Genomic DNA, 56801 nt, shown 5'->3' with positions numbered 1-56801 from the left:
CGACCGCAAGTGCCTGTTTCAGGGCATCCGCGATGCGTTCTTCCTCGTTGTAAACCGGCATGAGGATCGATAGCTTCACAGGAGTCTCCACGGTGCGGACGACGAATCGGCCTTAGCCTAGCTGGTCTCGCTGATTGGCAAAGTCCGGTGCTGTGCGTCGGTTCCCGGACCGCAGGCCATGTGGTGTTTACTTCCCGCCATGCCGGCTGCAGCGTCCGTGCTCGTGGTGGTGCCCGTACTCGGGTACCTGTCCCTGCTGTACGCAGTGCGCCCGGCCACGGGTGCCACCGTCGCGCCGTACCGGCTGGCCGCGGTGCGGGCCGCGCTGTCCACCGGCGCCTATGCCGTACTCACCGTCGAGCTGCTCGGTGCGCTCGACGCGCTCACACTTCCCGCGATCACGCTCGCCTGGCTGATCTTCCTGGCCGCGGCGGTCGCCCTGGCCGGACTGCGCCGTCGCCGCGAGGGGCCGCGCCGATGGGCGGCGGTCCGCGACCGGTTCCGCTCCGGCTGGCGTACGGCGAGCCGGGGTGAGCGGCTGCTCGCCGGTACGGTCGCCGGCCTGCTCCTGGTCGATCTCGTCGTCGCGGTGCTGGCCGAGCCGAACAACTTCGACTCGCAGACGTACCACCTGCCGAAGATCGAGCACTGGGTGGCCCAGGGATCGCTGGAGTTCTGGCCGACCGCCATCCACCGGCAGGTCACCATCCCGCCCGGCGCCGAGTACCTGCTGCTGCACCTGCGCCTGTTCACCGGCGGCGACGGGCTGTACAACCTGGTCCAGTGGGCCGCCGGGGTGGGCTGCCTGCTGTTGGCCGCCCGGATCGCCGCCCAGCTCGGCGGCGGCCGACGGGCCCAACTGATCACCGCGTTCCTGGTCGGTACCACCCCGATGGTCGTACTCCAGGCCACCAGCACCCAGACCGACCTGGTCACCGCCGCCTGGGTGGCCTGCCTGGCGACGCTGGTGCTGGACGGGCTGACCCGACGCGTCACCGCCGGTACGGCGCTCGCCCTCGGTACGGCCACCGGCCTGATCGCGGTCACCAAGACGAGCGGGCTGCTCGGCGCCGGTCCGCTGCTCGTCCTGTGGGCGCTGGCCCAACTCCGGCTCGGCTGGACCGGCGGTCCTTCCGGTAGGGGCCGGGCGGTATGGCGTACCGGGCTTGCCTCGGTGGTGATCCTGCTGGTGGCGGCCGTGGTCACCGGACCGTTCCTGCTCCGGGTCACGGCCGAGTTCGGCAACCCGCTCGGCCCGCCCCGGCTGCGCGAGTCGATCCCGATGCAGCGGCACGACCCCGGCTCGATCCTGGTCAACGCCCTGCGGATCGGGCAGACCGCCCTGGACACGCCGCTGAGTGCGCTGACCGACACCCCGGCCGGCGTGGTCGGCGACGCACCGGCAGAGGCGATCGAGGGCGGGGCACGGCTGATCGGGGTGGACCCGCAGGACCGGGCGACCACGTTCGGCCAGACCACCTTCCCGGTGCAGGCGTGGTACCCGGACGAGGACCGGGTTGCCTTTCCCATCGCCGGCGCACTGGCGCTGACCGGGTGCGTCTTCGCGCTGGTCCGCCCGCGCCGGATCAGCGCGGCGGCCCCCGGTGCGCTGCGGGCGTACGCGGTGACGGTGGCGGTGACCCTGCTGCTGCACACCGCGATGATCAAGTGGCAGCCGTGGGGGAACCGGCTGCTGCTGTACGCGCTGGTGATGGCGCTGCCGCTGGCCGGGCTCTGGCTGGACGCGCTGTTCCGTACGCGTACCCGGGAAAGCGCGGCCACCGACCGGCCGGCCCGGCGTTCGGTCGCCGTCGTCCTGGCGGTGGCCCTGCTCGCCGGCTCGGCGCTGGCCGGCGTGCTCGCGGTGTCGTACGGCTTCCCGCGCCGGCTGGTCGGCAGCGGCTCGGTGTTCACCACCTCGGACTGGGACACCAGGTTCCTGCGGCGTCCACAGTGGGCCGACGAGTTCCGGTGGGCCGCCGACCGGGTACGCGCGAGCGACGCGCACCGGGTCGGCCTGGTGCAGCAGAACGACAACTGGGAGTACCCGTGGTGGCTGCTCCTGCGCGACGGGGACGGCGGCTCCGCCCGCGAGATCGTGGCCCTGCAGTCGGTGCTGCCCGAACGGCCACCGGCCAGTCCGTCCAGTGTGGACGCCATCGTCTGCACCGGGAACCGCGCCGACTGCACCCGGCTCGTACCGCAGGGTTGGCGGGTCGAGTTCCGCGGCTACGTCGGCGTGGCCCTCCCGCCCGCTCCCCGCTGAGTCCCGAAGGCCCGTGACGCCTGCTCGAGGCCCGTGACGCCTACTTGAGGCGCGGGATGACGACGAGGCGGGCGACGCCGTTGTCGCCGTCCTTCGCGCCGGAGACACCGAGCTGCGTACCGACCTTCACCTCGGACGGCTGCACGGTCGCCCGACGCTGCACCACCCGCAGGTCCGGCCCGAAGGTCCAGGTCAGGGTGAAGCCGTCGGTCGACTTGACGGTCATCGAGGTGCCGTCGATCGCGGTGACCGTGCCCCGCTGTACGGCGACCGTCTTCGTACCGTCCTTGCCCTGTACCACGACCTCACCGTGCAGGGTGTTCCTGCGCAGCAGCACCCGTGCCCGGGCCCGCTGACGCGGGTCGGCCGCCCGCTCGCCCTGCCGCGCCCCGGTCGGCACGCTGGACGAAGGTTTCGCCTCGACTGCGGAAGCAGCAGCCTCCGGGGAAGCGGCGGCGTCCGGGGAGGCGGTCGCTTCGGCGGCGATGTCCTCGACGTCGAAGCCCATCGCGGCGAGCGCCTGCCCGTCCGCGCCCATCGCCGAGGCCACCTCGACCGCCACCGCCCCGGCGGCGTCCGGCACCGGTTGACCGGCCGCACCGCAACCGGCCAGGCCGATCACACCGATCGAGCCCAGCAGGGCGGTCACGGCGGTGACCCGCAAACGTCGTGTCATCGGTCTTCCCCTCACTCCGGTTCACGGTCCTCGGCTGAGGTCCGTCCGCTGTGGGAAGGTTCCCGCCCCTCGGGCAGCGCCGGGTCAGCCCAAGGTACGGATCAGGTAAAGCCGTGAGCAGGACCCGTCGGAAGCCGACGGGTCAGCGGGCCGGCGGCAGCCAGACGGTGAACCGGGCGCCACCCTCGGGCGCGTGCCCGGCGTCGATCCGACCGCCGAGCCGGCGCACCAGGCCGGCGGCGAGCGCCAGTCCGAGCCCGCTGCCCACCTTGCGTACGCCTCGGTAGCGCTGGTGCAGCGCACCCCGCTCGAAAACCACCGCCAGGTCGTCGTCGGTGAAACCGGGCCCGCCGTCGCGTACCTCGATCACCCCGCCGCCGTCCGGGGCGACCGCCACGGCGAGCACCACCGGTGCGCCCGGCGGCACCACCCGCAGCGCGTTCTCCAGCAGCCCGTCGACGACCTGCCGGATCCGTCCCGGATCGGTGTACGCCGGCACCGGCCGGTCCGGCACCTCGGTCCGGAGTTGTACGCCCACTCCGGCACACCGGGCCCCCCACGTCTCGGCGGCGTCGGCGACTAGCCGGGCGAGGTCGACCGGGATCGGTTCGAGCGGAAAGTCGACCGCCTCCAGCCGGGCCAGCGCCAGCAGATCGCTGACCAGCCGATCGAGGTGTTCGGCCTCGGCGAGCATGGTCTGTCCGGCCCGCTGCGCCCCCTCCGGGCCCACCACCCCGTCGGCGATCGCCTCGGCGTAACCGCGGATCGCGGTCAGCGGCGTACGCAACTCGTGCGAGACCGAAAGCAGGAACTCGCGCTGCCGACCCTCGCTGCCGGCCAGCGCGGCGGCGAGCTGGTTGAACGCGTACGCCAGGTCGGCCGCCTCCTGCGGTGGCTCGACCGGCAGCCGTACGGTCCGGTCACCGGAGCGCAGCCGTCCGGCGGCAACGGCCGCGTTGCGGATCGGCCGGGCCAACCGGCGGGCGAGCAGCACACCGGCGACGACGCCCGCGGCGAGTCCGGCGAGCAGCGGTAACCAGAGGCTGCCGAGCACCGTCCAGAAGAGCCCGGTGGAGACCCGGCGGGCGAGCACCACCCCGTTCCCGCCGGGCAACGCACGCCCCTCCACCAGCGACGGAACACCCGCGACCGTACGTCGGCCGGAGAAGTTTCGACCGGCGCCGACCTGGTCGACCACCCGCGCCGGCAGGCCCGCCCGGTCGGCCACCCCGGCCCGGATCAGGTACGCGTCGATGTCCTGGTTGCGTAGCTGCCGGATGATCCGTTCCTCGTCGGCGGCACGGCCACGGTCGAGGCGGGGACGGAGGGTCTCGGCGGCCAACCGGGCCTGCGCGGCGAGCGCCTCCCGGGCCTGGCGCTGTGCGGCACTCACCGCCAGCGGTCCGGCCACCAAGGCGGTCACCAGCACCGACACCAGCGCCACCGCGCAACTGACCAGCACCGCGCGGGCGGAAAGGGTACGGCCGACCCGCCACCAACGCGGCGGTGGCAGGGCGGTCGGCAACTCGGCGGACGGGGGCGGCGGCCAGCCCTGCCGGTCAGTCGGCACAGGCGTACCCGACTCCCCGGTGGGTCCGGATCACGTCGGCACCGGTGCCGAGCTTGGCGCGTACCTGCGCGACGTGCACGTCCACGGTGCGGGTGCCGGCATGTGCGGCGTAACCCCAGACGGCGGCCAGCAGCTCGTCCCGGGTGAAGACCCGGCCGGGCCGGGCCATCAGGTGCGCGAGCAGGTCGAACTCGGTCGAGGTGAGCTGCACCGCGGCGCCCGCGACGGCAACCGTACGCCGAGCGGGGTCGAGGGTGACCGGCCCGGCCGCGCGCGGGCGTTCGGTCCGGTCCGGCGGGCCTGCCGCCCGGCGCAGTACGGCCCGGACCCGGGCGACCAGTTCCCGTGGGCTGAACGGCTTGGTCACGTAGTCGTCGGCACCGAGTTCCAGCCCGACGATCCGGTCCGTCTCGTCGTCGCGGGCGGTGAGGAAGATGATCGGTGTCCAGTCGCCGGTCTCGCGCAACCGGCGACAGACCTCAGTGCCGGCCAGTCCGGGCAGCGAGATGTCGAGTACGCAGGCGACCGGGCGCAGCCGTCGGGCGGCGGCGAGTCCGGCCGTGCCGTCCCGTTCGACGTGCACACCGAACCCGTCCCGGACCAGGTATAACCGGACCAGGTCGGCGATGGCGGGCTCGTCCTCGACTACCAGGACGAGCCCGCGAGCGGGTACGTCGTCCGTCACCCGACCATGATGGCCGACTCCGGGCCGGCCGGACATGGCGGCTTTGTTCGAGTTCTGTACGGATCCGGTACGGCGGGTCGGCTCAGATCGCGACGGCTGGGCTGAACTTCGGCCGACGGGCCTCTTTCGGGCTCGGCGCCACCGGTGGTTCGGGTACGCCGGCCCCGAGGAACGCGTGGTTGAGCAGGGCGTCGAGATGCACCACCGGCTGCCGCCGGCCGGCCCTGATCAGGTAGCGCTCCCGGACGCCGTCCACCGCGGTCGCGGTGAACTCCAGTACGGGCAGCCGGGGGTCCGGGGCCCAACTGATGTTGTTGAGGTGCCGCAGGTCGCTGTTGAGGTGCAGGCTGAGCCGGTGCAGCAGGCGGCTCTGTTGGGTCACCACCAGCCGGTGGCTGGTGAGCAGGAGCAGGTGGCCGCCGGACACCGGGGCATCCGGTCGGATGCAGCGGGCGACCAGCACGGTGGCGTCGTCGGCGGCCACGCATTGCCGAAAAATCGGCAGGTGCCGGCTCAAGATCGGCTCAGCCAACCCCGCCTCCGCCGCAGCCGGCAGGAACGTTCGGAAGAAGAGGTCCATGCGAGATTCAACGAGACGTCACCGGAATCTGACGTGGCGTAGGCATGGATGAATGTGAAATTACAGAACTTCCACGATGGCAAGTCCACGCTTCGGCAGCACCGAAAAGCACCTATAAGCGGACAAACAGCTACAGCAGCTCCACGATGGTCGCGTTCGCCATGCCGCCGCCCTCGCACATCGTCTGCAGGCCGTACCGGATGCCGTTGTCCCGCATGTGCTGCAACATCGTGGTCATGATCCGGGCGCCCGAGCCGCCGAGCGGGTGGCCGAGGGCGATCGCGCCGCCGCGCGGGTTGAGCCGGTCCGGATCGGCCTCGGTCTCGGCCAGCCAGGCCAGCGGGACCGGGGCGAAGGCCTCGTTGACCTCGTACACCCCGATCTCCTCGATGCCCAGCCCGGCGCGGCGCAGCGCCTTCGCGGTGGCCGGGATCGGTCCGGTCAACATGATCACCGGGTCGTCGGCGGCGACCACCGCGGTGTGGATCCGGGCCAACGGTCGCAGGCCGTGCTGACCGGCCCACTCCGAACTGGTCACCGCGAGCGCCGCCGCACCGTCCGAAATCTGCGACGCGGAACCGGCGGTGACCACACCGTCGGGCCGGAACGGGGTGGCCAGTTCGGCCAGCCGGGCCAGCGTGGTGTCCCGGCGGATGCCCTCGTCGGCGGCGACCTTGCCGCCGTCGGCGACCGGCACCGGGGCGATCTCCGGGTCGAACGCGCCCGCGTCCTGAGCGGCGGCCGCCTTCTCGTGGCTGGCCAGTGCGAACTCGTCGAGCTGCGTACGCGACAACCGCCAGCGCTGCGCCATCAACTCGGCACCGACGCCCTGGTTGAACGGCACCGGTTCGGAGGCGGCGAAGCCGTCCACCCCTCGGTAGCGGGCCCGCACCTGGTCGCCGTACGGCAGCCCGTCGGTGCCGGAGGCGGGCACCTGGATGCTGCTGCCCATCGGCACCCGGGTCATCGACTCCACCCCGCCGGCCACCACCATCTCGGCCTGACCGGAGATCACGGCGGCGGCGGCGAAGTGCAACGCCTGCTGGCTGGAACCGCACTGCCGGTCGAGGGTGGTGCCGGGCACCGACTCCGGCCAACCCGCACCGAGTACGGCGTTGCGCCCCACGTTCCACGCCTGCTCGCCGACCTGGGAGACGCAGCCCCAGATCACGTCGTCCACGTCGGCCGGATCAAGTCCGGTGCGCTCGGCCAACGCCCGCAGCACGTGCGCGGACAGGTCGACCGGATGGACCGTGGCCAGCCCGCCCCGGCGTCGCCCGACCGGGGTGCGTACCGCGCCGACGATGACCGCGTCTCTCATCACAACTCCCCGGTAACTTAGCCTGCCCCGATCGTACGCGCGCAGACTCGTCGCCCGTCCGGGTCGGACCGGCACCCCGGATCGGCGTACCCCGATCCCGGCACGCTGGCTCGGTGCGCCGCGATCCTGGCATCCTGGACCGGTGCACCCCGATCAGAGCGTGACACCGACCCGCTGGCGGGTTCGCCCCGCCGTGCCCACGCTGAAGCTCACCGGGGCGGTGGTCCTGGTCGGGCTCGGCCTGCTGCTCGGCGGCGGGGACCCGGTGCCGATCGGGGTGACCGTACTCGCCGCCGCCGGCCTGCTCGGCTGGGCCGTACGCGACCTGGTGGCACCGGAGAGACTCGCCGTCGACCCCGCCGGGGTGACCGTGATCAGGGGATTCGCCGGTCGGCGGCACCTCGCCTGGACCCAGATCGAACGAATCGTGGTGGACAACCGGCCACGCCTCGGACTGCGTACGGACACCCTGGAACTCGACGCCGGCGACTCGCTGCACTTCTTCAGCCGCCACGACCTCGGCGCCGAGCCGGGCGAGGTGGCGAACGCCCTGCGGGCGGCGAAGTTCAGCGCTGTCAGGACGCCCGGCGGCCCGGCCTGATCCCTCGGTCAGCCGGGCCCTCGGTCAGCCGAGCAGCGGGTCAGCCGAGCAGCAGTGAGGTACGGAGCACGGTCAGGCCGATCAGCGCGAGCACGATCAGCGCACCACCGGTCGCCTGGAAGACCGACCGGCGCATGCGCGGGGCGTAGGCGAGCACCAGCGCCATCAGGGCGCCGATCACCAGGCCGCCGAGGTGGCCGGCGATCGAGATGCCGGGCACGGCGAAGGTGAAGACCAGGTTGACCACGAGGACCGGCACCACCGCCGAGGTGTCCCGACCCATTCGGCGCATGATGATGAACAGCGCGGCGAAAAGTCCGAAGATGGCGGTCGAGGCGCCCACGGTCTGCGCGTTGGGCGCGGAGAACAGGTACGCGGCCACGTTCCCGCCGAGCCCGGCGATCAGGTAGAGCGCCAGGAAGCGCAGCGGCCCGAGGGTCGCCTCCAGGGTGCGGCCGAGCATCCAGAGCGCCCACATGTTCAGCAGCAGGTGCACGATGCCGTAGTGCAGGAACATCGCCGTGAACAGGCGGTAGTACTCGTCCGCGGCGACACCGTGCGGGGCGCCGAACGGCTGGTAGGACGCGAAGCCCAGCACCGAGCCCCACCGGGTCAGCGGGGTACCGCCACCGAGCAGGCCGCCCAGGCCGCCACCGGCAACCGCGTCGCCGCCACCGGCCGACGCGATCGAGATCAGCATCAACAGCACGTTGAGGCCGATCAGGGTCTTGGTCACGTAGCCGGCACGGCCGGCGGCACCGCCACCGAAGGCGGTACGCGCCGGCCGCTGGCTACGTCGACCTTCCGCCACGCACTCGGGGCACTGGTGCCCGACCGATGCTTCCCGCATGCAATCAGGGCAGATCGGCCGGTCGCACCGGGTGCACCGGACCCAGGTCTCGCGACCCGGATGGCGATAGCAGACCGGGGTGGTCGGGGGCGACTCGCTCACGCGGCCACCTCACTGCGCTTGCTCAACGCCCGCCACCTCGCTGCACTCGGGGTGCTCTCGCTCATGCAGGCAAAGGGTACCCCGGTCGGTCGTCAGTCGCCGATGCGCTCGATCTCCACCCGCTCGATCACCACGTCCTGACGGGGCCGGTCGGCCGGGTCGGTCGGGGTGTTGGCGATCGAGTCGACAACCTTCACCGAGTCGTCGTCGGCCACCTGGCCGAAGATCGTGTGTCGGTTGTTCAGGTGCGGGGTCGGGCCCACGGTGATGAAGAACTGCGAACCGTTGGTGCCTGGTCCGGCGTTCGCCATCGCGAGCAGGTAGGGCCGGTCGAAGCGCAGCTCCGGGTGGAACTCGTCACCGAAGTTGTAACCGGGGCCACCGCGGCCGGTGCCGGTCGGGTCACCCATCTGGACCATGAAGCCGCTGATCACGCGGTGCGAGATGGTGCCGTCGTAGTACGGCCCGCTGCCCGGCTTGCCGGTGCGCGGGTCGGTGTACTCCTTGGTGCCTTCGGCGAGTTCGACGAAGTTGCGCACCGTCTTGGGCGCGTGGTTGGGGAAAAGTTCCAGCCGGATCGGACCGGCGTTGGTGTGCAGGGTGGCGTAAATGGCCTCGGCCACGGGGTACTCCTCGATCGTCGTGGACTTGCCGGCCGGGGGACGCAGACCGGCAGGCACGGGTCAGTTTCCATGCGGATCCTCCCATGTGCCCGTTCCGGCCGTGCGGAGGCATCCGAAGGTGGAGGATGACGGAGGAACAACCCGAGGAGGTGGAGACCGGTGTTTGGATTCGGGCGCCGCAAGTCCCACGGCCAGCTCATCCGTACCGAGCTGGGTGAGGGCTTCGGTCACATCAGGCAGGCTGCCGGCCACGCGGCGGAGGGTGTCGGCGCAACCGTCGGCCCACGCGTACAGGTGGCCCGTGGCTATCTCGCGCCGACCGCGACGAAGGTCGCACAGACGGCAGCCGATGGTTGGGGATCGACCATGACCGCGATCGCGCCCCTCGCCGTGGCCGCACTTGCCGGCGCTCGCCAGGCCGGTGCGGGCACCGGTCGGACGGGGACCAGGAACCTGACGGGATCAAAGAAGAAGATGATGATGAAAGCGATGCCGAAGAAGAAGCGGAAGCCGAACACGTCACGTCGGCGCTGGACCATGCTCACCGGGCTGCTCGCGGCCGGCGCGGTGGCCGGTGCGGTGGGGGCGGTCGCGATGCGCCGCCGGCACCAGGAGCACTGGGAGACGTACGAGCCGCTGCCGGCGCCGGAAACCAGCCGCAGCGACGGTCGGGCGACCGCCGGTGGTGGCCTCAGCTCCAGCGCGGGCGGCGCAGGACGACCGACCGGCGAGACCGCCGCGGGCGCGACGAAGCCGAAGCCGGTCACGATCGAGAAGGTACGGGACCGGACCGCGGTGGCGGGCGAGAAGATCTCCACCACCGCCGGTACGGCCACCGACGGCGCCAAGTCCGGGGCGAAGCCCGACGGGCTGCTCGGCACCGGCAGCGGGGCAGGCAACAGCCGGAGCTGACCGGCTCGGGGCGTACCCGTGAGCCGGGAACGACCTACCCGCGAGCCGGGAACCCGGTCAGAGCCAGCGGTTGCGGCGGAACCAGCGGTAGAGCCCCAGTGAGATCGCCACCATCAGGGCGAACACCACGGGGTAGCCGTACTTCCACTGGGTCTCCGGCATGTACGCGAAGTTCATGCCGTACACGCCCGCGATCGCGGTCCAGACTGCGGCGATACCGGCCCAGGCGGCGATCTTGCGCATGTCGTTGTTCTGGTCGACGGTCACCTGGGCGAGTCGCGCCTGCAGGATCGAGTTGAGCAGGTCGTCGTACGAGTTGACCTGCTCCACGGTCCGGGTGAGGTGGTCCTGTACGTCCCGGAAGTAGCGCCGGACCTCCTTGGGCACGTCCCGGTTGACCGTCCCGGTCAGCATCATCAGCGGCCGTTGCAGCGGGACCACGGCCCGCTTGAACTCGACCAGCTCGCGCTTCATCTGGTAGATCCGCTGGATCCGCCCGTGCGCCTTGACCGAGAACACCTGCGCCTCCAGGGTGTCCAGGTCGACCTCGACCTGGTCGGCGACCTCCATGTAGAGGTCGACCACCCGGTCGGTGACCGCGTACGCCACCGCCCAGGGTCCCTGTTCCAGCAGTTCCTTCTTGCCCTCCAGGTCGGCCCGGACCGCGGCCAGCCGGCAGGCGTCGCCGTGCCGGACGCTGATCACGAAACGGGGGCCGATGAAGAGCATCACCTGACCGGTCTCGACCACCTCGGAGGTCTCGGTCAGCTCGCCGTGCTCGACGTACCGGGCGGTGCGCAGCACCAGGAAGCTGACCTCACCGAACCGCTCCAGCTTCGGGCGCTGTTCGGCCTTGACCGCGTCCTCGACCGCCAGCTCGTGCAGGCCGTACGTCTCGGCGATGCCGGCCATCTCCTCCTGACCCGGCTCGTGCAGCCCGAGCCAGACGAAGGCGTTGGACTTGCCGTCGGCGGAGTTCTGCTCGGCGGCGGCCAGTGCGGAGGCGTAGTCCCAGTCGCCAGGCTGGCGTACGCCGTCGACGTAGAGGCCGCAGTCGACCACCCCGGTACGGACACCGCCCGCCGGGGAGGCCGGGTGCTGGCCGGAGTCGGCGTTGAGTCGACGGCCCATCGCCCGGACCGGTTCGATCCAGGAGCGGGGCCGGACCCGGACCCGCCCGTCATTACCCGTCTGGTCCCGGTCGAGTCGCTCTGCCATGGGCTTGCCCGCCCCCCTCCGTGATTCTCGGTTCGCGGCTTGCAGGCTACGCCGAGAGTCGCCGTACGCCGACCGCGCCGGGGAGGGTCGGCGCCGGGTGGACCGACCGCGTCGGGGGGGTAAGGAGCGGTCGGCCCACCCGGCACCTTTGGGGGCGGGGGGCTATGCATTTGGGTCCTGCCGGCCGACCTCGGCGGGACCAGCACGAACAACGTCGTGGCTGGTGGCCGGGTCGAAACGCGACAGGCGCTCGCAGCATTGTGGGCCGTTTGCTGGTCCGGCGGGACCCCCGGACCAGCAAAGGCGAACTTTTGTCGGGTATCCGACAGTTGTTTAGTGGTCGACGCTGAATTTTTCTGATCAACGACGATTTCTTGCAGGCGGTGCCGGGCGCTTTCCGACGCTCAGTTCTGGCCCCGGACCTCGTCCACCGCGGCGGCCAGCCGGCGTACGCCCTCCTCGATCTGGTCGACAGTGACCGCCGAGTACGCCAACCGCAGCGCGTGGTGTCCGCCCTCGATCAGGAAGTCGCTGCCCTTGACAACGGCGACCCCGCGTTCGGCGGCAGCCGGCGCCAGCCGGTCGACCCGCACGTCCGGCGGCAGCTCGATCCAGAGGAAGTAGCCGCCGTCGGGCTCGTAGAACCGGACACCCGGGATCTGCGCGCGCAGCGCCTCCCCGAGCAGCCGGGCCCGCTCGCCGAGTGCGGTGCTGACGGTTTCGATCGAGCGGTCGATGTCACCGGAGACGCAGAACTGGTAGACCGTGGCCTGCGCGAACATGCCCGGCGAGATGTAGAGGTTGGTGGCCTTCTTGGCGATCTCGGCGATCAGCGCGGCCGGCCCGATCAGGTAACCGACCCGGACACCGGGGCAGACCGTCTTGGTGAAGCTCGACGCGTGCACCACCACGTCGTGCTCGTCCAGGGAGAGCATCGAGGGCAGCTGCTCGCCCCGGAACCGGATATCCGCGTACGGGTCGTCCTCGAAGATCGTGAAGCCGTACTCGGCCGCGAGGGCGAGCAGCGTCCGCCGCTTCTCCAGCGAAAGGGTCACCCCGGCCGGGTTCTGGTAGTTCGGGATGATGTGCGCGAGCTTCGGGCGTACCCCCGACTCGAGCAGCTTGCCCAGCTCCTCGGTGTCGATGCCGTCCGGGTGGATGGTCACCGAGTGCAGGTCGCCGCCCTGCTGTTGCAGGTTGAGCAGGGTCCGGTCGTAGGTCGGCCGCTCCACCACCACCGAGTCGCCGGGCCGGACCAGGTGCTCGAACAGGAACGCGTCGGCCTGCAACGAACCGTTGGTCACCAGCACCTGGTCGACCGCGACGCCGTGCTTACGCGCGATCCACTCCCGCAGGGGCGGGTAGCCCAGCGACGTTCCGTAGGCGGTGACGCCGGCCGGGTCCGCGTCCAGGGCGCGTACGGCCGCGGCCTTCAGCCCTTCGATATCGATGATGTCCAGCGACGGAGCGCCACGGGCAAAGGAGATCAGCTGCTCGGCAGTCATGACTACCCAGCGTACGGGCGACCCCGGCAGCTACGGCGGCGGCACGGCGATGTCCGAATCCTGGAAAACGGGACCGGCTTCGTCCCAACCCGCGCGCCGAACCCGGCGGGCACACATCGCCCACACCGGCTGCGCACCCGGGAAAAGACCCTGTTCACAGCGCACATCCGGGAACTAATCTCGACCCGTGCCCACCGACCCCCTCCGGTGCGCCGGAGCGCTGATCGTCGACGACGACGGTCGGATCTTCTTCCAGCGCCGGTCCCCGCAGCGAAAGCTCTTCCCTGACACCTGGGACATCGTCGGTGGCCATCTGGAGCCCGGCGAGGGGATCGAGGACGCGCTGTCGCGCGAGGTGACCGAGGAGACCGGGTGGACCGTCTCCGTCGTCCTCGGCCTGGTCGGCGAGTACACCTGGACCGGCAACGACGGGTTCACCCGACTGGAGAGCGACTTCCTGGTACGCGTCGACGGCGACCTGACCCGCCCCCGGCTCGAAGTGGGCAAGCACACCGAGTTCCGCTGGCTGGGCGAGCACGAGATCGACGTGCTGGACGAGCATCGGCACGTCAACGACGGCATGATCCGCCGGATCGCCGAGGACGCGTTCGCCGCCCTGCACGCGATCGGCCTCTGACCCGATCCGACCGCTGACCGATCCGACCGCTGACCGGTTCGACGGCTGCCCGGTCCGGCTGGAAACCGCCGTTCTGTCCCTCGGGGCTATCCTCCGTGCGGTAGTCGTTGTCACAAGGAGGATCCACCGATGATCGGATTAGTGCTCGCCGCAGGGGCCGGGCGCCGGCTGCGCCCGTACACGGACACCCTGCCCAAGGCGCTCATTCCGGTCGATGGTGGCACGACCATCCTCGACATCGCGCTGCACAACCTCGCCGAGGTCGGGCTGACCGAGGTGGTCGTCGTGGTCGGCTACGCCGCCTCCGAGGTACGCGACCGCCAGGCCGCTCTGGAGCAGCGCCACGGCGTACGGCTGACGCTGGTGCAGAACGACAAGGCCGAGGAGTGGAACAACGCGTACTCGCTCTGGCTGGCCCGGGACCACTTCGCCCAGGGGGCGTTGCTGGTCAACGGCGACACCGTGCACCCGGTGAGCGTGGAGCGGACGCTGCTGGCCAACCGTGGTCCGGGCATCCTGCTCGCCATCGACGACGTGAAGAAGCTGGCCGACGAGGAGATGAAGACCATCTTCGACGCCGACGGGCAGCTCACGAAGATCACCAAGCTGATGGACCCGGCGGACGCGTACGGGGAGTACATCGGCGCCACGCTGATCGAGCCGGCCGCCGCGCCCGCCCTCGCCGACGCACTGGAGGCGACCTGGCGCCGGGACCCGAACCTCTACTACGAGGACGGCTACCAGGAGTACGCGAACCGGGGCGGTGAGGTGCGCGGCACCCCGATCGGTGACGTGGAGTGGGTCGAGGTCGACAACCTCGCCGACCTGACCCGGGCCCGGGAGATCACCAGCTGGCAGTGGGCGCCAGCGTCCGGCACCGACGGCCAGCCGACCGGCAGTTAGGGGACTCGGGTGCCGCTGCTAGCCCGTACGGTCAACACGCCGCTGATCATCGAGGTACGCCGGGGCGCAATCGCCGACCTCGGTCCCCTCCTCGCCGACCAGCGCATCTCCGCCGGTGGCGACGTGGCGGTGGTGGTCGGTCCAGGGCAGGGTGAACGGATCGTCGAGCTGATCCGTCCCACCCTCGGTTCCGCCGACGTGTTCACCGTCGCCGGCGGCACCCTGGACGCCGCTCTCGAACTCGGCGACAAGCTGCGCGCCCGCTCGTACGACGCGGTTGTCGGCATCGGTGGCGGCAAGACCATCGACACCGCCAAGTACGCCGCCGCCCGGTACGGCATCCCGATGGTGTCGGTGGCGACCAGCCTCGCCAACGACGGCATCGCCTCCCCGATCGCCACCCTGGACCACGACGGCGGACGCCCGTCCTACGGCGCGCACATCCCGATCGCGGTCGTGGTCGACCTGGACTTCGTCGAGTCCGGCCCGGACCTGCACAACCGGGCCGGGATCGGTGAGCTGCTCAGCAACATCAGCGCGCTCGCCGACTGGGAACTGGCCCGCGAGATGTGCGGTGAGCGGGTGGACGGGCTCGCCGCCACGCTGGCCCGTACGGGCGCCGAGGCGATCATCAACCATCCCGGCGACATGAGCGACGACGGCTTTGTCACCATCCTCGCCGAGTCGCTGATCGCGAGCGGGCTGGCGATGGCGATCAGTGGCACCAGCCGGCCGTGCAGCGGCGGCTGCCATGAGATCATGCACGCGATGCACCTGCTCCGGCTCGGCACCGGCTCACACGGCGAGCAGGTCGGGCTCGGCGGTCTCTTCTGCACCTTCCTCCGCGGGGACCTGCCCCGGTTCCGGCAGATGGCGAGCTGTCTGCACCGCCACGGCCTGCCGATCCTGCCGGCCGACCTCGATCTGACCGACGACCAGTTCGTGGACGTGGTGCTGCACGCGCCCCGGACCCGGCCGGACCGTTACACGATCATCGAGCACCTCGACCTGTCGCCGGACGGGATCCGCGACCGGCTGGCAGACTACGCCGATGCCCTCCGTGACCACCTCCGCTGAGCCGTCCCGTCCGACCACCGCCGACTTCTACCGGGTGAACCGGGGCGGCGGCCTGTTCAGCGAGGCGTTCAGCCAGCGCCTCGGTGCCGGCTTCGCGCTGCTCGCGTACCGCCTGGGGTTGAGCCCCACCGCGTTGACCATGGGGAACCTGGTGCTCGGGCTGGCCGCCTCGGTCACCGTGGTGGCGCTGGCCGGGCCGGTCGCCGACGGCGACGTACCGGCCTGGGTGGTCGGCCTGGTGGCACTGGTCGGCTGGCAGGTCGCGTACGCCCTGGACTGCGCCGACGGGCAGCTCGCCCGGGTCACCGGGCGGGGCAGCCCGGCCGGCGCGCGGGTCGACATCCTCTGTGACGTGGCGGCCCAGATCGCGCTGGTGACGGCGCTCGGCGCGACCGCGGTGGCGCAGCGCCCGAGCACCCCGGTCTGGCTGGTCGCGGCGTTCGCCGGCACCTGGATGGTCAACCTGGTCACCTCGGTGATGCAGGCCGGCCCGAACCACGCCAGCATGGTCACCTCGACCAGCCTGCCGGTACGCCTGGCGAAGCTGATCCGCGACTACGGCGCGGTGATCTTCGTGGCCGCCCTGGTGCTGATCATCGTCCCGGCCGCGACGATCTGGATCATCGCCGCCTTCACCCTGGTCAACGGCGGCTTCCTGCTCGCCAGCATCGCCTTCTCCGCCCGCGCCTCCCTCCGCTGAGGGGCTACCCGGCGAGGGACCTGTAGGTGTCGAGGAGCTGGCCGGTGACCACCTCGGGGCGGAAGGTGGCCAGGTAGCGGGCTCGGGCCAGCGGGGCCAGCGCGGGGGCGGCGGCACGGGCGGTGGGCAGGGCGGCGGCCAGTGCGGTCGCCTCCGCCGGCACCACCCAGCCGGCGGCGGTCGGCGGATGGTCCATCCCGATCAGGTACGGCACCCCGCCGAGCGCCGTACCGAGCACCGGTCGGCCGGCGGCGAGCGCCTCGATCACCACCGTCGGCAGCACGTCGTGCCAGGTCGGTACGGCCACCACCACCGCGGCCGCGCGTACGGCGGCCCACACCCCGGCGCGGTCCAACGGGCCCAGGTATTCGACGTCGGTACGTTCCCGGGCCGCCGCCTCGGCCAGCGGCCGCAGTTCACCGTCCCCGGCGATCCGCAGCGGGCCGAGCGACCCCTCGGGGTGCTGCCGCCACGCCTGGAGCAGCAGGTCGAGGCCCTTCTCCGGGGAGAGTCGGCCGAAGAAGAGGAAACCGTCGCCGAGCGGGGCCGGCTCGCCCGGATCGGGGATCGCGTTCGGCTTGACCACTATCCGGTCGTCCGGGATGCCGTACTCGCGCAGGTGGTCGGCGACGGCGGAGGTGAGCGCGATGAACCGGTCGACCGACCGCCAGGTCGGCCGGTGGATCGCCAGCGTGGTCGCCATCAGCGCGCTCTGCGCCCGCGAGCCCCGGTAGCAGCGGTGCACGATCGCCGGCACGCCGAGCGCCCGTCCGCGGCAGTCGTGGCAGATGTGCCCGTCCCGGAAGTACAGCCCGGAGGAGCAGACCTGGCGGTAGTTGTGCACGGTCTGGACCACCGGAACGCCGTGCCGGTGCGCGGTCCGCACTACCCAAGGTGACAGCAACGGGTACGGATTGTGCAGGTGCAGTACGTCCGGCCGCTCGGTCTCGATCAACCGGCTCAGGTCCTGCTGCGCCTGTGGCGCGTAGATGGGCGAGATCGGCAACAACACCTTCGCGCTCTTGGGCATCGCCGGGATCTCGTCCGAGCTGCGCAGGAACGGCAGCACCTCGACGCCCGCCCCGGTGAGCTGGGCGATCTCCAGATCGACCATGGTGTTCTCGCCCGACGGCTGAGCTTCTCGATACCGGTTGTGCGCTACGACCACCTTCACGCGACTAGAGGCTACCGTTAGTGACGTGCCCGAACTGCCTGAGGTAGAGGCGCTCGGCGCCTACCTGCGCGAGCGCGCGGTGGGCCGCCGGGTGGAGCGACTCGAGGTCGCCGCCATCAGCGCCCTGAAGACGTACGACCCGCCGCCCTCGGCCGCGGCCGGCAGGTGTGTGACCGGCGCCGGCCGGTACGGCAAGTTTCTCGACGTCCGCTTCGACGACGGCCTGCACCTGGTGGTCCACCTGGCCCGAGCCGGCTGGCTGCACTACCGGGAGGCGTTCCCGTCCACCACCCCGCTCAAGCCCGGCAAGGGCCCGATCGCGGTCCGGGTACGCCTCGACGACAGCTCCGGCTTCGACCTGACCGAGGCCGGTACGCAGAAGAAGCTGGCCGCGTACCTGGTCACCGACCCGGCACAGGTGCCCGGGGTGGCCCGGCTCGGCCCGGACGCGCTCGCCGCGGACCTGCCCCTGTTCAGCGAACGGCTGCGCGCCAAGCGCGGACAGGTCAAGGGGGTCCTGACCAACCAGGAGATCCTGTCCGGGGTGGGAAACGCGTACTCCGACGAGATCCTGCACACCGCCCGGCTGTCCCCGTTCGCGATCACCGACAAGCTCACCGACACGCAACTCGCCGCCCTGCACACGGCGACCCGCCAGGTGCTCGGTGACGCGGTCGCCCGGTCGGTCGGGCAACGAGCCGCCGAACTGAAGGGCGAGAAACGGTCCGGGCTGCGGGTGCACGCTCGTACCGGACTGCCCTGTCCGGTCTGCGGCGACACGGTGCGTGAGGTGTCGTTCGCTGATTCGAGCCTGCAGTACTGCCCGACCTGCCAGACCGGGGGCAAGCCGCTGGCCGACCGCCGACTATCGCGACTTGTGCGTTAGGTGACCAACAATTGGCTGAGGGTAGAAATCGCCCAGGTGGAGCTGAAATCTCCATCGGACAGATCTGGCCAGGACGCCATCCATCGGTATAGTGACCCGGTCCGGGGCTCTTATCGGGCGGTGCCGGCTCGCTCTCATCGCCCGTCGGTGGAGCGTAAAGTCCCTCCGGTCGACGCCCCTACCGGGGCCTGCGTGGGAGACTGAGACGGTGGGCGACCCGAGCCCTTTCGGCGAATGGGCGGCACGTGTCACACGGGAGGACGTAGGTGAGGTGACGACAAGCCTCCAGCGCCCGGTAACTGGCACTGGCCGGAATGGCCCGGTACGACACGTCGACAGCTTCGAGATCCAGCTGCCGTCGACTCCGCCACCTAACGGCGTACCCCGTTCCGCCTGGGCAAAGGTCAGCCGGCGGGTTTCGCGTTGGCACCGTCCGTACATCCTGATCCTGCTCGTGCTGGACTTCGGCGCGGCTGCGCTGGCCAGCTGGGTCTCGATCCAACGGTTCGAGAAGGCCACCTCCGGTTTCAACGGCGCGGACGTCGACGCCACCTGGTTCCATACGGTGACGTACCTGTTACTGCCGCTCGGCTGGTTGCTGGTGCTCTGGGGCAACCGCGCCTATGACCGGCGCTATCTCGGCATCGGCACGGAAGAGTTCAAACGCGTCGTACGGGCCGGCGTCGTGGTCGCGGCAAGCGTTTCGTTCCTCGCCTTCGCCACCGTGACAAAACTGTCCCGACTCTCCGTCGCCACCGCGGTGCTCGGCGCACTGCTGTTCATCCTGATCTTCCGATTGCTGGCCCGTTTCGCACTGCACACGATGCGGCGGCGCAGCGGGCACGCCGCGCACCGGATGGTGCTGGTCGGCACCCTGCCGGAGGCGCTGGAGGTCTACACCGCGGTCACCCGCAGCCCGGCCGCCGGGCTGATCCCGGTCGCGATCCACCTCACCGACGGTTACGCCGCCGCCCGGGGCATGGACACGCCGGTGCCGGTCTACGCCGGTCGCGACGTGCTGTCGCTGGTCCGCGAGGTCGCCGGTGACACCATCGCGGTCTGCGGTTCGGCCAGTTGGGAACCGGGCGAACTACGCCGGCTCGCCTGGCAGTTGGAGGGTTCCGGCATCGACCTGGTGGTCGCACCGCAGTTGACCGACATCGCCGGTCCGCGGGTGCACATCCGGCCGATCGAGGGCCTGCCGCTGCTGCACGTCGAGGAACCCACCCTCTCCGGGCCGGCGCTGCTCGCGAAGAACCTGCTCGACCGGGTCGCCGCCGGGTTGGGTCTGCTCCTGCTCTCCCCGCTGTTCATCGCCATCGCGCTGGCCATCCGGATCTCCGACCCCGGCCCGGTGTTCTTCCGCCAGCCGCGGGTCGGCCACGAGGGCCGCACCTTCCGGGTCTGGAAGTTCCGGACGATGTACGTCGACGCGGAGGATCGCCTCGCCGGGCTGGTCGACCAGAACGAAACCGACGGCATGCTCTTCAAGATCAAGGAGGACCCGCGGGTCTTCCCCGTCGGCCGGTTCCTGCGGGCCAGTTCCCTGGACGAGCTACCCCAGCTGATCAACGTACTCAAGGGCGAAATGTCCCTGGTCGGCCCGCGTCCGCTCCCGGCCGACGACGGCGACTTCCTCGGCGACGTACGCCGCAGACTGCTCGTCCGCCCCGGCATGACCGGCCTCTGGCAGGTCTCCGGACGCTCCGACCTCTCCTGGGACGAAGCCGTACGGCTCGACCTCTACTACGTCGACAACTGGTCCCTCGCGTACGACCTGAGCATCCTCTGGCGCACCATCGGGGTGGTCCTCGCCCGCAAGGGCGCCTACTGACCGGGCAGGGCGTGGGTTTCGCTTTTCGGGCGGGTCGGACAGGATCTGTGCGTGGGGCCGAACCTCTCTGCTGTGCTTGCGGTCGTCGCGCTGGTGAGTGCGCTCGGCGCCGCCCTGTTCGCGGTGGTACGACTGCGCGCCCGGCGGGGCATCGCGACCGCGACCCAACTGGCGACGTACGACGTGTTGCACACGGCCGGGCTCGCGGCCGAGCCGTTGCGCGCGGGCCTGAACCCGGCGAGCGCGGCGAAGGCCGTACGGCACCTGCGCGCCCTCGTCGGCGCGGCCGGGTTGGCGCTGGTCGACGACAGTGAGGTGCTCGCCATCGACGGTCGGGGCGGCCACCACGGCGCCCAGTACGTCACCGCCGCGGAGCGGGCGATCGCGGCGAACCGGTCGACGGTGCTCGGTGAGGCGGAGTTGCGCTGCGACCGGGTCGACTGCCCGATCCGGGGTGCGGTGGTGGCGCCGCTGACCGGCTCCGACGGCCGGGCCGTCGGGGTGCTGGTGGCGATAGCGGACGACCAGCCGGCGCCGGGTCTGGTCCAGGCGACGCTGGAGACGGCCCACTGGGCGAGTGCGCAGCTCGCGCTCGCCGAGCTGGACTCGTCGCGGGAGCGGCTGGCCCGCGCGGAGGTACGGGCGCTGCGGGCACAGATCAGCCCACACTTCATCTACAACGCGCTGACCGCGATCGGCTCGTTCGTGCGTACGGATCCGGAGCGGGCCCGCGAGCTGATCCTGGAGTTCGCCGAGTTCACCCGGTACTCGTTCCGGGCGCACGGAGAGTTCACCACGCTCGCCGAGGAGTTGCGTTCGATCGACCGTTACCTCACGATCGAGCGCGCGCGCTTCGGTGACCGGCTCCAGGTGCGGCTGGAGATCGCGCCCGAGGTGCTGCCGGTGAGCGTGCCGTTCCTCTGCCTGCAACCGCTGGTCGAGAACGCCGTACGGCACGGCCTGTCCCGCAAGCCGGGGCTGGGGATGGTCAGCATCGAGGCGCGCGACGCCGGAGCGGAGTGCCACATCACGGTGGAGGACGACGGGGTGGGGATGGATCCGGCGGTGCTCGCCGAGGGCATCGCCGAGGCGGCCCGGGACAGCGCCGACGACTCAGGCCAGCACGTCGGGCTCTCCAATGTGGACGAACGGCTCCGGTCGGCGTTCGGGGACGGCTTCGGCCTCGTGGTGGAGACCGGGCTGGGATCGGGTACGAAGGTGAGCATGCGGGTGCCGAAGTTCCACCGACAGGTCCGGGCACGTACGTGAACGGCTGGAAGGGGGCGCAGGCGTGAACGGTTTCCTGCGGGTGCTGGCGGTCGACGACGAGCCGCCTGCGCTGGACGAACTCGCGTACCACCTGCGGGCCGACCCCCGGGTGGCCCGGCTGCACACCGCGTGCGACGCGACCGAGGCGCTGCGGGTGCTGCGGGACGCGGACGTGGACGTGGTCTTCCTCGACATCCGGATGCCGGGGCTGGACGGGATGGAACTGGCCCGGGTGCTGCGGCGGTTCGCCCGACCTCCGGCGATCGTCTTCGTCACCGCGTACGACGACGGTGCGGTGGACGCGTTCGACCTGGGGGTTACCGACTACGTCCGCAAGCCGGTACGCGCCGAGCGGCTGGCCGAGTCGCTGCGTCGGGTGATCGGCGCCCGGGTGGTGCCCGCCCATCCGGCGGCGATGGCCCGGGCCGAGGAGGATCCGACCATCCCGGTGGAACTGGCCGGTACGACCCGGATGCTGCCCCGGTCGGCCGTGCGTTGGGTGGAGGCGCAGGGCGACTACGCCCGGCTCTACACGGCGGACGCGTCGCACCTGGTCCGAGTGCCGCTGGCCACCCTTGCCGAACGCTGGGCCGATGCCGGTTTCGTCCGGATCCACCGCTCGTACCTGGTGCAGCTCCGGCTCATCGCCGAACTCCGGCTGGCCAACTCCGGGTACGTGGTCGTGGTCGACGGCACCGAGCTGCCGGTCAGTCGCCGGCACACCCGCGAACTGAAGGACAAGCTGGTCCGCGCCGCCAAGCAGGACTGGAACCGTTGACGGGTTATCCACAGGCGAAGCTCGTTCTCCACAGGTTATTCACAACCTGCCCCATCCCTCTCCATCCCGCATGCCTACAGTCCAGGACATGAACGAGCGTCGGGTCCTGGTCGTCGAGGACGAGCAGACGATCGCGGAGGCGGTCGCCGCGCGGTTACGGGCCGAGGGTTTTGCCGTCGAGATCGCCGGTGACGGTCCGTCCGCGGTCGAGTCGGTCCGACTGCGCCCACCGGATCTGGTGGTGCTCGACGTGATGTTGCCGGGCTTCGACGGGTTGGAGGTGTGCCGGCGGATCCAGGTCGACCGCCCGGTGCCGGTGCTGATGCTGACCGCCCGCGACGACGAGACCGACCTGCTGGTCGGGCTCGCGGTCGGCGCCGACGACTACCTGACCAAGCCGTTCTCGCTGCGGGAACTGGCGGCGCGCGTACACGCCCTGCTGCGCCGGGTGGACCGGGCGGCGAGCAACGCGCAGCAGATCCTCCGGCTCGGCGACCTGGAGATCAACCAGGCCGAACGGCGGGTACGCCGCGCCGGGGTGGAGGCGCACCTGACCCCAACCGAGTTCGACCTGCTGGTCCACCTCGCGGGGCGGCCACGGACCGTACTGCCCCGGGAACGATTGCTCTCCGACGTCTGGGGCTGGGCCGACGCGTCCGGCACCCGGACCGTGGACAGCCACATCAAGGCGCTGCGCCGTAAGCTCGGCGCGGATCTGATCCGGACCGTGCACGGCGTCGGCTACGCACTGGAGGTACTCCCATGACGGAGACGATCTGGGCCTGGATCAACCGGGGACTCGACCTGCTGCCCCGCCCGCTCGACCCGGTCCGCTCGATCAAGGTGAAACTCGGGATACTGCTGGTGTCCTCGGGCGCCGCCGCCCTGCTCGTCTTTCGGATCGGCATCGGCTGGATCCCGCCGTGGACCTCGGTGACCGCCATCATCATCGCCCTGGCCACCTCGCAGGTCCTCGCCCACGGGATGACCTCGCCGCTGCGGGAGATGACCGCCGGAGCACGGGCGATGGCCCGGGGCGACTACTCCCGCCGGGTCCGGGCCACCTCGCGGGACGAGGTCGGCGAACTGTCCGTCGCGTTCAACCAGATGTCGGCTGAGTTGGCCGAGGCCGACCGGCGGCGGCGCGAGCTGATCGCCAACGTGTCGCACGAGCTGCGTACGCCGATCACCGCACTTCAGGGGGTGCTGGAGAACATCGTGGACGGGGTGGCCGAGCCCGAGCCGGCGACACTGCGTACCGCCCTGGCGCAGACCGAACGCCTCGGTCACCTGGTCGCCGACCTGCTGGACCTGTCCCGGCTGGACGCCGGGGTGGTGCCGCTGCGCCGGGTCGACATCGACGTCGCGGACTTCCTGGACGAGGCGGTCCAGCAGGCCGCGGTGAGCGCGTCCGGCGCCGGGCGGACGGTCGATTTCCGGGTACGCCAACCAGCCGTGCCGCTGAGCATCAAGGCCGACCCGTGGCGGCTGCACCAGGTCTTCGCGAACCTGCTCGACAACGCCGCCCGGCACAGCCCGACCGGCGGAAACGTACTCGTCAGCGCCGAGCAGCGGGCCGACCGGCTCGACGTCGAGGTGACCGACGAGGGCGAGGGGATCCCGGTGGGGGAACGCTCGCGGGTCTTCGAACGGTTCACCCGTGGCGAGCGGGCCGGTGACGGCGGCACCGGGCTCGGCCTGGCCATCGCCCGCTGGGTGGTGGAGATGCACGGCGGCACCATCGCGGTGGCGGAGCCCGCACCGATTGCCGGCAACCGCCGCAGCACCGGTTGCCGGATCCGGGTGAGCCTGCCGCTGGGCCTCACCCAGCCGTCGGTCGCCACCGGCTCCTGAACCCTTCCCGTACCACCGACTGTCCGACGCCGCGTACGACTGGCGGGCGGACCAGCCGGTCGGATCCGTGCGCCCTTCGGAGGAAGCATGTCCGCGAGTCCAGTCCTCGGTCCGGTACCCGAACCGGAACCGTCAGCCGATCCGCACCAGTCTCGGAAGACCACCGCCGCGACACCGGCGGGGCCGGCGGACCAGCCGGCGCCGGCAGCAGCCCAGCCGCCGGCGAATTCTCCGCGACGACCGGCGAGTCCTGTGGAGCGACCAGCGGCGCTGACCCAACGACCGGCCGCATCCGCCGCAGGGGGCGCAGCGGCTCCGACACAGCATCCGCCCGCGACGACGCCGCACCCGGCGCCGACCGCGCAGGGCGCACAGGTTCCGCACCCGGCGGCACAGGTTCCGCACCCGGCGGCGCAGGTTCCACACCCGGCGGCACAGGTTGCGCACCCGGCGCAACAATCGCTCGCGACCACGTGGCCGCCCGCGGGGCCCCACTGGCCGGTGCCGGCGCGACCACCGCTCGTGCCCCCGCCGCCGTCGATGTGGCAACGGCGTTGGCCGGGGCCGGCGGGCGCCGCACCGCAGGCGGTCCTGGCCGCGACGGCCGGAGCGGCGGTCATCGCCGCCGTCAGCATCCCGCTGGACCGGGCCGGTGTCGGCTGGCTCGTCGCCGTGGTGGCCGGCACGGTGGCACTGGCCACCGCCGCATCCAGCCGGACCAGCACGAGTCCGCCGAGCCCAGCCGAGGCGAATCCAGCCGAGGCGAGCGCGACCGAGCCGAACGCGATCGAGCCGGACGCGTCCAAGCCGAACCCCGCCATCCCAAAGCTGGCCGAGCCGAGTTCGGCCGAGCCGAACGCGGCCGAGCCGAACGCGGCCGAGCCGAACGCGGCCGAGCCGAACGCGGCCGACTCGGACCGGGCGAGCCAGGAGGCGGTACCAGCGAGTTCGGGTCCTGCGGGCAGTGCGGTCGGCAAACCGGCCGAACCAGGCCCGGCCGGCGTACGCGACGGCACGATCGGCGACGGTGACACAGACCCGGTACGGTCCGGCAACACGGGGATGCCGGACCGTACCGCTTCAACCGGGCCGGGGCGGGTCGGCCGGGCACCGCTGGGCGTCGCTCGACTCGTCTGGCTGGCGGCGACGGTGGCCCTGATCGGGGTCGGCACCGTGCGGGCGGCCGGCTGGCTGTTCGTACTCTGTCTGCTCACCGCCGGACTGACCGCGTGCCTGGCAGTGGCGAACGGCCGCACCCTGACCGGCCTGGTCTTCTCCGTCCTGATCGCGCCCGAGGCGCTTTTTCGGTCCGTGCCGTGGGCGCGACGCGGGCTGCGTCAGGCGGACCGGTCCGGCCGCTCCAGCCTCAGCCGGGGCTTCGCCACCGCGGGCGTCTCGGTCGCCCTGCTGGTGGTCTTCGGCGCCCTGTTCGCCTCGGCGGACGCGGCGTTCGCCGACCTGATCGACGGGCTGCTGCCGGAGTTCTCGGCCGGAACCGTGTTCAGGTGGATCTTCGTGGGGTTGGCGGTTGCCGGCGGGCTGCTCGGAGCGGCGTACGTGCTGGCCGCGCCGCCGGACCTGGCCGGGTTGGAGCGGCCCGCCCGACACCGGCTCAGGGGTACGGAGTGGGCGGTGCCGGTCGCCCTGCTCGACGTACTCTTCGCGGCGTTTGTGCTGGTGCAGCTCACCAACCTGTTCGGCGGCTCCGCCCACGTGCAGGACACGGCCGGCCTGACGTACGCCGATCACGCCCGGGGCGGCTTCTGGCAACTGCTGGCGGTCACGGTGCTCACCCTGATGGTGATCGCCGGGGCGATCCGGTGGGCGCCTCGACAGACGACGGCGCAGCGTTGGCTGATCCGGGGGCTGCTCGGCGTACTCGCCCTGTTCAGCCTGGTTGTGGTCGCATCCGCGCTGTACCGGATGAACGTCTACACCCACGCGTACGGCGCCACCCGGCTCCGCCTGCTGGTGGCCGCGTGCGAGCTGTGGCTCGGGGTGGTCTTCGTACTCGTGCTCGTCGCCGGGGTGCGGCTGCGCGCAACCTGGCTGCCCCGGGTGGCGGTCGGTACGGCGGTACTGGCGCTGCTCGGCCTGGCCGTGGCGAACCCCGACCGGCTGATCGCCGAACGCAACGTCGACCGGCACGCCGCCAGCGGACGGCTGGACCTCGACTACCTGTCCCGGCTCTCCGCCGACGCGGTGCCGGCACTCGACAAGCTCCCCGGCCCGCTGCGCGACTGCGCGCTCAGGGAGATCGCGCAGGAGTTGACCGACCATCCCGACGACTGGCGCGGCGCGAACCTCGGCCGCTCCACCGCGTGGAAACTGCTGCGCGCGGACCCGGTGGTGGGCCCCGGACAGCAGTACGGCACCTGCCCCGGAACAACCCGACCGACCTCCTGACCAGCGGCAACGGGGGCGGGCACTTGACAATCGGCTGCGGGAGGTGAGACTGCCGGGGTGGCCGCTCCCATCGATCCGTCCCCCGATCCGGCGGCGCCGACCGTCACGCCCCGGTCCCGGATCGTGCTGGCCGAGGTGTCCCGGCACGGTCACGGGCCGGCACGTACGCGGACCGAGCTGACCGAGCAGACCCGGGTCGGCGAGGCACTCGTACGCGGACTCGTACGCGCCCAATTGGCACTCGCCCTGCGGCTGTCCCTGGTCGTCGCGATCGGGCTCGGCGGCCTGCCGTTGATGTTCGCGCTCGCTCCGGCGGCCGGTGAGGTGAAGCTGTTCGGGGTGAACCTGCCCTGGCTGCTGCTCGGCGTCTGCGCGTTCCCGTTCCTGGTCGGGGTGGGCTGGGCGTACGTGCACCTGGCGGAACGCAACGAGCAGGAGTTCACCAACCTGGTCCAGCGACCGGAGCGCTGAGGTGGCGAACCCGTACCTGGTGCCGTCGATCGTCGCGGTCACCCTGATCACGGTCGCGATCGGGTTCTACGGGCTCAAACTGGCCCGGACGACCTCGGACTTCCTGGTCGCGTCGCGTACGGTCAGTCCGAACTGGAACGCGGCGGCGATCGGCGGCGAGTACCTGTCGGCGGCGTCCTTCCTCGGCATCGCCGGCCTCATCCTGAAGTACGGCGTCGACGTGCTCTGGTATCCGGTCGGTTTCGCCGCCGGCTACCTGGCCCTGCTGCTGTTCGTGGCGGCACCGCTGCGCCGGTCCGGTGCGTTCACCCTGCCGGACTTCTGCGAGGTCCGGCTCGGCTCCCGCTGGCTGCGCAAACTCGCCACCCTCTTTGTCATCTTCATCGGCTGGCTGTACCTGGTGCCGCAGTTGCAGGGCGCCGGGCTGACCCTGACCACGGTCGCCGGGGGGCCGTACGAGCTGGGTGCGCTGCTGGTGGGGGCGGTGGTGACGACAAACGTGGCGCTCGGCGGGATGCGCGCGGTCACCTTCGTGCAGGCGTTCCAGTACTGGCTGAAGCTGACCGCGCTCGCCGTACCGGTGATCTTCCTGGCGTTGCAGTGGCAGTCCGACGGGCGGCCGGCGGTGACGCCACCGGACGGGCCGACCTTCCGGTCCGCGATCACCGTCGTGGTCGAGGAGCCGGCGACCCTCACCCTGCCCGACGGCGGAACCCGGACGGTACGCCCCGGCGACGAGCTGACCTTCGCGGCCGGTGACCCGGTGCCGGAGGTGTCGGGCGTGGTCACCGACGGACCGGACTGGCTGCTGCCGAGCGCCGCCGGTAGCGACGACCGGGACCTGTTCGCCACGTACTCGCTGATCCTGGCGACGTTCCTGGGCACGATGGGGCTCCCGCACGTACTCGTGCGTTTCTACACGAACCCGGACGGAGCCGCCGCCCGCCGGACCACGCTGGTGGTCCTCGCCCTGGTCGGCATGTTCTACCTGCTCCCCACCCTGTACGGCGTCCTCGGCCGGATCTACACCCCACAGTTGCTGCTGTCCGGGCAGACCGACGCGGTGGTGGTGATGCTGCCCGGTGCGGCCCTCGGTGACGGCCTGACCGGGCAACTGCTCGCCGCCCTGGTCGCCGCGGGCGCGTTCGCGGCGTTCCTCTCCACCTCGTCCGGCCTGCTCACCAGCGTCGCCGGGGTGATCTCCACCGACGTCCTCGGCCGAGGCTCGGTACGCGACTTCCGCCTGGCCACCCTGCTCGCCGGGGTGGTACCGCTGGTGCTCGCGCTGAACGTCTCCGGACTGGACGTGTCGCAGGTGGTGGGGCTGGCGTTCGCGGTCGCGGCGTCGAGTTTCTGCCCGCTGCTGGTGCTCGGCATCTGGTGGCGGGGACTGACCGACCTGGGCGCGGCGGCCGGCATCCTCGCCGGTGGCGGCGCCTCGATCCTGGCGGTCCTCGTCACCGTGGTCGGCCCCGAGCTGACCGGCTGGCCGGCAACCCTGATCGCCCAACCAGCGGCGTGGACCGTACCCCTGGCGTTCACGGTCATGGTCGCCGTCTCCATGGCCACCCGCCGCCGCACCCCACCCGACGTCGGCGCCACCATGCTCCGCCTACACGCCCCAGAAGCCCTCCGCCTCTAACAGAGAAGTACAAGAAAGCCCTCCCAACCGGCCCCGACCCAGCCCCTGTCCGCGCGATCTTGCAGTTGTGGCTGTGCACAAAGCGGGCTAATGCCGCAATCTGTGGCACCACAAGTGCAAGATCGACGACGAATGGGGAGGGCGTCGGGGAGGGAGGGAGGGAGGGAGGGAGGGGTTGCGTTACTCGGGGGTTGGCAGTGGCTCTTCCAGCGCCTCAGCCGTAGTCCGTACGAAGTCGATACTGGAGCTTGCCGGAGTTGCCGCGGTCTCGATTCGCTGTCCCACGTGTTGCAGGAACGCGTCGACCGAGTCGAAACCGGGCGGCGGTTTGAGCAGCCAGAGTCGTCCTCTCGGACGGCCGGTGACACCTGACTGTGCCAGCAACGAATCGAGATCCCGCTCGACCACTGCCAACTCTTCCTCAGAGGAGACGGCGGTGAACGTACGGGTCGCCCCGGTGGCCGGGGTGGTGACGTACCGCTGCTCGTAGTGGGTGGATCGGTCGGGGACCCAGGTGCGCAGCCGGCGCGGCCACACAGCGGGCAGGAATCCGAGGTGCGGGGCGGCCGGGGCCAACTCCCACCCCTGACCGATCAACTCCCGTACCTCGGGCAGTTGCGACGCCTCGGCCGCGACCTTGCCCATGTGCTCGCCGGCCGCCGGGGCGGGCGGCTGGTCCAGGCCCCAATCGATGGTCACCATGAGGGGGACTCTAAACCGCCAAACCGGACGGACCAGGGTTCGCACAGCAGGGCAGGGGTCGCGTCGGAAGGCGCGGACGCTCCAGTAACGTCGCGCTGCACCTTTGCCCCACCGTGCCAGGAGTCTGCATGTCGGTGTTGCTGCGACGGGCGCTCGGCGTCTACGTCGATCCCACCCAGGGAGACCCGGTCGCCCGCCGGCTGACCGCCGCCGCCAAGCGGGGCGACTGGCCGACGGTACGGGACCTGTTCGACACCGTCACCGATCTCGACGACAGGTCGTTCTACACATACGTCGTGTCCTGCGTGCCGGGCGTGGAGAAGTGGCTCGCCGCGGTGATCCGCGACGAGCCGTACGACGCGACGGCCCTGGTGCTCTACGGGTACCGGATGACGATCCTGGCGTGGAAGGCCAGGACGGGGTACGGCGCCGAGCACGTGACCCGCGACCGCTGGAAACTGTTCTTCGAGCGCCTCAACGTCGCCGAGGAGACCCTGGCCGAAGTTGTCCTCAAGGACCCGGACAACGTCACCGCCTGGTACGCCCTGCTGATCACCAGCCGCGGCCTCCAGTTCGGCGTGGACGAGACCCGACGGCGGTTCACCGAGATCGTCTCCCGCCACCCGGGACATCTACGCGCCCACCAGCAACTGCTGCAACAGCTCTGCACCAAGTGGGGCGGCTCGGACGCGGAGATGTTCGCGTTCGCCCGCGAGTCGGCGAGCCGGGCGCCGGCCGGTAGCCCGTTGGGCAGCCTGGTCGCCATGGCCCACCTCGAATCGTGGATGCGTACCGGCGGAAACCGGCGGGTCGATTTCCGCCTCGGCACCCAACACTTCCGCAAACCCGAGGTACGCGCCGAGCTGCGCAAGGCGCTCGACCGCAGCGTGCGGCACCCGGACTACGTACGGCGGCCGGGTTGGGCGCGGGTGCACAACGAGTTCGCGATGGCGCTGGTGCTGGCCGGGGAGCGGGCGGCGGCTGCCGAACAGTTCCGGGCGATCGGGGCACACCTGACCGAAATCCCCTGGGCCTATCTTCCCCCGGCGGGCCTGTGGACGTGGCTTGCCCGTAGCTACCGCGGCAGCTCGTACCTGCTCTCCCGCACTACGCGTTAGCCCGGACCGGACGTCAGCCCGCACCACGCGTTAGCCCGGACCGGACGTCAGCCGCACCACGCGTCAGCCCGCACCACGCGTTGGCCCGAACCGAGCGGCAGTCCGCATCGAGCGTGAGCCCGGCGATCAGGCATGGTGACAGATCGGCACGGCACGGGCACGATTCGGCGCTCCGAGCGACTACCGTCAAGGAATGATCGGGGCTGAGCACGCCGCTCTCGCGCTGCGCGGGCTGGGCAAGCGGTTCGATGCCAAGGTCGCCGTGGCCAGGGTTGATCTCGAAGTGCCGGCCGGGTCGTTCTACGGGCTGCTCGGCCCGAACGGCGCCGGCAAGACCACCACCCTCTCCATGGCGGTCGGGCTGCTCCGGCCCGACACGGGTGCGGCCTGGGTGCTCGGCCACGACGTCTGGGCCGATCCGGTACGCGCCAAGCAGCTCCTCGGTGTGCTGCCCGACGGTGTACGGCTGTTCGACCGGCTGAGCGGGGCGGAGCTGCTGGCGTACCACGGGTTGCTCCGGGGCATGGAGCCGGCGGTGGTCGACCAGCGGGCCGGCGAGCTGTTGGACGTACTCGCGCTGGCGGATGCCGGGCGGACCCTGGTGGTCGACTACTCGGCCGGTATGAAGAAGAAGATCGGCCTGGCCTGCGCGCTGCTGCACGGGCCGCGCCTGCTGGTCCTGGACGAGCCGTTCGAGGCGGTCGACCCGGTCTCCGCCGCCCTGATCCGCGACATCCTCCAGCGGTACGTCGCCGGTGGCGGCACGGTCGTCTTCTCCAGCCACGTGATGGAGGTGGTGGAGCGGCTCTGCAGCCACGTCGCGATCCTCGCCGACGGCACCATCAAACGCGTCGGCACCCTGGCCCAGGTACGCGGCGACCGCTCCCTGGAGGACGTTTTCGTCGAGGTCGTCGGCGGGCGTACGGCCACCGGGGAGGAACTGGCGTGGCTCTGAGTGCCGAGGGTGCGGTGACCGGCGTACGTCCCGTCTCGGCCCGGCACTTCGTCCGGTTGAAGCTGCGGATGATGGCCAACAGCTTCCGGGGCCAGGGCTGGCGGATAGCGATCTTCCTCAGCGGTGTGCTGATCGGTGGCTGGTTCGCCGCGTCCGGTTTCCTGCTCCTCGCCCTGCCCGGCCTGGTGGAGAACCGGCAGATGGCGGGTATCGCCGCCGCGTTCGGTGGCGCGCTGCTGGTGATCGGCTGGCTGCTGCTGCCGCTGATCTTCTTCGGGGTCGACGAGACGCTCGACCCGGCCCGGTTCGCCCTGCTGCCGCTCTCCCGGCGCACCCTGCTCACCGGTCTGCTCGCCGCCGCGCTGACCGGGGTGCCGGCGGTGGCGGCCCTGCTCGCCACCGCTGGTCTGGTACTGACCGGGTGGGCACTCGGGGGTTGGGGCGCGGGGCTCGTCTCCGGGCTGGGCGTCCTCGCCGGACTGCTGCTCTGCGTCACCGCCAGCCGCGCGGTGACCAGCGCTTTCGCCAACATGCTCCGATCGCGCAAGGTACGCGATCTGGCCGCGATCCTGCTCGCGGTCTGCGCCGCCCTGCTCGGTCCGTTGCAGATCGGGTTGCTCAGTGCCGCCGAGCGGGCGGACTGGGATCGGCTGGCCGGTTTCGCCCGGGTGTTGAGCTGGACACCGCTGGCGGCGCCGTACACGATCGGTCTGGACGTCGCCGACGGGCGGGCCTGGGCCGTACCGGTGAAGCTGCTGATCACCGCCGCGACCATCGGCGCGCTGCTGCGCTGGTGGTCGGCCTCGCTGGAGGCGGCGATGCTCGGTACGGCCAACGGCGACCGGGCGGCGCAGTCCCAGCCGGCGGCCGGCGGCGGATCGAGCGCGCAACTCTTCCCGAGGGTGCTCGGCTGGCTGCCGCACGACCGGTACGGCGCGCTGGTGGCCCGGGAAGCCCGGTACTGGTGGCGGGACACCCGGCGACGGGCCAGCCTGATCACGTTCGCGGTGGTCGGCATCTTCGTGCCGGTGTCGGTGAACGTGGGCAGCCACGGTTTGCTCGCCGGCCCGAGCGAGTTGAACGCGTCCCCGGTGCTGGTCAGCCTGTCGATGCTCTTCGTCGGCGTGGTCGCGGCGGTCACCCCGGCGAACCAGTTCGGCTGGGACGGCAGCGCGTACGCGGCGAACGTGATCGCGGGTGTGCCGGGCCGGCTGGAGCTGCGGGCACGGGTGGTCGCGTTCTCGCTCTACGTCGGTCCGATGCTGTTGGTGATCGCCACCATCCTGGCGTTCTTCCTGCGGGAACCGGAGTGGGTCGGTGTCCTGGCCGGGTCGCTCTTCGCGGCGTACGGCAGCGGCCTGGCGGTCACCCTGTACGTCTCGATCCTCAGCCCGTACGCGGTGCCGGACAGCACCAACCCGTTCGCCATGAACAGCGGCGCCGGGGTGGCGAAGAGCGCCCAGGTGCTGCTGGCGATGTTGATCGGTTCGGTGCTCGCGCTGCCGATGGTGCTGGCCACCGCCCTGCTCGGCGAGGTGTGGCTCTGGCTGGCGCTGCCGGTCGGGCTGGGCTACGGCCTCGGCGCGCTCGCCCTCGGCATCCACCTCGCCGGCGACGTGCTCGACCGGCGGATGCCGGAACTGCTGGTCGCGATCACCCCGCGTCGGTGACCGGGGACAATGTGCCGGTGAGCGGACAGGGGACCACTGCGGGGTGTTTCACGTGAATCAAGAACCGGGTGCCCGGATCCACGACACCGACCCGTTCGCCACACCCGACGCCGAGCGTTCGCCCGTACGCCGGATGCGCGGCCGGCTGGCCGCGGCGGTGACCCTCTGGACGGCCGGCGGTGACCGGGTCCCGCAGGCCGGCCTGACCGTCTCCTCGACCCTGGTCGCCGACGGTGAGCCGGGCCGGTTGCTCGGCCTGGTGGACGAGGAGTCGGACTTCTGGACCTCGGCGTCGGCGACCGGCCGGTTCGCGGTCGCCACCCTCGGCCCGGCGCACCGGCAGCTCGCCGACCGGTTCGCCGGCCTCTTCCCCGCACCGGGTGGGCTCTTCGCCACCGGCGAGTGGACCTCCACCGGGTACGGCCCGGTGCCGGCGGACGCCGGGGCGTTCATGGGTTGCCGCCTGGACGGCTTCCGCGAGTTCGGCTGGTCGCTGCTGGTGGAGGCCACCATCGAGGTGGTCGAGGTGGTCGGCGAGAGCGTGCCGATGGTCTACCACCGGGGTCGCTACCGGGGCCTGGCCGACTGACGGCACGGGGCCTGGCCGACTGACGGCACGGGGCCTGGCCGACTGACGGCACGGGCGACGCGGACGGCTGGCGGCCCGCCGTTGAGCGACGTGACCGGGGTCACTCGGCGCAGCCAGTAGCCCGTTCGGCGCAGCCGCCCGCAGGGGCCCCCGCACCGCTTTCCGGCCGGTCGGCCGGGTCCTTACGGTGCGCGAAAATCCCCCACACCTGCGAAGGTGGTGACTCCCATGTCCACGGATGCTCCCGCGCCGGCGAACGCGCCGGATCGGTACATCGCCGTACAACAGTCGGACGAATTCAGCGGGCTCCGCAAGGCGCTGCGCGGCTTCGTCTTCCCGATGACGGTGGCGTTCTTCCTCTGGTACGCGCTCTACGTGATCCTCTCCGCGTACGCACGCGGCTTCATGAGCACCAAGTTGTTCGGCAGCAACATCAACGTGGCGCTCGTCTTCGGGCTGCTCCAGTTCGTCTCCACGTTCGTGATCGCGTGGCTCTACTCGCGCTACGCCGATCGCAAGCTGGACCCGGTCGCGGACAAGATCCGGGAAGATCTCGACAAGGGGGCCGAGTCCTGATGCCCACTGTGTTCGCTGCTGCGGCCGGGGACAACACCGCCCGTACGCTCACCATCACGCTCTTCCTGGTCTTCGTCGCGGCCACCCTCGGCATCACCATCTGGGCCAGCCGGCAGACCAAGACCGCCACCGACTTCTACGCCGGTGGCCGCTCGTTCTCCGGTTTCCAGAACGGCATGGCGATCGGCGGCGACTACATGTCGGCGGCGTCGTTCCTGGGCATCGCCGGCATCATCGCGCTGTACGGCTACGACGGCTTCCTCTACTCGATCGGCTTCCTGGTCGCGTGGCTGGTCGCGTTGCTGCTGGTGGCGGAGCTGCTGCGTAACTCCGGCCGGTACACGATGGCGGACGTGCTGGCGTTCCGGATGCGGCAACGGCCGGTCCGTACCGCCGCCGCGGTCTCCACCATCACCGTGTCGATCTTCTACCTGCTGGCCCAGATGGTCGGCGCGGGTGCGCTGGTCGCGCTGCTGCTGGGCATCCGGCCGGGTACGACGTTCATGGGCATGGACGCCGACGCTGCGAAGATCGCGACCATCATCATGGTCGGCGCCCTGATGATCATCTACGTGACCGTGGGTGGCATGAAGGGCACCACGTACGTGCAGATCGTCAAGGCGTTCCTGCTGATGACCGGCGCCTTGGTGATGACCCTGCTGGTGCTGGCGCACTACAAGTTCAACCTGTCCGCCCTGCTCGGCGACGCGGCCGCCACCTCCGGCAAGGGAGACGCGTTCCTCGAACCCGGACTGCGGTACGGCGTGGAGGTGGCCGGCAACGCCACCCAGACCTTCTACAACAAGGTCGACCTGCTCTCGCTCGGCATCGCCCTGGTGCTCGGCACCGCCGGTCTGCCGCACATCCTGATCCGGTTCTACACCGTGCCGACCGCCAAGGCGGCCCGCAAGAGCGTGCTCTGGGCGATCGGCATCATCGGCACCTTCTACCTGTTCACCCTGGCCCTGGGCTTCGGCGCGGCGGCCCTGGTGGGCGGGGAGGCGATCACCGCGCAGGACAAGGCCGGCAACACCGCCGCGCCGCAGCTCGCGCAGGCACTCGGCGCCGACTTCTTCGGCAGTGATCTCGGCGGGGCCACCCTGCTCGCGATCATCGCCGCGGTCGCCTTCGCCACCATCCTCGCCGTGGTCGCCGGCCTCACGCTGGCATCGTCGTCGAGCCTGGCGCACGACTTCTACGCCAACGTGATCAAGCGGGGCGAGGCGTCGGAGCGGCAGGAGGTACGGGTCGCCCGGATCTCGGCGTTCGTGATCGGCGCGATCTCGATCGCACTGTCCATCTTCGCGCAGAACCTCAACGTCGCCTTCCTGGTGGCGCTGGCGTTCGCGGTCGCCGCGTCCGGAAACCTGCCGGCCATCCTGTACAGCCTGTTCTGGAAGCGGTTCAACACCTCCGGTGCGGTCTGGGCGATCTACGGCGGTCTGCTCAGCGCCGTGGTGCTGGTGTTCTTCTCGCCGGTGGTCTCCGGGGCAGCGACCTCGATGTTCCCGGACCACGACTGGCAGTGGTTCCCGCTGTCCAACCCGGGCATCATCTCGATCCCGCTCGGCTTCCTGGCCGGCTGGATCGGGACGATCGTCTCCAAGGAGACCGACGAGGAGAAGTACGCCGAGCTCGAGGTCCGGGCACTGACCGGACACGGCGCGCACTGACCTGTTCGGCACCACGTCCGGTGCCGGGTGACCCTCGGGTTGCCCGGCACCGAACCGTTTAGCACGACCCTGAGCGACCAATCAACAACACAACGGTACGGCGGTCGCAAACGAGCATCGCCGCCACACCCATGACCGGCAGGAGATCGCCGATCTGGGTAGGCTGGCGGCATGGTGGTAGCCCAGCGATTCGGACAAGGTCACCGCATCCTCGTCACCGGAGGCGCTGGATTCGTCCCGTCTCACCTGGTCGACGCGCTGATCGCCCGTGGTTGCACGGTTGTCGCGGTGGACAACTTCGTCACCGGGTCGAAGGAGAACGTCGCCCACCTGATCGAGCACCCGCGCTTCACCCTGGTCGAGGCCGACGTCTCCGAGGGTCTGCCCCAGCACGAGCCGGCGATCGCCGAGCGGTTCGACGCCATCCTGCACCTGGCGTCCCCGGCGAGCCCGACCGACTTCGCCTCGCTGCCGATCGAGATCCTGCGGGTCGGTTCCATCGCCACGCTGCACCTGCTCGACCGGGCGGTCGCCGACCGCGCCCGGTTCGTCATGGCCTCCACCTCCGAGGCGTACGGCGACCCCAAGGAGCATCCGCAGCAGGAGACCTACTGGGGCAACGTGAACCCGGTGGGCATCCGCAGCGTCTACGACGAGGCCAAGCGGTTCTCCGAGGCGGCCACCATGGCCTACCACCGGTTCCACGGGCTCGACGCGGGCATCGTCCGGATCTTCAACACGTACGGGCCCCGGATGCGGCCGGACGACGGGCGGGCCATCCCGACCTTCATCACCCAGGCGCTGCGCGGCGAGCCGATCACGGTGCACGGCACCGGCACCCAGACCCGATCGATCTGCTACGTGGACGACCTGGTCCGCGGCATCCTGCTGCTGCTCGACTCGACCGAGACCGGTCCGATCAACTGCGGCACCGAACACGAGGTCACCATGACCGAGCTGGCCGAGTTGATCGTGGGCCTGACCGGAAGCGGTTCCTCGGTGACGTACGTCAACCGAACCGCGGACGATCCGGAGATGCGCCGGCCGGACCTGACGCTGGCGCGCGAGCGGCTCGGCTACGCGCCGACCGTCTCACCCTCCGAGGGGCTCCGCCGTACGATCGAGCACTTCAGCCACCGGTTGGGCTGATCCGGAGCGGGCGAAATCGTACCGGCCCGGCGGTTGCTGCTCAGCGCCCCTTGGCTTCGCTCCGTACCCTGATGCACATGTCAGCCAGCGCGTCCGTCGGCCCCCTGCCCGCCACCGCCCATCTACGTTCCGGCGGTGGTAACGCCGGGCGCGCCTCGGCCTCCGGTTCCGACCCGGGACGAACCGGGCGCACCTACGGCAGAGCCCAACGCCCACAGAACCCGGAGTACCGCCCCTCGGCCGGTGGGCCCGGTGGACCGTCCGGACCCGGCGGCCCGAGTGGGCCAGGTGGACCCGGTGGACCGGTGCCGCCCGGTGGACCGGTACGCCCCGGCCCGCGTCCGCGCTGGGGTCGGATCGCCATGGTCGCCGGTGCGGCGGTGCTCGTACTCGCCCTGATCGCGGCCGGCGGAACGTGGATCTACGTACGCGGGCTGGACAACGACCTGGCCCGTACCGACCCGTTCTCGGCGCTGACCGGCGACCGGCCGAAGTCGGTCAACGGCGCGCTCAACATCCTGCTGGTGGGCAGCGACTCCCGCGATCCCGACGCGCCGGTGGACCAGTCGAGCGAATGGCGGGCCGACACGATCATCGTGATGCACATCCCGGCCAACCACAAAGAGGCCTATCTCGTCTCCATTCCCCGCGATCTATACGTCCCCATTCCGGACGGGGCCGGGGCGGAGTGCGGTAGCGGTGGGCGAGGGAAAATCAACGGTGCGTTCGCGTTCGGCGGTCTGCCGCTGGCCGTACGGACCGTCGAGTGCGTCACCGACGTACGGATCAACCACGTCATGGCGATCGACTTCGGCGGGTTCAAGGAGGTCACCGACGCACTCGGCGGGGTGGACCTGACCGTCGAGCGGACCGTCACCTCGATCCACAAGCCCTTCCGCAAGTTCAACAAGGGCGTCAACCACATGAATGGCACCGAGGCGCTCGACTGGATCCGGCAGCGCAAGCAGTTCCCGGACGGCGACTTCGCCCGGATGCGCCACCAGCAGGAGTTCCTCAAGGCGCTGCTGGACAAGGCGGCCAGCTCCGGCACGCTGACCAACCCGGCGAAGTTGAACGGCTTCCTCAAGTCGGTCACCGCCGCGGTCACCGTCGACGAGGGTTTCTCCCTCGTGGACATGGCGGTCGAGTTCCGCAACCTGCGCGGTGAGAACCTGCGCTTCTTCACCAGTCCGAACGTCGGCAGCGACACCATCGACGGGGAGTCGGTGGTGGTCTCCGACCGGGAGAAGGCACTGGCGATGTACCAGGCGATGGCGGCCGACAAGATGGCCGAGTGGGCGCAGGCAAACGGCGCTCCGGCAACCCCGGACAGTAACTGACTCCGAACGGAAATGCGGGAATCCATCCATCGATCGGTATGACGATGGACACGACACGGGTTTGAAACGTACAAGACTCGCGCAATTGGGGGTCTTGTACGTACAGTGGGCTCGCCCCCATCGATCCGCGAACTGGAGCGAGTATGCCGGTTCAGACCCGCCGACGTCCCTCGTCGCCGGACCAGACCGAGACGCCGATTCGCACGGGAACCGTAGTCGGGAAGTCCGGCAGGCCGGGCAAGCGCGCCCGCCGCAAGGACCCGCTGTGGGCCCGGCTCGCGTTGGTGATGGGTGCGGTCCTGGTGGTGAGCAGCGGCGTCGCGATCGTCGGCAGCAATGTCGTGATCAACCAGGCGACCAGCACCATCGACCAGGAGAACCTGCTCGGTGACGCCGGCAAGAGCGACGCCGAGGGCGGCAAGGACCTCGAGGGTCCGATCGACCTGCTGCTGCTCGGGGTGGACGTGCGCGGGTCGTGGGACCCGGAGAACGTGCGCGCCGACACCATCATCGTGCTGCACATCCCGGCCAGCCACGACCAGGCGTACCTGATCTCGATCCCCCGGGACACCGAGGTGCAGGTGCCGGCCTCGAAGAAGAGCGGCTACCCGGGCGGCACGGCGAAAATCAACAGCGCGTTCGAGATCGGTGCCAAGAACGGTGCCGGTTGGGCCGGTGGCGCCCAGCTCATGGCGGCCACCATCAAGAACCTCACCGGCATCGGCTTCGACGGCGCCGCGATCATCGACTTCGGCGGGTTCCGCAAGGTCATCGACGCCCTCGGCTCGGTGCACCTCTGCGTCGACCAGGAGGTCGAGTCGTACCACATGAAGTTGGTCGACGGTAAGCCGATGTGGAACGCGGACGCCAAGAAGACCGGCAAGCCGATGAAGCCGGTGGTGCACAAGAAGGGCTGCCGCGAGATGGAGGGCTGGGAGGCACTGGACTACTCCCGCCAGCGCTACGGCCTCAAGAACGGCGACTACGACCGGCAGCAGCACCAGCAGCAGCTCATCAAGGCGATGGCCAAGAAGGCGATGGACGGCGGGGTGATGACCAACCCGCTCAAGCTCAACGACCTGGTGAAGTCCGCTGGCGAGGCGTTCGTGCTCGACACCGGCGGCACCAAGATCGGCGACTTCGTCTTCACCCTGCGCGGCGTGGCCGCCAACGACATGGTCATGCTCCGCACCAACGACGGGCAGTTCAACTCGGTCAAGGAGGGCGCGGAGGAGCGCGAGGTGCTCAAGCCGATCAGCCTGGAGATGTTCAAGGCGGTCAAGGACGACAACCTCGCCGAGTTCATCGCGGCCAACCCCAGCGTGATCTCCACCAAGAAGTGACCGGGGCGACGCTACAAACGCCCCTGGACGGGTAGCCCGGACTCAGGCCGGACGTGGGAGATGCCCACGCGGCAGGGTCCGGGAGGCTGCCACGAACAGATCCGAACGAGTGGGTCGGGAGCAGCCGGAACACTCGGAACAGAACGTCGATTCGTCGTCTTCGGGCGAATCGGGGCGCCGCCGTACGAAGCGGACACGCCGTACCGCCCGTTGGCCCAAGGTCCTACTCGGCATCGGCATCGGCCTGGTGCTGATCGCCGTCGCCGCCGGACTCGGCCTGCGTGGCGTGACCCAGCGGTACGACAACAGCGTGGCCAAGGAGTTGCTGCTCGACCCGGCCGCCCGGCGGGACCGTGCGGCCAGCAACGGCCCGCTCAACTACCTGCTCGTGGGCTCGGACCGGCGGGCCGCCACGGAACAGTCGGACCAGCGCGCGGACACGATCCTGATCGCGCACATTCCGGCCGGCCTGAACCGGGCGTACCTGATCTCCGTACCCCGGGATCTGCTGGTGGAAATCCCGCCGTCGCCGGCGAACGCCTACCCCGGCGGCTCCGACAAGATCAACTCTGCGTTCCACTACGGCGGCGGTGGACAGCCTGGCGCCCGACTGCTCTCGGCGACCCTGACCCAGGTCACCGGGCTGCGGTTCGACGGCGCGGCACTGATCGACTTCTCCGGCTTCCGCAAGGTGATCGACCTGCTCGGCGGGGTGAAGATGTGCGTCGACACCCCGGTACGGTCGATCCACACCAACACCCAGTTCAACCCCGGCTGCCAGGACATGAACGGCGCGACGGCGCTGGACTACGCCCGCCAGCGCTACGACCTGCCGGCCGGCGACTTCGACCGACAGCGGCACCAGCAGCAACTGTTACGGGCGATCATGGACAAGGCCAGCGCGAGCGACCTGCGGACGAATCCGCTGAAACTCGACCAGGTGATCCGGGCTGTAGGCGCCTCGCTGACCGTGGACACCAACGGCAAGCCGACCCAGGACATCCTGTTCGACCTGCGCGGGCTGCGCCCCGAGGCGATGAAGGGCATCCAGATCCCGTCCCGCTCGGAGATGATCGGCGACACGTCGTACGTGGTGCTGGACGACAGCGCGACCGGTCTGTTCCAGTCACTGCACGGGCCCGATCTGGACGCATGGGCACAAGCCAACCCAAAATGGGTGAACAAGTTGTAGCGGCGCACCACCGCCCGGCCGCACCGGCCCGACCGTCCGGCTCTAGGCTTGATGCCGTGAACGGATCAAGAATTCCCACCGTGACGGTGTCCGAGGTCGGCGACGAGGCGTACCTGCTCGACGTACGCGAGCCCGACGAGTGGGAGGCCGGCCACGCGCCCGGCGCCCACCACCTGCCGATGATGGAGGTGCCGGCCCGCCTCGCCGAGCTCCCCACCGACCAGGACGTGGTCGTGGTCTGCCGATCCGGCGGCCGGTCCGGCCAGGTGGTCTCCTACCTGCTCGGCAACGGCTGGGACAACGTACGCAACCTCGAGGGTGGCATGCAGGAATGGGCCGCGTCCGGCCGACCGGTACAGAGCGAGAACGGGCAGCCGGCCCGAGTGATCTGAGCATGACCGGTCCACTGGTGTTCGCACACCGCGGTTCCTCCGCGGTGCTGCCCGAGCACACCCTGGCCGCGTACCTGCGGGCGCTCGACGAGGGCGCCGACGGGCTGGAGTGCGACGTCCGGCTGACCCGCGACGGGCACCTGGTCTGCGTACACGACCGGCGGCTGGACCGGACCAGCAACGGCACCGGGCTGGTCAGCACCCGTACCCTCGCCGAACTGGACCAGCTCGACTTCGGCTCGTGGCACAGCGGCACGGCCGGCGAGGACCTGCCGACCGACGTACCGGCCGACCCGTCCCGTACCCGGTTGCTCACCCTCGACGGGCTGCTGCGCGCGGTCCGCGCCGCCGGCCGCCCGGTCGAGCTGCTGATCGAGACCAAACACCCCACCCGGTACGGCGCCGACGTCGAGCGCCGGCTGGTCGACCTGCTCCGCCAACACGGGCTGGTCGACAAGAACCCGGACGAAACCGTACGGGTCACCGTCATGTCGTTCTCACCGCTGGCCGTACGCCGGATCCGCGAACTGGCTCCGCAACTGCCCACCGTGCTGCTGCTGGAGGTGCTGCCACCCTGGATGCGGCTGGGGCGGCTGCCCTTCGGCGCCCAGATCGCCGGCCCCGGCATCGGGTTGCTCCGGGCCCGTCCCCGGCTGGTGCCCGCGTTACGCGCCGCCGGCAACCGCGTCTACGTCTGGACGGTCAACGAACCCGACGACCTGGATCTGGTCCTCGACTCCGGGGTGGACGGCATCATCACCGACCGTCCGGCGCTGATCCTCGACCGGCTGGGCCGCTGACGGGCCGACCGGGACTGCCCAAAGCCGACCGGAGAGGGCAGACTCGGGGCATGCCGGACCGCCCCGATTACCCCGCGCTCGTTGCCGGCCACACCGTCGTCATCGAAATGATCAATTCCGGTGACGCCGCGCTGCCGGTCCTCGGTCACCTGCTCCGGGTCGCCCAGCGGACGGTAGGCGCGGCCGGTATGGCCTTTGTGGAGTACGGCCCCACCCGGGGCAGGATCATCGCCGCCACCGGCGCCGCGGAGTGGGCGCTCGGCCGGCCGGTGCCGCTCGGCGACCCGGGCACCGAACGACTTCGGTTCGGTGCGCGGGTGCAGGACATGCGGGTCGACGCGCTCTCCTGGGAACTGGCCCACCAGCCCGACCGGTCGGACCTGCGCCGGATGGTGGTGGCCCGGGCGGAGATCGGCGGCGTGATGATCGGGAGCCTGCACGCCCTCTATCCCGACGGCGACGACGACTGCGGCCCGGAACACCGGACCGTGCTGGCGTACGTCGCCTCCTGCGTCGCGCACATGTACGGCGACCAGGCGGGTCTGCCCGTACACGGTGACGGGCCGGTGGTCGCCGCGCTCGCCGACGGGCTCGCCATCGCCGACCGGGACGGCTTCGTCCGGCTCTGGAACCCGGCGGCGGAACAGATCGTCGGACGGACCGCGGCCCAGGTGCTCAACCAGCCGCTGCCGTTCCCGCTGCCGCCGCCGGGACAGGTGCTCGACCACCGACTGCCGGACGGGCGCTGGATCAAGATCACCTCAGGCGAGCTGCCCGGCACGGTCGCGTCCCGGGTGGTCACCTTCCGGGACGTCACCGACCAGTTCCGGCAGGACCACGACACCGACCTGTTCGTCGCGGTCACCAGCCACGAACTCCGTACGCCGGTGACGGTCATCAAGGGGTACGCGGACACACTCACCGACCACTGGGACTCGCTCTCCGAACCGGACCGACGCCAGGCGGCACGGGTGATCGGGCAACGGGCCGGTGAACTCGCCCGCCTGGTCGACCGGCTGCTCTCGGCGGCCAACGACGCGGGCCCGGTCGGCGGCGCTTCCCCCGTACCGTTCGACCTGGTCGAGGCGCTGCGCGCCGCGGTCGCGGACCTGCCGGCGCACCTTCGCCGACGGCTGGTCCTCGCGCTGCCGGTGGACCTGCCCAAGGCGCTCGGCGACCGGGCCAGCCTGGCGACCGTGCTGACCGAACTCGCCACCAACTCCGACAAGTACTCACCCGCCGACTCCCCGGTGGAGTTGCGCGCCGAGTCCGACCAGCACACGGTGGCGTTCCGGGTCAGCGATCGCGGCGTCGGCATCCGTCCCGAGCATGTGGAGCGTGCGTTCGACCGGTTCTGGCAGGGCGAGTCCGGCGACCGTCGGCGCTACCCCGGCGCCGGCCTCGGCCTCTACCTGGTCCGCCGGATCGTCGAACGACAGAATGGATGGGTTTCCCTGCGACCTCGGGCCGGGGGCGGTACGGTCGCAGAGGTGCGGCTCCCCAGAGGGTGATCCGCGCCGATGGATTCCGGCGGTGCTCCGAGGAGGCACGTCCGTGGTTACGGGGATCGCTGAACGCTCGTGGTGTGTGGTCGTGCCGCACCAGGCGAGCGGTGCACGGACGGCCCGGCAGCGGCTGGCGACCGAACTGTCCGGGGTCATCCCGGCGGAGTTGCTCGCCGACGTCGTCGCCGTCCTGGCCGAACTCGTCGGCAACGCGGTCCGGCACGCCGAGCCGCTGCCCGGCGGGGTGATCCGAGTTGCCTGGCGCCTGCGCCACGGCCCCGGCACCGACGTGGTCGGGATCCGGGTCACCGACGGCGGTGCGACCACCTCGCCCCGGATCCGTACGGTCGGGCTGGAGGCCATCGACGGCCGTGGGCTGCACATCGTGACCGCGCTCACCACCCAGTGGGGCGTCGAACGGGACGGCCTCGGGCAGAGCGTCTGGGCCGAACTCGCCGCCCCCGCCGCAGACCGCCTCGTCGCCCTGCGCTGACCGCCCCGTCGGCCCGCGCCGACCGGGTTCTCGCCCTGCGCCGGACCGCTCCGCTGAGCGTCGACCGGCCGGCAGGGCACCGAGCGCCCCGGAGCGCGGGTCCGATCCTCTAGGCTGTCTCGCCGTGAGCAAGCGTCGAAAGCAAACCCGGTCCGCGGCCGTTGCCGGTTCGAACAGCACGCAGGACGGCGGCCAGCGGCCGGCGAAGGAGAAGCGGGAGAAGGTCCGCGACGTCTTCGTCCCCCGGCCGTTCGAGGGGCTCGCCGACGAGGCGGAGTGGATCGCCCTGCGCGAACTCGTACCGGCCGCCTCGGCGCCGTTGCAGCTCACCCCCGACCTCGTCGAGCAGTACGGCGACCGCCCGGTGATGCTCTCCACCGTGCTGCCGATGGCGTGGCCGGCGATGACCAAGCCGGACGGGCGGGTCTTCATCGGCCTGCAGCGCCACGACCAGTCCGGTGACGTCTCCCGGGACCTCGCCGTCGCGCTGCTCGCCGCCCTGGAGACCGAGCCGGGCAAGCAGGTGTCGGTGCCGCCGCTGCCCGGTGTCGGCCCCCGGCTGCAGGACCTGCTGGTCACCGAACGGCTCGACATCACCACGCACGAGGGCTTCGACTTCTGGCTGGACCCGGACGCCGCCGACGACCCGACCGTGCAGGCCTCGCTGGAGCGGGCGAACGCGTCCATCTACCCGACCGTACGGCTCGCCGCCGCGCCGGCCGCGTACTGGTGCCGGGTGCCGGAGAAGAGCCACGTGCGTTGGGTGCTGCCCGACGACGAGGACAACGCGCTCGACGCGCTGTCCCGGCTGGGCGCCGCGGGTGAGCTGACGCTCGGCGAGGGCACCCGGTTCGCCGGCATGTTCCGGGCACACGGCCGACTCGTACCGGTCTGGGACCTGCCCCGCGCGCCCGAGGCGGACGAGTGGGAGGCCCCGCTGGCCGACTTCGCCAAGCGGTACGCCGCAGCGCTCGCCGACTCGTCGCCGCTGGACGGTGCCGCCCGCCGCGCCCGCCAGGGCCTGGTCGGCCGCCAACTGACCCTGCGCTGACCCTGGCTCCCGCGCTCGGCTGCCCGCTGACCCTGGCTTCCGCGCTCGGCTGACCCTGGCCTCGCGCTCAGCGGGGTGTGTCGCGGACCAGCGGGCAGGACATGCAGCGCGGGCCGCCACGTCCCGAGCCGAGTTCGGAGCCGGCGATCCGGACCACCTCGATGCCGGCCCGTTCCAGCTGCGCGTTCGTCTCCACGTTGCGTTCGTACGCGACGCAGAGCCGGGGAGCCAGGGCGAGGGTGTTGTTGCCGTCGTCCCACTGCTCGCGTTCGGCGGTGACCGGGTCGAGCCCGGTGTCGATGACCCGCAGCGTGTCCAGGTCCATCGCGTCGGCCGCCGCCCGCAGGAACGGCGCCGGCCCGTCGACCTGTGGCTCACCGTCGGGCCCGTCGACCACGGTGTACGCCATCAGGGTGTCGGCGACGTTCGCGTACATCAGCACGGTGTCGACGTCGACCATCGTGCAGACGGTGTCGAGGTGCATGGTGGCGCGTTCCTGCGCGATCGGCACCACCAGGATGGTGTGCGCCAGGTCGGCGGCGAAGACCCGGCGGGCCAGCCGTTCGGCACCGGCCGGTGTGGTCCGTTCACCGACGCCGATCGCGATCACGCCCGGTGCGAGCAGCAGCACATCGCCGCCCTCGATCCGTTCCAGGCCCGGTTGGTAGACGAACGGCGTGCCGCCGAACCGGGGGTGGTGTCGGTAGATCGCGTCGGTCAGCGAGGTCTCCCGCTGCCTGGCGGGCATAGTGAGGCTCGTCACTGCGGCGTGGTCCCGGATCCAGGTGGATGAATCTCGGGTGAAGAGAAGATTGGGCAACGGGTCGATGACGAAGTCGTGTCGGTCGAGCAAGGTGTAGACCAACCCGCCGGGCCGGTCCCAACTCGTACGGAGTTCCTCGTGCGCGAGGCCGGCGATGAGCACCGTGGCGAGCGCGGCCGGGTCGAGGTAGGTCAGATGGTCCGCCACCCGCCGCCGCAGCGTCTCACCGAGCCGAGGGTCGCCGAGCACCTGCTCGGTCACCTCGGCCCTGGCATCCGGCAGGGCAAGCGTCTCGGCCAGCAGGTTTCCCAGGTACAACACCTCGACGCCACGGGACGCGAGCGCGGCGGCGAAGGCGTCGTGCTCCTCCTGGGCCCGTCCAACCCATGGGATGGCGTCGAAGAGCAGCGAGCCGTTGTTGCGCGGGGTTAGCCGGGCGAGTTCGCCGCCGGGCCGGTGCAGCAGCACCGTACGAAGACGACCTACCTCGCTGTCGACGTAGTGTGTCACCATCGAAGCGTAGGGCAGGACTTGTCACCATCCGGGAAAACGGGCTGGGGGTGAATATGGCATTCATCCATACTCACTCAGCGGTTCGTCTTGCAGAACCACCGGTGTGGCCACGTACGGTAGTGAAGACATAACCCGAGGGACCTTTTGCCGGAGGTCACGATGACTGTGTTTCCTGCGCGTCGCGCGGTACCCACCGCCCGAGCCCTACCCGCCCCGCCGCCGACCGGGCCGTCCGGGACGCTCGAAGCCGTCCGACCCACCCCATTGGACTGGGCCCGCCGTCGCCGTGCCGAACGCGAAGCCCGCCGGGTCGAGGGGGCCGCCGCACGCGCGCTCAACCAGCTCGACCACCTCGGTCCCTCCTGGCACGTGATCGACGTTCCACGGGCGGAACTGGCCGGGGGCCACCCGATCGCCCTCGACCGCGGCGCTCGCGACGACCGGGCCAGCTTCCTCGCCATCGGACCCAGCGGACTGTTCGCGGTCACCATCGCCGACCACGGCCGGGCCCGCGTCATGATCGCCGGTGACGTGGTCCAGATCAACGGCAAGCGACCGAACTACGTCGCCGAGGCACGCCGGGACGCCAAGCGGGCGAGCAAGGCGCTCTCCACCGCGGTCGGCCTGAGTGTGCCCGTCACCCCGGTGCTCACCTTCGTCGGTTCCGGCGTGATCAGTGTCTACGGCCTACCGAAGGAGTGTCTGGTCGCGACCCACCGCGAACTGGACCGCCTCCTGGTGGCCGGTGGCACCCGGATCAGCGCCGCCACCGCGGAAAAACTCTCCCGGGTCGCGCAGGCGCCTTCCACCTGGTTGAACGGCCCGTACCGCTCCGCCGCCGACTACCGTTGGTACGAGGACGGCCGAACGGCCGCTGACAAGCGGGCCAGCCACCGGTAACGTCACCAGCCAACGTCACCTATCGGGGCGGGAGTCCGCTTTCGCCCCCGTGGCATCGCTCGGCCCTGCCCTGGACCGCGCGCTGTCATGGCTCGCCGTCGCGACGGCCCCACCGGGGGTAAGCACCGAACCGTCGCGGTCGGCTAGCGTGGGTCCGACTGGTGAAGTTGCATAGGAGGCGCGGTGGCCCACGTCGAACTCTCACTCACCGAGGCGTTCGTGCCACAGGCCACCGGGACCTCGGCGGATCACGAGTCCGACAGCTTCGCCAACTGGTCCGCCAGCGTCTCCCTGGCCGCCGAGGCTTGTCTCCTCATCGACCTGCGTACGACGATCACCGCCATCTCCGACTCGTGCTGCACCCTGCTCGGCCTCAGCGCCCCGGCGGAGGTGGTGGGCCATCCGCTGCTCGACGGCGAACTGCGGTTGCTCGACTTCACCGCCGCCAGGGGCGAGTTGAACGAGCAGGAGGTCGACAAGATTCCGCCGCTGCTCGCGCTCAGCTCCGGCCGACTCACCCGCGGCCTGCTTCGGGTGCAGGCCGGCACCAGCCCGACAACCGATGCGACGGTGGACGCGATCTCGACGCCGCTGCTGGTCGCGGGGGCGGTCGCCGGCTCCCTCACCTTCTTCGCCAAGGTCTGAACCAACCGACCCACTGTGTCGCTCGCCGCACGGTAAGGAGTTGGGAGGTAGACCAGGCTCCCCGTAAGGTGCCCTCATGTTGGATATCGCTCTGCTTCCGGAGGAGTACGCGGTGTGCCGGCTGCCGGCCGGCTCGTCGCTCCCCGCCGGCCTGCTGAGTGCTACGCCAGACTCCGGCGTGCTGTCGGTGACCTGGACCGCCGACGAGGTGTCGATCATCTGTCGGTCGGACCGGGCACCGATCGAGGCCACCGTCGAAACGCCGTGGCGCTGCCTGCAGGTGGCCGGCCCGCTCGACATGGCCCTGACCGGGATCCTCGCCTCGCTGGTCGTACCGCTCGCCGACGCGCGGGTCAACATCTTCGCGTTCTCGACGTACGACACCGACTACCTGATGGTGCCGGCGGTCCGACTCGCCGAGGCACTGGCGACGCTGACCCACGCCGGGCACCGCGTCTCCGGCTGAGCGCCCATACCGGACGTCACGTCTCCGGCTGACATCTATCTAGCGCCCGTCGCAGGCAATAGCATGAGGCCCGGTCAACTGATCGGCTTCTCCGCCCCGGCGCAAGGAATCGGCCCGTGCTCCGCGCACCATCCTCACGTACCACCGTGGCCCGCCGGCTCGTCGCCAGCGGTCTGCTCGTCGGTGCTCTCGCCCTGGCCGGCTGCGGCACCCCACCGGAGTTGCGCAAGCCGCCCGGCAGCGAACTGCCCTCGCCGGCCACCGCACATCCCACCCCGACCGGCAGCCCGGTCACACCGGGGACCCGCGCCCCGACGCCCGGCGCCTGGCCGACCCCGACGCCGCTGTTCGGCGAGGACACCGCCGTCGCATGCCAGGGCAAACCAACCGCCGACCAGGTGGTCTCCCTGCTCCGCCGCTCGTCCAGCGGCATCCCGCGCGGGGTCCAGCTCACCGTGCCGGCGCCGGGTCCGCTCTGCGCCGGGGACTGGCAGTACACCGTGGTCCAGGTCGGCGACCGGGGCCCGTGGCAGGTGGTGTCGAAGGGACCGGCCACCGCACTGACCCTGGTCACCGCCGGCACCGACGTGTGCAGCATCCCGGTGCGTACGGGCGCACCCGCCGGGATCAAGACCGCTGCCTGCGAAACCCCGCCCCCGGTTGCCGGCGGGTACACCACGCCCCCGCCCACCACGGGTGCGTAGGCTGGACCGCATGCCCGGTGTACCACCGACCCGGTTCGTCTACCTCGGCCCCGAAGGCACCTTCGCCGAGCAGGCACTACGCACCCTGCCGGCAGCCGTACGCGGCAGCCGTACGCCGGCCCGCAGCGTGCCGGAGGCACTCGACGCGGTCCGGCTCGACGACGCAGACGCGGCGCTGGTGCCGCTGGAGAACTCGATCGGCGGCGCGGTCGGGGTGACCTTCGACGAGATCGTCGACGGCGAGCCCCTGATGATCGCCCGCGAGGTGGTGCTGCCGGTCGAGTTCGTGCTGGCCGCCCGGCCGGGCCGGTCGCTGGACGAGATCCGTACCGTCGCCGCCCACCCGCAGGCGTCCACCCAGTGCCGCGGCTGGCTCCGGGAGCAGTTGCCGAACGCCAGCGTGTTGGACGTGCTCTCGAACGGGGCCGCCGCCGCCGCGGCCGCCGCCGGTGAACAGGACGCCGCCATCTGCGCGCCGATCGGGGTGACCCGGCAGCGGCTGGCCGTACTGGCCGAGAAGATCGCGGACCACGGCGACGCCGTCACCCGGTTCGTGCTGGTCACCCGGCCGAGCGCACCTCCGCCGCCGACCGGCGACGACGTGACCTCGTTGGCCGTCTTCATCGCCCACGACCGGGTCGGCGCGCTGCTCGCGGTGCTGATGGAACTCGCCGTACGCGGGGTGAACCTCACCCGGATCGAGTCCCGCCCGACGGGCGAGGCACTTGGCCGTTACGTCTTCTTCCTCGACTGCACCGGACACGTCGCCGACGACCGGGTCGGCGAGGCGCTGCGCGGACTGCGTCGGGTCTGCGCCGACGTACGGTTCCTCGGCTCGTACCCCCGGCACCGATGGGGGGTGGCGCCGCACGAACCGCCGGTGCCGGCGCCGCCGGGCCTCAGCGATGCCGACTACGCCGACGCGACCGCGTGGCTCAACCGGCTCCGGGCCGGCGAACTCGGCTGACCCCGTGGCGGGGTGACCGTACGGCCACCCCGCGCGCTCGTGCCGCCCGGTTCAGCTCAGCAGACCGCCGAGCAGCCCGCCCTGCTGTTCCTGCTGGCCGCTGCCCTGCAGCGGCGGCTCCTCCGACGGCTGCACGACCACGAAACCCTGCCCGGCGAAACTCATCGTGAACGCCTCCCCGGTACGCCGCCCGAGCAGGGTGCCGAGCCCGAGCTGCTCGGCCCGGTGGTAACCGGTCTGCAGGCTCGCCGACCAGCAGACGGCCGCCTGCGGGTCGACGTAGGTCGGCTGGTCCACGTTGAGCACCACCGGGGTGCCCTTGGTGGTGATCGCGATCCGGCCGTAGCCGGTGAACACGCAGTTGAACAGGCCGGACGACGAGGCCATGCCGGCGCCGCCGACCATCTTGATGTCGTACTGGAGGCTGGAGTCGAAGGCGAGCACGCTGGAGCCGTTGATCGACAACGCGTCGCCGGGCTCGAGGTCGATCAGGTGTACGTCACTGGCGTAGTCGGCGAGGAAGACATCGCCCCGGCCGGTGACCTTCATCAGCGGCACACCCTCGCCGGTGAGCTTCTGCTTGAGGAACTTGCCGAGGCCGCCGGAACCGAGTGCCTGGAACTGCACCTGTCCCTGGTACGCGACCATCGAGCCGACGCGGGCCATCGCCTCGCCGTTCAGCTCGATCTTCAGCATCTTGGAGTTCTGCAGCCGCAGGCCGGGCTGGTCGGACTCCTTCTCCAGGTTCTCCGCGGAGAACAGCGCGCTGCGCATGGGTGTTCCTCCTGGTAGGGGTTGTTGCCCGAGGGTAGGCACCGGGTGCAAACGGGGCCGGTCGCGCGTGAGGCGGGTCAGCCCCAGCCGAGGGCGTGCAGGCGCTCGTCGTCGATGCCGAAGTGGTGTGCGATCTCGTGTACGACGGTGACCGCGATCTCGTCGATCACCTCGTCGTCGTCCTGGCAGATGCGCAGGATCGGATAACGGTAGATGAAGATCCGGTCGGGCAGTACGCCCGCGTAGTCCCAGCCGCGGCTGGTCAGCGCGTGCCCCTCGTAGAGCCCGAGCAGCTCGGGCCCGCCCTCGGGCGAGTAGTCCTCGACCAGGATCACCACGTTGCTCATCAGGCGGAGCAGCTCCGCGGGCACCTCGTCGAGTGCCTCGCCGACCAGCTCTTCGAAACGCTCGCGGCTCATCTCGACCGGCACGCTCACCATTGTGCCCGATCGGCGGAGCACCCACCGGTCGTCGAGCACCCGGTACGGGTGAGCGCGGTGCCCCGGCAGCCGTACCCGTCGGTCTGCCGACGCGTACGGGCGTGCCGTGAACACCGCGCTCGGCGGCTCGGACCAGCCGGTCGGATCAGGCGGAGAGGCGGGCGACCAGGGAGATCTCGGCGCCCGGAGAGAGCAGCCGGGAAATCGGGCAGTTGGCCTTGGCGCTCTCGGCCTGCTTCTGGAACTCGGCCTCGTCGATGCCCGGCACGTCGCCGACGGTCTCGAGGTCGATCCGGGTGACGGAGAATCCGCCGTCGGTCTTGTCCAGGTGGACCTTTGCCGTGGTCTCCACCGAGGTCGGGGTGAACCCGGCGTCGGCCAGACCCTTGGAGAAGGCCATCGAGAAGCAGCCGGCGTGAGCCGCGCCGATCAGCTCCTCGGGGTTGGTCCCCTCGCCCTCCTGGAACCGGGACTTGAATGAGTAGTTCCCCTCGATCCCGCCGTTGCCGGTGCGGATCGTGCCGGAACCTTCGGTCAGGTTGCCCTGCCAGCGGGCGGACGCAGTACGGATAGGCATGACCACGACGCTAGTGCAAACCGGCCGGCGATGCGACGAAGCGGGGCGGGACCATGGACACAGCGCAGGTGGCGTTCCTGGGCGAGGTCAGGAAGCTGTGTCATGATGCGGCGAGGACCGCGCTTACCCGGAAAGGGCACGGCCATGTCCCAGGAGTACCCGATTCCCCGGCAGGACGTACGGTCGGAAGGCGTCGCCATGGTCGAATGGGGCGACCAGGACGAACCGCAGCGACCCCGCCGCCGTGGTGACCTGTTGGCCCGCCTCACGCGGGACCCCCGGCTGGTGCCGGTGGTCGCCGGGATCGGCGCGGTTGCCGTCTTCGCCTCGCTGGTCGGCGAGTGGACGGTCATGCGGGTGCCCAACTTCGGCCCGGACGGGGGCGGGACCGTCGGCCGGACCCCGATCGGCGTCACCGACTCGACCAACTTCGGCGCCGCGTACCTGTTCGGCGTCTTCGGCATCGTCGGCTGCCTGGCACTGGTGATCTTCGGGACGACCGCCGTACGGCGCAACGTCCGGGTGGTCGGCCTGGCCATCACCGGTACGGTGCTCGCGATACTCGTCGCCGCGTCGCTGACCCTGGACAACATCGCCCGGCTCGGACTCGGCGAGGACACCGGCCTGCGCATCGAATACGGCCGCGGCCTGGTCATGGCGTACGTCGGCACGGCGCTGCTCGGGGCAGCCCTGTACCTCGCCGGTCGGCTGCTCGTACCCGAGGCGACGTCGCCCGGCCCACCCGCCACCGAAGCGGACGGCCCCGAACAGGCGGAGCCCGAGCCCGTCTTCTCCTGGCGTCGCCAACCGGGCACGGGTACGCCCGACGACGAGTTGGACGACGTGCCGCGGGACCTGACCGTCGGCCCGACCACCCCGTTCGCCTCACCCGAACCGCCGGAAGCCCGCTGAGGCCGGTCGCCGAAACCCGGCCACCCGTCCGGCCCGTCCCGGCCGCCAGGTGCGGGTTTGCGCCCGACCCGTCCCGGCCGCCAGGTGCGGGTTTGCGCCCGACCCGTCCGGCCGCCAGGTGCGGGTTCGCGCCGCCGGTCCCGCCGGGCAGATATCGCGGTGAAGCCTGACGGCCCTTCCCGGTAGGCTCACTTCCCGTGATTGACCTGCGTCTGCTTCGCGACGAACCGGAAACCGTCCGTGCCAGCCAGCGTGCCCGTGGCGAGTCCGAGTCGGTCGTCGACGACCTGCTCCGCGCCGACGAGCAGCGCCGGGCCGCAGTCGGGCGGTTCGAGGCACTCCGGGCCGAGCAGAAACAACTCGGCAAGCAGATGCCCAAGGCCACCGGGGACGAGCGGACCGCGCTGCTGGCGCGTACGAAGGAGCTCTCGGGCGAGGTGAAGGCGGCCGAAACCGCCACCTCGGAGGCGGACGCGGCGCTGCGCCGGGCCCAGCTCGCGGTTCCGAACGTGGTCGAGTCGGGCGCCCCGCCCGGCGGCGAGGACGACTATGTCGTGCTGCGCGAGGTCGGCGAGCGACCGGCGATCGACAACCCGAAGGACCACCTCGAAATCGGAGAGGCGCTGCGGGCGATCGACATGGAACGCGGCGCCAAGGTCTCGGGCAGCCGGTTCTACTTCCTCACCGGGGTCGGCGCGCTGCTCCAACTCGGCCTGCTCCAGCTCGCCATCGCCCAGGCCGTCGAGTACGGCTTCACCCCGGCCATCACCCCGGCGCTGGTGAAGCCGGAGTCGATGGAGGGCACCGGCTTCCTCGGCGCACACGCCAGCGAGGTCTACCGGCTGGACGCGGACGACATCTTCCTGGTCGGCACCAGTGAGGTGCCGCTGGCCGCGTACCACTCGGAGGAGATCCTGAAGCTGGACGACGAGCCGCAGCGCTACGCCGGCTGGTCGTCGTGTTTCCGCCGCGAGGCCGGCTCGTACGGCAAGGACACCCGGGGGATCATGCGGGTGCACCAGTTCGACAAGGTGGAGATGTTCTCCTACTGCCGCCCCGAGCAGGCGCACGAGGAGCACCTGCGGCTGCTGGCCTGGGAAGAGGAGATGCTGGCCAAGGTCGAGATCCCGTACCGGGTGATCGACGTGGCGGCCGGCGACCTCGGGTCGAGTGCGGCCCGCAAGTACGACTGCGAGGCGTGGGTGCCGTCGCAGGGGCGCTACCGGGAGGTCACCTCGACCTCGAACTGCACCACCTTCCAGTCGCGGCGACTGAACATCCGCTACCGGGACGCGGACGGCAAGCCGCAGTTCGCCGCCACACTCAACGGCACGCTCGCGACCACCCGCTGGCTGGTACCGATCCTGGAAAACCACCAGCAACCGGACGGTTCGGTACGCGTACCCAAGGCACTCCAGCCCTACCTCGGCGGACGGGACGTCCTCGAACCGCGCTGACCTGGCCGGACCTGCGGGGTGTGTCGATGGTCGGCCCGGCCATCGGCACACCAGCCGCTGGTACGGGAGTATTAGCGCGGAAGTCATGGGCACGTAGCACACCGCGAGATACGGTTGCTCCCCCGTCGCCACGGACAGACCCCTGGAACCGGACAAACGTCACCAGTTCCACCGGGTCGGCGGAGGAGGCGGGGCGAGGAGGAATCATGCCGCGACCCGGACTACCCAAGCTGGTGGCCACCGACCTGGACGGCACCCTGGTACGCAGCGACGAGACCGTGTCGGCCTTCACCCACGAGGTGCTCGACCGGGTGCGCGCCGCCGGCATCCCGGTGGTCGGCGCCACCGGACGTGGACCGCGCCTGGCCGAGTTGACCCGCAACGACATCCGGGCCGCCGACTTCCTGGTGATGGCTGGCGGCGGTTGGGTGGTCGACCAGACCGACCCGCTCGGTCCGGTGGTGCTGCGCGACGAGCGGCTGTCCGGTGTCGTGCTGGCCACCCTGCTCGCCACCCTGGAGGCCGAGGTCGGTCCGCTGACGGTGATGGTGGAGGCGCTCGAGGCCACCGACGCGCCGCTCTGGGGAGACTACGACCCCACCTGGCCGTACCCGGAGAGGTTCGAGGCCCGGTCCCGACTCGACTGCTGCGCCACCGACGTCATCAAGGCCTTCGCCCGTAAGCCGGGTCACGACGTGGACGCGCTGCTCGACGCGGCACGCCGGATCGTGCCACCGGAACAGGCCACGGTCACCCAGGCCGGGCAGGGCTTCATCGAGATCACCCCGCCCGGCGTGGACAAGGCCACCGGGCTGGCCGTGGTGGCCGACACCCTCGGGGTCGACCCGGCCGAGGTGCTGGTCTTCGGCGACATGCCCAACGACCTGCCGATGTTCGAGTGGGCCGGCTGGGGCCGGGTCGCCGTGTCCAACGCGCACCCGACGGTCCGGTCGACCGCCGACGAGATCACCCTGCGTAACGACGAGGACGGGGTCGCGGTCTACCTCGATCGACTACTGTCGCACTGATGGATCAACCGCCCCGACTGATCGCCACCGACCTGGACGGCACCCTGCTGCGCGGGGACCGGACGGTCAGCGTACGGACCGCCGACGCGCTCGAACTCGCGGCGGCGGCGGGAGCGCGGGTCGTACTGGTCACCGGCCGACCCATCCGCTGGCTGCGAGGGGTGTACGACCAGCTCCGGGAGGCCGTACCGGCGATCTGCGCCAACGGGGCCGTGGTGTACGACCCGGTCGAGGACCTGGTGCTGCGCGCCGACCCACTCGCACCGGACCTGCTCGCCGAGGTGGCGCGCCGGCTTCGGGCCGAGGTACCCGGGGTACGCCTCGCGGTCGAGATCACCGACGGCCGGCAGATGCGGCACGAGGTCGACTGGCCGCTGCGGTGGGACGGTGACATGAGGGAGATCCGGAGCATCGAGTCGCCGGAGGAACTCTTCTCGGTGCCGGCGGTGAAGCTGCTCGCCCGCGCCGGTACCCAGGATCCGGACGTCTTCGTCAAGGTGGTGGCGGGGGCCGTGGCGGGACTGGCCGAGGCGACCCATTCGTCGTCCTCCGGGCTGGTGGAGATCTCCGCGGCCGGGGTGACCAAGGCGGCTGGCTTGGCCTGGTTCTGCGCCCGGCACGGGGTGACCGCCGATCAGGTGGTGGCGTTCGGTGACATGCCGAACGATCTGCCGATGCTGGCTTGGGCGGGCCGGGCAGTGGCGGTGGCCAACGCGCACCCTTCTGTGGTGGCGGTGGCTGATGTGGTTGTCGGGTCGAATGATGCTGACGGGGTGGCTGTGTACCTGGAGTCGCTGTTTCGGTAGTGGGCGCGGTGGGGGTTGGGGGCGGCGTGCCCCACTCTGGGCGGTCAAGCTTGATCCCGACGTGGGGCACGCCGCCCCCAACCCCTCGCTGGTCGCTCTGGTTGGGCCGGTGGCGGCGCCACCGGGGGTGGATCCACAGCCGGGGGAGCGCGGAACCCTCTGGGCGGTAGCGGGGATCGGTCCTCGTGGCGTTGCGAGCGGCCCTGGGTGGGTGGGGGCTGCTGGCTTTCAGAGGTATTGGCCGGTGTTGGGGGCTTCGCCGGGGGTGCCGGGGATCAGGCCGGTGGGTTGGGGGCCGCTCGGTAGGGCAGGGCGGCCGCCGCGCATCTGTTCCAGTTGGAGGCGGGCGGCCATCTGCTGGGCCACCAGGGCGGCCTGGATGCCGTGGAAGAGCCCTTCGAGCCAGCCGACAAGCTGGGCCTGGGCGACCCGCAGTTCGCTCTCGCTGGGGGTGGTGCCCTCCTCGAACGGCAGGGAGAGCCGTTCCAGTTCTTCCCGGAGTTCGGGGGCGAGCCCGTCCTCGAGTTCGACGATCGACCGCTGGTGGATCTCGCGGAGGCGCTGCCGGCTCGCCTCGTCCAGCGGGGCGGCCTTGACCTCCTCCAGCAGTTGCTTGATCATGCTGCCGATCCGCATCACCTTGGCCGGCTGCTCGATCAGGCTGCCCGGGTCCTCGCCCTGCGCGTTCCCGCCGACCGGTACGGTGCCGACCGGCTGACCGTCGGGCCCGACCACCACCACGGTGCCGGGACGGCCCGCCT

The 56801-nt window shown here is 70.9% G+C and carries 57 protein-coding genes (2 of these 57 only partly in view); 40 read left to right on the top strand and 17 right to left on the bottom strand.

The window, feature by feature from the left end:
- Positions 1 to 79, bottom strand: the 5' end (the start) of a protein-coding gene (locus AB0J90_RS15565) for a glycosyltransferase family 2 protein (protein ID WP_363596215.1). It extends 632 nt beyond the left edge of the window; 79 of the gene's 711 nt are visible here — the first part of the coding sequence; the start codon lies at positions 77 to 79; its stop codon lies off the left edge, out of view.
- 120 nt (positions 80 to 199) lie between these two features.
- Between AB0J90_RS15565 and AB0J90_RS15560 the strand changes: the two genes are divergently transcribed.
- The gene (locus tag AB0J90_RS15560) at positions 200 to 2266 is read left to right on the top strand and encodes a hypothetical protein (RefSeq protein ID WP_363596213.1); all 2067 of its coding nucleotides are present in this window, start codon (positions 200 to 202) and stop codon (positions 2264 to 2266) included.
- Positions 2267 to 2306: 40 nt separating this feature from the next.
- On the opposite strand, the gene AB0J90_RS15555 is transcribed toward AB0J90_RS15560, so the two are convergent.
- From AB0J90_RS15555 to AB0J90_RS15535, 5 genes are all read right to left on the bottom strand, one after another.
- Positions 2307 to 2942 (bottom strand): hypothetical protein, encoded by a 636-nt coding sequence (locus tag AB0J90_RS15555; protein ID WP_363596211.1) that lies wholly within the window; start codon positions 2940 to 2942, stop codon positions 2307 to 2309.
- A gap of 142 nt (positions 2943 to 3084) precedes the next feature.
- On the bottom strand, positions 3085 to 4467 hold the full coding sequence (locus AB0J90_RS15550; protein ID WP_363596273.1) for a HAMP domain-containing sensor histidine kinase: 1383 nt from the start codon (positions 4465 to 4467) through the stop codon (positions 3085 to 3087).
- 34 nt (positions 4468 to 4501) lie between these two features.
- Entirely contained in the window at positions 4502 to 5197 is a 696-nt protein-coding gene (locus AB0J90_RS15545; protein ID WP_363596209.1) for a response regulator transcription factor, read from the bottom strand.
- A gap of 82 nt (positions 5198 to 5279) precedes the next feature.
- Positions 5280 to 5777: a hypothetical protein gene (locus tag AB0J90_RS15540; RefSeq protein WP_363596207.1), complete on the bottom strand. Its 498-nt coding sequence runs from the start codon at positions 5775 to 5777 to the stop codon at positions 5280 to 5282.
- Between the two features lie 130 nt (positions 5778 to 5907).
- A complete protein-coding gene (locus AB0J90_RS15535) occupies positions 5908 to 7098 on the bottom strand; it encodes an acetyl-CoA C-acyltransferase (RefSeq protein WP_363596205.1) in 1191 nt (396 codons plus the stop codon).
- 142 nt (positions 7099 to 7240) lie between these two features.
- Here AB0J90_RS15535 and AB0J90_RS15530 point away from each other — a divergent pair, with 142 nt between their 5' ends.
- Positions 7241 to 7699 (top strand): PH domain-containing protein, encoded by a 459-nt coding sequence (locus AB0J90_RS15530; protein ID WP_363596203.1) that lies wholly within the window; start codon positions 7241 to 7243, stop codon positions 7697 to 7699.
- A 40-nt stretch (positions 7700 to 7739) separates the two neighbouring features.
- Here the strand turns inward: AB0J90_RS15530 and AB0J90_RS15525 are convergent, their stop codons facing one another.
- The gene (locus AB0J90_RS15525) at positions 7740 to 8651 is read right to left on the bottom strand and encodes a rhomboid family intramembrane serine protease (RefSeq protein WP_363596201.1); all 912 of its coding nucleotides are present in this window, start codon (positions 8649 to 8651) and stop codon (positions 7740 to 7742) included.
- A 92-nt stretch (positions 8652 to 8743) separates the two neighbouring features.
- Positions 8744 to 9274, bottom strand: a complete 531-nt coding sequence (locus AB0J90_RS15520) for a peptidylprolyl isomerase (protein WP_363596199.1) — start codon at positions 9272 to 9274, stop codon at positions 8744 to 8746.
- 159 nt (positions 9275 to 9433) lie between these two features.
- Between AB0J90_RS15520 and AB0J90_RS15515 the strand changes: the two genes are divergently transcribed.
- Positions 9434 to 10186: a hypothetical protein gene (locus tag AB0J90_RS15515; protein ID WP_363596197.1), complete on the top strand. Its 753-nt coding sequence runs from the start codon at positions 9434 to 9436 to the stop codon at positions 10184 to 10186.
- A 57-nt stretch (positions 10187 to 10243) separates the two neighbouring features.
- On the opposite strand, the gene corA is transcribed toward AB0J90_RS15515, so the two are convergent.
- Both corA and AB0J90_RS15505 read right to left on the bottom strand, forming a co-directional pair.
- The gene (corA, locus tag AB0J90_RS15510) at positions 10244 to 11404 is read right to left on the bottom strand and encodes a magnesium/cobalt transporter CorA (RefSeq protein ID WP_363596195.1); all 1161 of its coding nucleotides are present in this window, start codon (positions 11402 to 11404) and stop codon (positions 10244 to 10246) included.
- Between the two features lie 404 nt (positions 11405 to 11808).
- Positions 11809 to 12909, bottom strand: coding sequence for a PLP-dependent aminotransferase family protein (locus tag AB0J90_RS15505; RefSeq protein WP_363596193.1), 1101 nt, complete (start codon positions 12907 to 12909; stop codon positions 11809 to 11811).
- 187 nt (positions 12910 to 13096) lie between these two features.
- Here AB0J90_RS15505 and AB0J90_RS15500 point away from each other — a divergent pair, with 187 nt between their 5' ends.
- From AB0J90_RS15500 to AB0J90_RS15485, 4 genes are all read left to right on the top strand, one after another.
- Positions 13097 to 13546 (top strand): NUDIX domain-containing protein, encoded by a 450-nt coding sequence (locus tag AB0J90_RS15500; RefSeq protein ID WP_363596191.1) that lies wholly within the window; start codon positions 13097 to 13099, stop codon positions 13544 to 13546.
- Between the two features lie 129 nt (positions 13547 to 13675).
- Positions 13676 to 14449 carry a phosphocholine cytidylyltransferase family protein gene (locus AB0J90_RS15495; protein ID WP_363596189.1) on the top strand — a complete coding sequence of 258 codons (774 nt, stop codon included), beginning with the start codon at positions 13676 to 13678 and terminating at the stop codon, positions 14447 to 14449.
- A gap of 9 nt (positions 14450 to 14458) precedes the next feature.
- The gene (locus AB0J90_RS15490) at positions 14459 to 15526 is read left to right on the top strand and encodes an iron-containing alcohol dehydrogenase family protein (protein ID WP_363596187.1); all 1068 of its coding nucleotides are present in this window, start codon (positions 14459 to 14461) and stop codon (positions 15524 to 15526) included.
- Positions 15510 to 16226, top strand: coding sequence for a CDP-alcohol phosphatidyltransferase family protein (locus AB0J90_RS15485; protein WP_363596271.1), 717 nt, complete (start codon positions 15510 to 15512; stop codon positions 16224 to 16226). Before AB0J90_RS15490 ends, AB0J90_RS15485 begins: the two co-directional genes overlap by 17 nt.
- 4 nt (positions 16227 to 16230) lie before the next feature.
- Here AB0J90_RS15485 and AB0J90_RS15480 read toward each other — a convergent pair whose 3' ends face one another.
- Positions 16231 to 17400 (bottom strand): glycosyltransferase family 4 protein, encoded by a 1170-nt coding sequence (locus AB0J90_RS15480; RefSeq protein ID WP_363596185.1) that lies wholly within the window; start codon positions 17398 to 17400, stop codon positions 16231 to 16233.
- A 25-nt stretch (positions 17401 to 17425) separates the two neighbouring features.
- On the opposite strand from AB0J90_RS15480, the gene AB0J90_RS15475 reads away from it, so the two are divergent.
- From AB0J90_RS15475 to AB0J90_RS15435, 9 genes are all read left to right on the top strand, one after another.
- On the top strand, positions 17426 to 18286 hold the full coding sequence (locus AB0J90_RS15475; RefSeq protein ID WP_363596183.1) for a DNA-formamidopyrimidine glycosylase family protein: 861 nt from the start codon (positions 17426 to 17428) through the stop codon (positions 18284 to 18286).
- Between the two features lie 271 nt (positions 18287 to 18557).
- Positions 18558 to 20120, top strand: a complete 1563-nt coding sequence (locus tag AB0J90_RS15470) for a sugar transferase (protein ID WP_363596181.1) — start codon at positions 18558 to 18560, stop codon at positions 20118 to 20120.
- A 51-nt stretch (positions 20121 to 20171) separates the two neighbouring features.
- Positions 20172 to 21389 (top strand): histidine kinase, encoded by a 1218-nt coding sequence (locus AB0J90_RS15465; RefSeq protein ID WP_363596179.1) that lies wholly within the window; start codon positions 20172 to 20174, stop codon positions 21387 to 21389.
- A gap of 22 nt (positions 21390 to 21411) precedes the next feature.
- Positions 21412 to 22167 carry a LytTR family DNA-binding domain-containing protein gene (locus AB0J90_RS15460; RefSeq protein ID WP_326561767.1) on the top strand — a complete coding sequence of 252 codons (756 nt, stop codon included), beginning with the start codon at positions 21412 to 21414 and terminating at the stop codon, positions 22165 to 22167.
- A gap of 88 nt (positions 22168 to 22255) precedes the next feature.
- A complete protein-coding gene (locus tag AB0J90_RS15455) occupies positions 22256 to 22933 on the top strand; it encodes a response regulator transcription factor (RefSeq protein ID WP_363596177.1) in 678 nt (225 codons plus the stop codon).
- The gene (locus tag AB0J90_RS15450) at positions 22930 to 24021 is read left to right on the top strand and encodes an ATP-binding protein (protein ID WP_363596175.1); all 1092 of its coding nucleotides are present in this window, start codon (positions 22930 to 22932) and stop codon (positions 24019 to 24021) included. Before AB0J90_RS15455 ends, AB0J90_RS15450 begins: the two co-directional genes overlap by 4 nt.
- Before the next feature lie 540 nt (positions 24022 to 24561).
- Positions 24562 to 26427 (top strand): DUF4153 domain-containing protein, encoded by a 1866-nt coding sequence (locus tag AB0J90_RS15445; protein WP_363596173.1) that lies wholly within the window; start codon positions 24562 to 24564, stop codon positions 26425 to 26427.
- Positions 26428 to 26484: 57 nt separating this feature from the next.
- Positions 26485 to 26898, top strand: coding sequence for a hypothetical protein (locus AB0J90_RS15440; protein ID WP_363596171.1), 414 nt, complete (start codon positions 26485 to 26487; stop codon positions 26896 to 26898).
- Between the two features lies 1 nt (position 26899).
- A complete protein-coding gene (locus AB0J90_RS15435) occupies positions 26900 to 28540 on the top strand; it encodes a cation acetate symporter (RefSeq protein WP_363596169.1) in 1641 nt (546 codons plus the stop codon).
- Positions 28541 to 28720: 180 nt separating this feature from the next.
- On the opposite strand, the gene AB0J90_RS15430 is transcribed toward AB0J90_RS15435, so the two are convergent.
- Entirely contained in the window at positions 28721 to 29242 is a 522-nt protein-coding gene (locus AB0J90_RS15430) for a DUF5956 family protein (RefSeq protein ID WP_363596167.1), read from the bottom strand.
- A 128-nt stretch (positions 29243 to 29370) separates the two neighbouring features.
- Between AB0J90_RS15430 and AB0J90_RS15425 the strand changes: the two genes are divergently transcribed.
- From AB0J90_RS15425 to AB0J90_RS15355, 15 genes are all read left to right on the top strand, one after another.
- Positions 29371 to 30360 carry a DUF4034 domain-containing protein gene (locus tag AB0J90_RS15425; protein WP_363596165.1) on the top strand — a complete coding sequence of 330 codons (990 nt, stop codon included), beginning with the start codon at positions 29371 to 29373 and terminating at the stop codon, positions 30358 to 30360.
- A gap of 196 nt (positions 30361 to 30556) precedes the next feature.
- A complete protein-coding gene (locus tag AB0J90_RS15420) occupies positions 30557 to 31315 on the top strand; it encodes an ABC transporter ATP-binding protein (protein WP_326563084.1) in 759 nt (252 codons plus the stop codon).
- A complete protein-coding gene (locus tag AB0J90_RS15415) occupies positions 31306 to 32985 on the top strand; it encodes an ABC transporter permease (protein ID WP_363596163.1) in 1680 nt (559 codons plus the stop codon). The genes AB0J90_RS15420 and AB0J90_RS15415 overlap by 10 nt, the downstream gene beginning before the upstream one ends.
- A 43-nt stretch (positions 32986 to 33028) precedes the next feature.
- Positions 33029 to 33574: a flavin reductase family protein gene (locus tag AB0J90_RS15410; protein ID WP_363596161.1), complete on the top strand. Its 546-nt coding sequence runs from the start codon at positions 33029 to 33031 to the stop codon at positions 33572 to 33574.
- A gap of 228 nt (positions 33575 to 33802) precedes the next feature.
- On the top strand, positions 33803 to 34150 hold the full coding sequence (locus AB0J90_RS15405) for a DUF485 domain-containing protein (RefSeq protein ID WP_363596159.1): 348 nt from the start codon (positions 33803 to 33805) through the stop codon (positions 34148 to 34150).
- Positions 34150 to 35823 (top strand): cation acetate symporter, encoded by a 1674-nt coding sequence (locus AB0J90_RS15400; RefSeq protein WP_363596157.1) that lies wholly within the window; start codon positions 34150 to 34152, stop codon positions 35821 to 35823. The genes AB0J90_RS15405 and AB0J90_RS15400 overlap by 1 nt, the downstream gene beginning before the upstream one ends.
- A gap of 171 nt (positions 35824 to 35994) precedes the next feature.
- Complete coding sequence (locus AB0J90_RS15395) at positions 35995 to 36972, top strand: NAD-dependent epimerase/dehydratase family protein (protein ID WP_363596155.1); 978 nt, start codon at positions 35995 to 35997, stop codon at positions 36970 to 36972.
- Between the two features lie 77 nt (positions 36973 to 37049).
- On the top strand, positions 37050 to 38312 hold the full coding sequence (locus tag AB0J90_RS15390) for an LCP family protein (RefSeq protein ID WP_363596153.1): 1263 nt from the start codon (positions 37050 to 37052) through the stop codon (positions 38310 to 38312).
- A 143-nt stretch (positions 38313 to 38455) separates the two neighbouring features.
- On the top strand, positions 38456 to 39655 hold the full coding sequence (locus AB0J90_RS15385) for an LCP family protein (RefSeq protein ID WP_363596151.1): 1200 nt from the start codon (positions 38456 to 38458) through the stop codon (positions 39653 to 39655).
- A 247-nt stretch (positions 39656 to 39902) separates the two neighbouring features.
- Entirely contained in the window at positions 39903 to 40847 is a 945-nt protein-coding gene (locus AB0J90_RS15380; protein ID WP_363596269.1) for an LCP family protein, read from the top strand.
- A gap of 56 nt (positions 40848 to 40903) precedes the next feature.
- Positions 40904 to 41239 (top strand): rhodanese-like domain-containing protein, encoded by a 336-nt coding sequence (locus AB0J90_RS15375; protein ID WP_363596149.1) that lies wholly within the window; start codon positions 40904 to 40906, stop codon positions 41237 to 41239.
- A 2-nt stretch (positions 41240 to 41241) separates the two neighbouring features.
- Positions 41242 to 42039: a glycerophosphodiester phosphodiesterase family protein gene (locus AB0J90_RS15370; RefSeq protein ID WP_363596147.1), complete on the top strand. Its 798-nt coding sequence runs from the start codon at positions 41242 to 41244 to the stop codon at positions 42037 to 42039.
- 50 nt (positions 42040 to 42089) lie between these two features.
- Complete coding sequence (locus AB0J90_RS15365) at positions 42090 to 43550, top strand: PAS domain-containing sensor histidine kinase (protein ID WP_363596145.1); 1461 nt, start codon at positions 42090 to 42092, stop codon at positions 43548 to 43550.
- 43 nt (positions 43551 to 43593) lie between these two features.
- Positions 43594 to 44037 (top strand): ATP-binding protein, encoded by a 444-nt coding sequence (locus AB0J90_RS15360; RefSeq protein ID WP_363596143.1) that lies wholly within the window; start codon positions 43594 to 43596, stop codon positions 44035 to 44037.
- A 124-nt stretch (positions 44038 to 44161) separates the two neighbouring features.
- Complete coding sequence (locus AB0J90_RS15355) at positions 44162 to 45088, top strand: DUF5926 family protein (RefSeq protein WP_363596141.1); 927 nt, start codon at positions 44162 to 44164, stop codon at positions 45086 to 45088.
- A gap of 67 nt (positions 45089 to 45155) precedes the next feature.
- On the opposite strand, the gene AB0J90_RS15350 is transcribed toward AB0J90_RS15355, so the two are convergent.
- Positions 45156 to 46364 (bottom strand): arginine deiminase, encoded by a 1209-nt coding sequence (locus tag AB0J90_RS15350; RefSeq protein WP_363596139.1) that lies wholly within the window; start codon positions 46362 to 46364, stop codon positions 45156 to 45158.
- Positions 46365 to 46523: 159 nt separating this feature from the next.
- Here AB0J90_RS15350 and AB0J90_RS15345 point away from each other — a divergent pair, with 159 nt between their 5' ends.
- The 5 genes from AB0J90_RS15345 to pheA all read left to right on the top strand — a co-directional run bounded on the left by AB0J90_RS15345 (position 46524) and on the right by pheA (position 50046).
- Positions 46524 to 47264: a hypothetical protein gene (locus tag AB0J90_RS15345; RefSeq protein WP_363596137.1), complete on the top strand. Its 741-nt coding sequence runs from the start codon at positions 46524 to 46526 to the stop codon at positions 47262 to 47264.
- Between the two features lie 183 nt (positions 47265 to 47447).
- Positions 47448 to 47909: a PAS domain-containing protein gene (locus AB0J90_RS15340; protein WP_363596135.1), complete on the top strand. Its 462-nt coding sequence runs from the start codon at positions 47448 to 47450 to the stop codon at positions 47907 to 47909.
- A gap of 76 nt (positions 47910 to 47985) precedes the next feature.
- The gene (locus tag AB0J90_RS15335; RefSeq protein ID WP_363596133.1) at positions 47986 to 48375 is read left to right on the top strand and encodes an ACT domain-containing protein; all 390 of its coding nucleotides are present in this window, start codon (positions 47986 to 47988) and stop codon (positions 48373 to 48375) included.
- A 116-nt stretch (positions 48376 to 48491) separates the two neighbouring features.
- Complete coding sequence (locus AB0J90_RS15330; protein WP_363596131.1) at positions 48492 to 49079, top strand: hypothetical protein; 588 nt, start codon at positions 48492 to 48494, stop codon at positions 49077 to 49079.
- 10 nt (positions 49080 to 49089) lie between these two features.
- Positions 49090 to 50046, top strand: a complete 957-nt coding sequence (gene pheA / locus AB0J90_RS15325; protein ID WP_363596129.1) for a prephenate dehydratase — start codon at positions 49090 to 49092, stop codon at positions 50044 to 50046.
- Between the two features lie 51 nt (positions 50047 to 50097).
- On the opposite strand, the gene AB0J90_RS15320 is transcribed toward pheA, so the two are convergent.
- The 3 genes from AB0J90_RS15320 to AB0J90_RS15310 form a co-directional block, all read right to left on the bottom strand.
- Positions 50098 to 50820 carry an AIM24 family protein gene (locus AB0J90_RS15320; RefSeq protein WP_363596127.1) on the bottom strand — a complete coding sequence of 241 codons (723 nt, stop codon included), beginning with the start codon at positions 50818 to 50820 and terminating at the stop codon, positions 50098 to 50100.
- A gap of 77 nt (positions 50821 to 50897) precedes the next feature.
- Complete coding sequence (locus AB0J90_RS15315; protein ID WP_326561796.1) at positions 50898 to 51260, bottom strand: metallopeptidase family protein; 363 nt, start codon at positions 51258 to 51260, stop codon at positions 50898 to 50900.
- Between the two features lie 145 nt (positions 51261 to 51405).
- Positions 51406 to 51837: an OsmC family protein gene (locus AB0J90_RS15310; RefSeq protein WP_326561797.1), complete on the bottom strand. Its 432-nt coding sequence runs from the start codon at positions 51835 to 51837 to the stop codon at positions 51406 to 51408.
- Between the two features lie 144 nt (positions 51838 to 51981).
- On the opposite strand from AB0J90_RS15310, the gene AB0J90_RS15305 reads away from it, so the two are divergent.
- The 4 genes from AB0J90_RS15305 (at position 51982) to AB0J90_RS15290 (ending at position 56040) form a co-directional block, all read left to right on the top strand.
- Positions 51982 to 52749, top strand: a complete 768-nt coding sequence (locus AB0J90_RS15305; protein WP_363596125.1) for a hypothetical protein — start codon at positions 51982 to 51984, stop codon at positions 52747 to 52749.
- Between the two features lie 197 nt (positions 52750 to 52946).
- Complete coding sequence (gene serS, locus AB0J90_RS15300) at positions 52947 to 54206, top strand: serine--tRNA ligase (protein ID WP_363596123.1); 1260 nt, start codon at positions 52947 to 52949, stop codon at positions 54204 to 54206.
- 206 nt (positions 54207 to 54412) lie between these two features.
- Complete coding sequence (locus AB0J90_RS15295) at positions 54413 to 55234, top strand: HAD family hydrolase (protein ID WP_363596122.1); 822 nt, start codon at positions 54413 to 54415, stop codon at positions 55232 to 55234.
- Positions 55234 to 56040, top strand: coding sequence for an HAD family hydrolase (locus AB0J90_RS15290; protein ID WP_363596120.1), 807 nt, complete (start codon positions 55234 to 55236; stop codon positions 56038 to 56040). Before AB0J90_RS15295 ends, AB0J90_RS15290 begins: the two co-directional genes overlap by 1 nt.
- A gap of 228 nt (positions 56041 to 56268) precedes the next feature.
- Here AB0J90_RS15290 and AB0J90_RS15285 read toward each other — a convergent pair whose 3' ends face one another.
- Positions 56269 to 56801 carry the 3' portion of a bacterial proteasome activator family protein gene (locus AB0J90_RS15285; protein WP_363596118.1) on the bottom strand. It continues 52 nt past the right edge of the window, so the window shows 533 of its 585 coding nt (coding positions 53-585); its start codon lies beyond the right edge, outside the window — the gene reads right to left on this strand; its stop codon occupies positions 56269 to 56271.

The organism is Micromonospora sp. NPDC049523 (genome assembly GCF_040676775.1).
Lineage (GTDB): Bacteria > Actinomycetota > Actinomycetes > Mycobacteriales > Micromonosporaceae > Micromonospora_G.
The sequence above is the reverse complement of the archived record's forward strand: the minus strand, read 5'-3'. Positions and strand labels throughout refer to the sequence as shown.

What these genes read in the sequence shown, in the direction of transcription:
- AB0J90_RS15560 (WP_363596213.1), top strand. Translation starts at nt 200, where the DNA reads ATGCCGGCTGCAGCGTCCGTGCTCGTGGTGGTGCCCGTACTCGGGTAC.
- AB0J90_RS15555 (WP_363596211.1), bottom strand. Translation starts at nt 2,942, where the DNA reads ATGACACGACGTTTGCGGGTCACCGCCGTGACCGCCCTGCTGGGCTCG.
- AB0J90_RS15540 (WP_363596207.1), bottom strand. Translation starts at nt 5,777, where the DNA reads ATGGACCTCTTCTTCCGAACGTTCCTGCCGGCTGCGGCGGAGGCGGGG.
- AB0J90_RS15535 (WP_363596205.1), bottom strand. Translation starts at nt 7,098, where the DNA reads ATGAGAGACGCGGTCATCGTCGGCGCGGTACGCACCCCGGTCGGGCGA.
- corA (WP_363596195.1), bottom strand. Translation starts at nt 11,404, where the DNA reads ATGGCAGAGCGACTCGACCGGGACCAGACGGGTAATGACGGGCGGGTC.
- AB0J90_RS15505 (WP_363596193.1), bottom strand. Translation starts at nt 12,909, where the DNA reads ATGACTGCCGAGCAGCTGATCTCCTTTGCCCGTGGCGCTCCGTCGCTG.
- AB0J90_RS15495 (WP_363596189.1), top strand. Translation starts at nt 13,676, where the DNA reads ATGATCGGATTAGTGCTCGCCGCAGGGGCCGGGCGCCGGCTGCGCCCG.
- AB0J90_RS15455 (WP_363596177.1), top strand. Translation starts at nt 22,256, where the DNA reads ATGAACGAGCGTCGGGTCCTGGTCGTCGAGGACGAGCAGACGATCGCG.
- AB0J90_RS15450 (WP_363596175.1), top strand. Translation starts at nt 22,930, where the DNA reads ATGACGGAGACGATCTGGGCCTGGATCAACCGGGGACTCGACCTGCTG.
- AB0J90_RS15445 (WP_363596173.1), top strand. Translation starts at nt 24,562, where the DNA reads ATGTGGCAACGGCGTTGGCCGGGGCCGGCGGGCGCCGCACCGCAGGCG.
- AB0J90_RS15430 (WP_363596167.1), bottom strand. Translation starts at nt 29,242, where the DNA reads ATGGTGACCATCGATTGGGGCCTGGACCAGCCGCCCGCCCCGGCGGCC.
- AB0J90_RS15425 (WP_363596165.1), top strand. Translation starts at nt 29,371, where the DNA reads ATGTCGGTGTTGCTGCGACGGGCGCTCGGCGTCTACGTCGATCCCACC.
- AB0J90_RS15405 (WP_363596159.1), top strand. Translation starts at nt 33,803, where the DNA reads ATGTCCACGGATGCTCCCGCGCCGGCGAACGCGCCGGATCGGTACATC.
- AB0J90_RS15400 (WP_363596157.1), top strand. Translation starts at nt 34,150, where the DNA reads ATGCCCACTGTGTTCGCTGCTGCGGCCGGGGACAACACCGCCCGTACG.
- AB0J90_RS15395 (WP_363596155.1), top strand. Translation starts at nt 35,995, where the DNA reads ATGGTGGTAGCCCAGCGATTCGGACAAGGTCACCGCATCCTCGTCACC.
- AB0J90_RS15390 (WP_363596153.1), top strand. Translation starts at nt 37,050, where the DNA reads ATGTCAGCCAGCGCGTCCGTCGGCCCCCTGCCCGCCACCGCCCATCTA.
- AB0J90_RS15385 (WP_363596151.1), top strand. Translation starts at nt 38,456, where the DNA reads ATGCCGGTTCAGACCCGCCGACGTCCCTCGTCGCCGGACCAGACCGAG.
- AB0J90_RS15370 (WP_363596147.1), top strand. Translation starts at nt 41,242, where the DNA reads ATGACCGGTCCACTGGTGTTCGCACACCGCGGTTCCTCCGCGGTGCTG.
- AB0J90_RS15365 (WP_363596145.1), top strand. Translation starts at nt 42,090, where the DNA reads ATGCCGGACCGCCCCGATTACCCCGCGCTCGTTGCCGGCCACACCGTC.
- AB0J90_RS15350 (WP_363596139.1), bottom strand. Translation starts at nt 46,364, where the DNA reads ATGGTGACACACTACGTCGACAGCGAGGTAGGTCGTCTTCGTACGGTG.
- AB0J90_RS15345 (WP_363596137.1), top strand. Translation starts at nt 46,524, where the DNA reads ATGACTGTGTTTCCTGCGCGTCGCGCGGTACCCACCGCCCGAGCCCTA.
- AB0J90_RS15335 (WP_363596133.1), top strand. Translation starts at nt 47,986, where the DNA reads ATGTTGGATATCGCTCTGCTTCCGGAGGAGTACGCGGTGTGCCGGCTG.
- pheA (WP_363596129.1), top strand. Translation starts at nt 49,090, where the DNA reads ATGCCCGGTGTACCACCGACCCGGTTCGTCTACCTCGGCCCCGAAGGC.
- AB0J90_RS15320 (WP_363596127.1), bottom strand. Translation starts at nt 50,820, where the DNA reads ATGCGCAGCGCGCTGTTCTCCGCGGAGAACCTGGAGAAGGAGTCCGAC.
- AB0J90_RS15315 (WP_326561796.1), bottom strand. Translation starts at nt 51,260, where the DNA reads ATGGTGAGCGTGCCGGTCGAGATGAGCCGCGAGCGTTTCGAAGAGCTG.
- AB0J90_RS15310 (WP_326561797.1), bottom strand. Translation starts at nt 51,837, where the DNA reads ATGCCTATCCGTACTGCGTCCGCCCGCTGGCAGGGCAACCTGACCGAA.
- AB0J90_RS15305 (WP_363596125.1), top strand. Translation starts at nt 51,982, where the DNA reads ATGTCCCAGGAGTACCCGATTCCCCGGCAGGACGTACGGTCGGAAGGC.
- AB0J90_RS15295 (WP_363596122.1), top strand. Translation starts at nt 54,413, where the DNA reads ATGCCGCGACCCGGACTACCCAAGCTGGTGGCCACCGACCTGGACGGC.
- AB0J90_RS15290 (WP_363596120.1), top strand. Translation starts at nt 55,234, where the DNA reads ATGGATCAACCGCCCCGACTGATCGCCACCGACCTGGACGGCACCCTG.